The organism is Halococcus sp. IIIV-5B, from assembly GCF_003602035.1.
Taxonomy (GTDB): Archaea; Halobacteriota; Halobacteria; order Halobacteriales; family Halococcaceae; genus Halococcus; species Halococcus salsus.
In genome coordinates, this window is the sequence record NZ_QZWE01000001.1 from 1 (window position 1) to 57,671 (window position 57,671).

49 protein-coding genes and 1 pseudogene (1 of these 50 running past the window's edge) are annotated in these 57,671 nt (G+C 63.0%); 24 read left to right on the top strand and 26 right to left on the bottom strand.

Annotated features, from left to right (window positions below):
- Together D3261_RS00005 and D3261_RS00010 are read right to left on the bottom strand one after the other, a co-directional pair.
- A pseudogene (locus D3261_RS00005) lies at positions 1–358 on the bottom strand (mandelate racemase/muconate lactonizing enzyme family protein); the annotation flags it as partial.
- A 41-nt stretch (positions 359–399) separates the two neighbouring features.
- Complete coding sequence (locus D3261_RS00010) at positions 400–2,643, bottom strand: glycoside hydrolase family 3 N-terminal domain-containing protein (RefSeq protein WP_120067550.1); 2,244 nt, start codon at positions 2,641–2,643, stop codon at positions 400–402.
- Positions 2,644–2,873: 230 nt separating this feature from the next.
- On the opposite strand from D3261_RS00010, the gene uxaC reads away from it, so the two are divergent.
- Together uxaC and D3261_RS00020 are read left to right on the top strand one after the other, a co-directional pair.
- Positions 2,874–4,241, top strand: a complete 1,368-nt coding sequence (gene uxaC / locus D3261_RS00015) for a glucuronate isomerase (protein ID WP_120067552.1) — start codon at positions 2,874–2,876, stop codon at positions 4,239–4,241.
- An 83-nt stretch (positions 4,242–4,324) separates the two neighbouring features.
- Entirely contained in the window at positions 4,325–5,077 is a 753-nt protein-coding gene (locus D3261_RS00020) for a ThuA domain-containing protein (protein ID WP_120067554.1), read from the top strand.
- Positions 5,078–5,102: 25 nt separating this feature from the next.
- On the opposite strand, the gene D3261_RS00025 is transcribed toward D3261_RS00020, so the two are convergent.
- From D3261_RS00025 to D3261_RS00035, 3 genes are all read right to left on the bottom strand, one after another.
- On the bottom strand, positions 5,103–6,197 hold the full coding sequence (locus D3261_RS00025; protein ID WP_120067556.1) for a Gfo/Idh/MocA family protein: 1,095 nt from the start codon (positions 6,195–6,197) through the stop codon (positions 5,103–5,105).
- Between the two features lie 222 nt (positions 6,198–6,419).
- Complete coding sequence (locus D3261_RS00030) at positions 6,420–7,502, bottom strand: LLM class flavin-dependent oxidoreductase (RefSeq protein ID WP_199693832.1); 1,083 nt, start codon at positions 7,500–7,502, stop codon at positions 6,420–6,422.
- A 108-nt stretch (positions 7,503–7,610) separates the two neighbouring features.
- The gene (locus tag D3261_RS00035) at positions 7,611–8,678 is read right to left on the bottom strand and encodes a mannonate dehydratase (protein ID WP_120067559.1); all 1,068 of its coding nucleotides are present in this window, start codon (positions 8,676–8,678) and stop codon (positions 7,611–7,613) included.
- Between the two features lie 136 nt (positions 8,679–8,814).
- Here D3261_RS00035 and D3261_RS00040 point away from each other — a divergent pair, with 136 nt between their 5' ends.
- Together D3261_RS00040 and D3261_RS00045 are read left to right on the top strand one after the other, a co-directional pair.
- Positions 8,815–10,269: a glycoside hydrolase family 4 gene (locus tag D3261_RS00040; RefSeq protein ID WP_120067561.1), complete on the top strand. Its 1,455-nt coding sequence runs from the start codon at positions 8,815–8,817 to the stop codon at positions 10,267–10,269.
- A 58-nt stretch (positions 10,270–10,327) separates the two neighbouring features.
- Positions 10,328–11,296 carry an endo-1,4-beta-xylanase gene (locus D3261_RS00045; RefSeq protein ID WP_120067563.1) on the top strand — a complete coding sequence of 323 codons (969 nt, stop codon included), beginning with the start codon at positions 10,328–10,330 and terminating at the stop codon, positions 11,294–11,296.
- A 36-nt stretch (positions 11,297–11,332) separates the two neighbouring features.
- Here the strand turns inward: D3261_RS00045 and D3261_RS00050 are convergent, their stop codons facing one another.
- Positions 11,333–13,441, bottom strand: coding sequence for an alpha-glucuronidase family glycosyl hydrolase (locus D3261_RS00050; protein ID WP_120067565.1), 2,109 nt, complete (start codon positions 13,439–13,441; stop codon positions 11,333–11,335).
- Between the two features lie 199 nt (positions 13,442–13,640).
- Here D3261_RS00050 and D3261_RS00055 point away from each other — a divergent pair, with 199 nt between their 5' ends.
- Both D3261_RS00055 and D3261_RS00060 read left to right on the top strand, forming a co-directional pair.
- The gene (locus D3261_RS00055) at positions 13,641–14,414 is read left to right on the top strand and encodes an IclR family transcriptional regulator (protein ID WP_120067566.1); all 774 of its coding nucleotides are present in this window, start codon (positions 13,641–13,643) and stop codon (positions 14,412–14,414) included.
- A 650-nt stretch (positions 14,415–15,064) separates the two neighbouring features.
- The gene (locus D3261_RS00060; RefSeq protein WP_233553775.1) at positions 15,065–15,970 is read left to right on the top strand and encodes a HEAT repeat domain-containing protein; all 906 of its coding nucleotides are present in this window, start codon (positions 15,065–15,067) and stop codon (positions 15,968–15,970) included.
- 24 nt (positions 15,971–15,994) lie between these two features.
- Here the strand turns inward: D3261_RS00060 and D3261_RS00065 are convergent, their stop codons facing one another.
- Positions 15,995–16,228 (bottom strand): hypothetical protein, encoded by a 234-nt coding sequence (locus tag D3261_RS00065; RefSeq protein ID WP_233553776.1) that lies wholly within the window; start codon positions 16,226–16,228, stop codon positions 15,995–15,997.
- 235 nt (positions 16,229–16,463) lie between these two features.
- Here D3261_RS00065 and D3261_RS00070 point away from each other — a divergent pair, with 235 nt between their 5' ends.
- The 6 genes from D3261_RS00070 (at position 16,464) to D3261_RS00095 (ending at position 23,465) form a co-directional block, all read left to right on the top strand.
- The gene (locus tag D3261_RS00070) at positions 16,464–18,218 is read left to right on the top strand and encodes an ABC transporter substrate-binding protein (RefSeq protein ID WP_120068183.1); all 1,755 of its coding nucleotides are present in this window, start codon (positions 16,464–16,466) and stop codon (positions 18,216–18,218) included.
- 39 nt (positions 18,219–18,257) lie between these two features.
- A complete protein-coding gene (locus tag D3261_RS00075) occupies positions 18,258–19,256 on the top strand; it encodes an ABC transporter permease (RefSeq protein WP_120067570.1) in 999 nt (332 codons plus the stop codon).
- Entirely contained in the window at positions 19,246–20,262 is a 1,017-nt protein-coding gene (locus D3261_RS00080; protein ID WP_199693833.1) for an ABC transporter permease, read from the top strand. The genes D3261_RS00075 and D3261_RS00080 overlap by 11 nt, the downstream gene beginning before the upstream one ends.
- Positions 20,263–22,461, top strand: a complete 2,199-nt coding sequence (locus D3261_RS00085) for an ABC transporter ATP-binding protein (protein ID WP_120067574.1) — start codon at positions 20,263–20,265, stop codon at positions 22,459–22,461. It begins immediately after the preceding gene.
- A gap of 119 nt (positions 22,462–22,580) precedes the next feature.
- A complete protein-coding gene (locus D3261_RS00090) occupies positions 22,581–23,039 on the top strand; it encodes a universal stress protein (protein WP_120067575.1) in 459 nt (152 codons plus the stop codon).
- 69 nt (positions 23,040–23,108) lie between these two features.
- Positions 23,109–23,465: a hypothetical protein gene (locus D3261_RS00095; protein ID WP_120067577.1), complete on the top strand. Its 357-nt coding sequence runs from the start codon at positions 23,109–23,111 to the stop codon at positions 23,463–23,465.
- Positions 23,466–23,556: 91 nt separating this feature from the next.
- On the opposite strand, the gene D3261_RS00100 is transcribed toward D3261_RS00095, so the two are convergent.
- From D3261_RS00100 to D3261_RS00110, 3 genes are all read right to left on the bottom strand, one after another.
- Positions 23,557–25,002, bottom strand: a complete 1,446-nt coding sequence (locus D3261_RS00100) for an MATE family efflux transporter (protein ID WP_120067579.1) — start codon at positions 25,000–25,002, stop codon at positions 23,557–23,559.
- 152 nt (positions 25,003–25,154) lie between these two features.
- Positions 25,155–26,234: a D-xylose 1-dehydrogenase Gfo6 gene (gfo6, locus tag D3261_RS00105; RefSeq protein WP_120067581.1), complete on the bottom strand. Its 1,080-nt coding sequence runs from the start codon at positions 26,232–26,234 to the stop codon at positions 25,155–25,157.
- 171 nt (positions 26,235–26,405) lie between these two features.
- Positions 26,406–27,503, bottom strand: a complete 1,098-nt coding sequence (locus D3261_RS00110) for a Gfo/Idh/MocA family protein (protein ID WP_120067582.1) — start codon at positions 27,501–27,503, stop codon at positions 26,406–26,408.
- A gap of 92 nt (positions 27,504–27,595) precedes the next feature.
- Between D3261_RS00110 and D3261_RS00115 the strand changes: the two genes are divergently transcribed.
- Positions 27,596–28,612: an NAD-dependent epimerase/dehydratase family protein gene (locus tag D3261_RS00115; RefSeq protein WP_120067584.1), complete on the top strand. Its 1,017-nt coding sequence runs from the start codon at positions 27,596–27,598 to the stop codon at positions 28,610–28,612.
- A gap of 365 nt (positions 28,613–28,977) precedes the next feature.
- Here D3261_RS00115 and D3261_RS00120 read toward each other — a convergent pair whose 3' ends face one another.
- Positions 28,978–30,042, bottom strand: coding sequence for an AI-2E family transporter (locus D3261_RS00120; RefSeq protein WP_120067586.1), 1,065 nt, complete (start codon positions 30,040–30,042; stop codon positions 28,978–28,980).
- A gap of 146 nt (positions 30,043–30,188) precedes the next feature.
- Between D3261_RS00120 and D3261_RS00125 the strand changes: the two genes are divergently transcribed.
- Positions 30,189–30,569, top strand: a complete 381-nt coding sequence (locus D3261_RS00125; protein ID WP_120067588.1) for a hypothetical protein — start codon at positions 30,189–30,191, stop codon at positions 30,567–30,569.
- An 8-nt stretch (positions 30,570–30,577) separates the two neighbouring features.
- On the opposite strand, the gene D3261_RS00130 is transcribed toward D3261_RS00125, so the two are convergent.
- The 7 genes from D3261_RS00130 to D3261_RS00155 form a co-directional block, all read right to left on the bottom strand.
- A complete protein-coding gene (locus tag D3261_RS00130) occupies positions 30,578–31,093 on the bottom strand; it encodes an FxsA family protein (RefSeq protein ID WP_233553778.1) in 516 nt (171 codons plus the stop codon).
- A 326-nt stretch (positions 31,094–31,419) separates the two neighbouring features.
- Positions 31,420–31,863, bottom strand: a complete 444-nt coding sequence (locus D3261_RS00135; protein WP_120067592.1) for a transcriptional regulator — start codon at positions 31,861–31,863, stop codon at positions 31,420–31,422.
- Entirely contained in the window at positions 31,860–32,234 is a 375-nt protein-coding gene (locus D3261_RS00140; RefSeq protein ID WP_120067594.1) for a DUF6516 family protein, read from the bottom strand. The genes D3261_RS00135 and D3261_RS00140 overlap by 4 nt, the downstream gene beginning before the upstream one ends.
- A gap of 324 nt (positions 32,235–32,558) precedes the next feature.
- Positions 32,559–32,726: a hypothetical protein gene (locus D3261_RS19855; protein ID WP_158589307.1), complete on the bottom strand. Its 168-nt coding sequence runs from the start codon at positions 32,724–32,726 to the stop codon at positions 32,559–32,561.
- Positions 32,727–32,893: 167 nt separating this feature from the next.
- Positions 32,894–34,132, bottom strand: coding sequence for a Zn-dependent hydrolase (locus D3261_RS00145; RefSeq protein WP_120067596.1), 1,239 nt, complete (start codon positions 34,130–34,132; stop codon positions 32,894–32,896).
- A 113-nt stretch (positions 34,133–34,245) separates the two neighbouring features.
- Complete coding sequence (locus D3261_RS00150) at positions 34,246–35,970, bottom strand: BCCT family transporter (RefSeq protein ID WP_120068186.1); 1,725 nt, start codon at positions 35,968–35,970, stop codon at positions 34,246–34,248.
- A 596-nt stretch (positions 35,971–36,566) separates the two neighbouring features.
- Positions 36,567–39,068: an FAD-dependent oxidoreductase gene (locus tag D3261_RS00155; protein WP_120067598.1), complete on the bottom strand. Its 2,502-nt coding sequence runs from the start codon at positions 39,066–39,068 to the stop codon at positions 36,567–36,569.
- Between the two features lie 332 nt (positions 39,069–39,400).
- Between D3261_RS00155 and D3261_RS00160 the strand changes: the two genes are divergently transcribed.
- Positions 39,401–40,261 (top strand): methylenetetrahydrofolate reductase, encoded by an 861-nt coding sequence (locus tag D3261_RS00160; protein ID WP_120067600.1) that lies wholly within the window; start codon positions 39,401–39,403, stop codon positions 40,259–40,261.
- A gap of 234 nt (positions 40,262–40,495) precedes the next feature.
- Positions 40,496–41,872 carry an aminomethyl transferase family protein gene (locus D3261_RS00165; protein WP_120067602.1) on the top strand — a complete coding sequence of 459 codons (1,377 nt, stop codon included), beginning with the start codon at positions 40,496–40,498 and terminating at the stop codon, positions 41,870–41,872.
- A 145-nt stretch (positions 41,873–42,017) separates the two neighbouring features.
- On the opposite strand, the gene folP is transcribed toward D3261_RS00165, so the two are convergent.
- Positions 42,018–44,462 (bottom strand): dihydropteroate synthase, encoded by a 2,445-nt coding sequence (folP, locus tag D3261_RS00170; protein ID WP_120067604.1) that lies wholly within the window; start codon positions 44,460–44,462, stop codon positions 42,018–42,020.
- A gap of 185 nt (positions 44,463–44,647) precedes the next feature.
- Positions 44,648–45,292, bottom strand: coding sequence for a helix-turn-helix domain-containing protein (locus tag D3261_RS00175; protein ID WP_120067606.1), 645 nt, complete (start codon positions 45,290–45,292; stop codon positions 44,648–44,650).
- A 550-nt stretch (positions 45,293–45,842) separates the two neighbouring features.
- Here D3261_RS00175 and D3261_RS00180 point away from each other — a divergent pair.
- Positions 45,843–46,844 carry a formyltetrahydrofolate deformylase gene (locus D3261_RS00180; RefSeq protein WP_120067607.1) on the top strand — a complete coding sequence of 334 codons (1,002 nt, stop codon included), beginning with the start codon at positions 45,843–45,845 and terminating at the stop codon, positions 46,842–46,844.
- Positions 46,845–46,897: 53 nt separating this feature from the next.
- Here D3261_RS00180 and glyA read toward each other — a convergent pair whose 3' ends face one another.
- The 3 genes from glyA to solA all read right to left on the bottom strand — a co-directional run bounded on the left by glyA (position 46,898) and on the right by solA (position 50,092).
- On the bottom strand, positions 46,898–48,145 hold the full coding sequence (gene glyA, locus D3261_RS00185; RefSeq protein WP_120067609.1) for a serine hydroxymethyltransferase: 1,248 nt from the start codon (positions 48,143–48,145) through the stop codon (positions 46,898–46,900).
- A 195-nt stretch (positions 48,146–48,340) separates the two neighbouring features.
- Positions 48,341–48,757, bottom strand: a complete 417-nt coding sequence (locus tag D3261_RS00190; protein ID WP_120067611.1) for a Rid family detoxifying hydrolase — start codon at positions 48,755–48,757, stop codon at positions 48,341–48,343.
- Positions 48,758–48,949: 192 nt separating this feature from the next.
- Positions 48,950–50,092: an N-methyl-L-tryptophan oxidase gene (gene solA, locus D3261_RS00195; RefSeq protein ID WP_120067613.1), complete on the bottom strand. Its 1,143-nt coding sequence runs from the start codon at positions 50,090–50,092 to the stop codon at positions 48,950–48,952.
- A gap of 331 nt (positions 50,093–50,423) precedes the next feature.
- Between solA and D3261_RS00200 the strand changes: the two genes are divergently transcribed.
- Positions 50,424–50,738, top strand: a complete 315-nt coding sequence (locus D3261_RS00200; protein WP_120067614.1) for a hypothetical protein — start codon at positions 50,424–50,426, stop codon at positions 50,736–50,738.
- A gap of 81 nt (positions 50,739–50,819) precedes the next feature.
- Here D3261_RS00200 and D3261_RS00205 read toward each other — a convergent pair whose 3' ends face one another.
- Entirely contained in the window at positions 50,820–51,581 is a 762-nt protein-coding gene (locus D3261_RS00205; RefSeq protein WP_120067616.1) for a CDP-alcohol phosphatidyltransferase family protein, read from the bottom strand.
- A 136-nt stretch (positions 51,582–51,717) separates the two neighbouring features.
- Between D3261_RS00205 and D3261_RS00210 the strand changes: the two genes are divergently transcribed.
- A complete protein-coding gene (locus D3261_RS00210; protein WP_233553779.1) occupies positions 51,718–52,089 on the top strand; it encodes a hypothetical protein in 372 nt (123 codons plus the stop codon).
- 87 nt (positions 52,090–52,176) lie between these two features.
- Here D3261_RS00210 and D3261_RS00215 read toward each other — a convergent pair whose 3' ends face one another.
- Positions 52,177–53,796, bottom strand: coding sequence for a DUF4394 domain-containing protein (locus D3261_RS00215; RefSeq protein ID WP_120067620.1), 1,620 nt, complete (start codon positions 53,794–53,796; stop codon positions 52,177–52,179).
- A 269-nt stretch (positions 53,797–54,065) separates the two neighbouring features.
- Between D3261_RS00215 and D3261_RS00220 the strand changes: the two genes are divergently transcribed.
- From D3261_RS00220 to thiM, 5 genes are all read left to right on the top strand, one after another.
- Positions 54,066–54,341 carry a winged helix-turn-helix domain-containing protein gene (locus D3261_RS00220; RefSeq protein ID WP_120067622.1) on the top strand — a complete coding sequence of 92 codons (276 nt, stop codon included), beginning with the start codon at positions 54,066–54,068 and terminating at the stop codon, positions 54,339–54,341.
- A gap of 58 nt (positions 54,342–54,399) precedes the next feature.
- Positions 54,400–54,711, top strand: a complete 312-nt coding sequence (locus D3261_RS00225) for a hypothetical protein (RefSeq protein WP_120067624.1) — start codon at positions 54,400–54,402, stop codon at positions 54,709–54,711.
- A 271-nt stretch (positions 54,712–54,982) separates the two neighbouring features.
- Entirely contained in the window at positions 54,983–55,426 is a 444-nt protein-coding gene (locus D3261_RS00230; RefSeq protein ID WP_120067626.1) for a DoxX family protein, read from the top strand.
- A 70-nt stretch (positions 55,427–55,496) separates the two neighbouring features.
- Positions 55,497–56,132: a thiamine phosphate synthase gene (thiE, locus tag D3261_RS00235; RefSeq protein WP_120067627.1), complete on the top strand. Its 636-nt coding sequence runs from the start codon at positions 55,497–55,499 to the stop codon at positions 56,130–56,132.
- Positions 56,129–56,965, top strand: coding sequence for a hydroxyethylthiazole kinase (gene thiM / locus D3261_RS00240; protein ID WP_120067629.1), 837 nt, complete (start codon positions 56,129–56,131; stop codon positions 56,963–56,965). The genes thiE and thiM overlap by 4 nt, the downstream gene beginning before the upstream one ends.
- A gap of 130 nt (positions 56,966–57,095) precedes the next feature.
- Here thiM and hisD read toward each other — a convergent pair whose 3' ends face one another.
- On the bottom strand, positions 57,096–57,671 hold the end of the coding sequence (gene hisD / locus D3261_RS00245; protein WP_120068189.1) for a histidinol dehydrogenase. 741 nt of this gene lie beyond the right edge of the window; 576 of the gene's 1,317 nt are visible here — the last part of the coding sequence; its start codon lies off the right edge, out of view — the gene reads right to left on this strand; its stop codon occupies positions 57,096–57,098.

The following is a 57,671-nucleotide window of genomic DNA, read 5'->3' on the forward strand; positions in this document are numbered from 1 at the left end:
CCGAGATCGCCGAAATCGCCTTACCGGCGATCGAGCCCTCGCCCGACATCTTCTGGATCAGGTGTTCGTAGAGCCGGTCGATGTCGAGCGGGTTCTCGCCCACCAGGAACGGTCGCATTCGCTCGATAATTGCCGTGTCGCCACCTCCCCAATACGTCTCGCCCGTGCCTATCATGCCCGCATCAGTGTACACTCGTACGAGGATCCAGGGGTAGTTGCCGTCGACCATCGTGGTCTGGACGTCGGTGATCTCGGCGTCACGGATCGACGCGTCGTCCTGAATCCCCATCGAATCGCCCGAGAGGTCCCGCATCGTGTACTCGGCGTTCGGGTCGCTCAAACCGGCATAGTCTACCATTGTCGTCTTCGGGTTCAGTGTGGAGGGTTAAATGAACCTCGTTATGTGTTCCCGACCTCCGTCTCGGTGAAGTACGTCCGACCGGTTCGGGGTACCACCTTCGAGCCGTTTACGTCCACACTCTCCGTAGCGGCGATATCCGATGCGGAGTGGCCGACGCGAAGTTCGTAGGACCCCTCGTGGACCGTCAGATTCATGTCTGGATCGTGGTAGGCTAACTGCGTCGCATCGAGTTCGAACGAGATCCGTGTCTCCTCACCGGCATCGAGCGAAACGCGCTCGAACCCGACCAGTTCCTGGACCGGTCGCGCTTGATCCGGCGATTCGGCGTGTGCATACAGCTGAACCACGTCGCTTCCGGCGCGACCGCCAACGTTCGTGACGGTGACGCTCGCCGTGACCGACCCGGACGCGCTGAGCGTGTCCGCCGAGACCTCGAAATCATCGTACTCGAACTCGGTATAACTCAAGCCGTGACCGAACGGGTACAACGGCTTGCTCTCGGTGTAGACGTGGTCCTTGTTCGCCGAGTTCGGACGACGGTTGTAGTGAATCGGTATCTGCCCGACCGACCGCGCGAACGACACTGGAAGGTGACCACCTGGATTGTACTCACCGAAGAGGACGTCGGCGATACCCGTTCCACCCTCCTCGCCGGGGAGCCACGCCTGCACGACGGCGGGGACCTCCTCGGCGACCCACTCGATCGAGTGTGGTTTTCCGCTCACGACCACGACGACCAGTGGCGTTCCCGTCTCGTGGAGTTGTTCGAGGAGTTCGGTCTGGACGCCCGGGAGACCGAGGTCGATGACGTCCGATCCTTCGCCGCTGGTTGGGAGTGCCGGGTTGTTCACGTCCTCGGCGTCGGGGTCGGAGAAATCGACCGCCGAACGCGCGCCGACGAACGCGAGCGTCACGTCCGCGTCGGTGGCTGCGTCGACGGCCCCATCGAATCCATCGGTACGTGGACCGCTCGTCGTACAGCCCTCCTCGTAGGCTATCTCGGTGTCGTCGGCGTGCGTGCGGATGGCATCGAGCGGCGTCGTGGCGTCGAGCGACACCTCCGCCTCGGGGTAGTGCGCGGGGTACGCGTAATCGCCCATCATCTCCTGGCCATCGTCGGCTTTCGGACCGACGACCGCAAGCGAATCGGTGTCATCGAGCGGGAGCAGGTCATCCTCGTTTTTGAGCAGGACGATGGATTCCCGTGCGGCACGCTCGGTGAGTTCCGTGGCTGCCTCGGTGTTGAACGCGTCGGCCGCCGCACCGGCGCCGACGGTCGGGTCGTCGACGAGGCCCTTTCGGAACTTCATCCGAAGTACGCGGCGGGCGGCCTCGTCGAGCGTCGCTTCGCTCATCTCACCGTTCTCGATCGCTTCGGGGAGGTGCTCGTAGCAGTCGGTGGTCGGGAGTTCGACGTCGATACCAGCTTCGAGAGCCATGACGGCGGATTCGCGGTCGGAGTCGGAGACGCCGTGTTCTTCCTTGAGGAAATCGACGCTGTAGTAATCGGAGACCACCGTGCCATCGAATCCTAACTCGCCCCGCAAGAGGTCCGTGAGGAGCCACTCGTTGCTCGCACACGGGATCCCGTCGATGTCGTGGTAGGCGTTCATGACTGATTCGGCTCCCGCCGTCGTGATCGCGGCCTCGTAGGGGAACAGGTGGGTCTCGCGCAGCTCGCGGGGACCGACGTTCACCGACGCCCGATTCTTCCCGCCCTCGGAGGCGCTGTGCGCGGCGAAGTGTTTCAACGTCGCCGAGATGCCCTCCTCGATCGAGGGGCCCTGGAGGCCGGCCACGTAGGCGCTCGCCATCGCCGCGACGAGGTACGGGTCCTCGCCGAAGGTCTCCTCGACGCGACCCCACCGGAGGTCGCGAGCGACGTCGAGCACCGGTGAGAGCGCGTGTACCGTTCCAATGGCCGCCATCTCCGAGCGCGTTTGCTCCATGACCTCGCTCATCAGGTCGGGATCCCAGCTACTCGCCATCCCGATCGATTGCGGGAAGGTCGTCCCCTCGGGACCCATGTACCCGCTCAGACACTCCTCGTGGGGGATCGCGGGCACGCCGAGCCGTGTCTCGTCGAGGATAGCCTGCAGCTCGTTCGTGACGCGTGCGGCCTCGGTCGGCGGGAGGCTCCCTTCGCCGCCGATACGAGTCAGATGACCGATCCCGTTCGAGAGCAATTCTTCGGCGGCGTCTCGATCCAGCTCACCGTCCTCGTTCAGCAGTTGGTCCGCGTTCACCGAACCGAGCTGCGCGGCTTTTTCCTCGCGCGTCATCCGTGAGAGAAGGTCCGCAACCCGCTGTTCTGTCGGAAGGGATTCGTCCCGATACACCGGGTTTTCAGTGAGGTCTTGCATTACAGTTCGTGAGTTCATCGGGGCCGGTCTTAATCGTTCGGTCCGCGATCTGTGGGTGGTGGACGGTGGCCCGGCTATCGCTCGGTCGCCGACCGGCGAGGACACACCCTCCGAATTTATCACCCGCCCACCAGTGTAGTTCATCTACGATGGCATTCCTCGACGAGGAGTACCTCCTCGAAACCGATACGGCCCGAGAACTATACGGGACGATCCGAGACCTCCCTATCCTCGACCCCCACAGCCACGCTGACGTGGCCGAGATCGTGGCGAACGAGGGTTGGGACGACATCTGGGAGGTCGAAGGGGCGACCGACCACTACGTCTGGGCGGCGATGCGAAAGCGCGGTGTTCCCGAGGAGCGTATCACGGGCGCGGCCTCGAATCGCAAGAAGTGGAACGCCCTCGCGGAGGTGTTCCCCGAACTCGCCGGAAACCCCACCTACGAGTGGGTCCATCTCGACCTGAAGCGCCGGTTCGGGATCGAGAAACCGGTCTCGGCCGAGACCGCCAACGAGATCTGGGCGGAGACGGCTGCCCAACTCGACGAGGATTCGATGCGTCCCCAAGCGCTGCTCCGGGAGATGAACGTCGAGGTCGTCTGCAGTACCGACGACCCCACGTCCTCGCTCGATCTGCACGAACGCGCAGTGCACGGAGTCGACGGTGTGGACGTGCTCCCGACGTGGCGCGCCGACCGCGCGGTCCACATCGACCATCGCGACTGGAACGATTTCATCGGGGACCTCGCCGCGGCGACCGACGATGACGTGAGCGGGTTCGACGAGTTCCTCGACGCGCTCGCGGCCACCCACGACCGCTTCGCCGAGCACGGCTGCCGGGCGAGCGACCTGAGCGTTCGCGAGCCGGTTTCCCGCTCCGTGAGCGAAACCCGCGCGAAGGCGATCTACGAAACGAAACGGCGCGGAGAAGGGCTCGACGAACGACAGGTGGGGGACTTCGAGGCGTTCATGCTCGAATACATCGGTTCCCTCAATGTGGAAAAGAACTGGGTCACACAGCTTCACATCGGCCCCGTTCGGGATTACCGCGACGAGCTGTTCGAGGAGCTCGGGTCGGCCGCCGGAGGTACCGTGACCACCGGCGACATCGAAATCGCCGAGAACCTACAGTACTTCCTGAACACCTTCGACGGTGAGGACGAGGTCGTGCTCTACTGTGTGGACCCCACGCACTATCCGACGCTCGCGACCATCGCGAGGGCGTTCCCGAACGTCAGCGTCGGTCCCGCGTGGTGGTTCAACGACAGCCCCGTCGGGATCGAAGGGCAACTGGAGTACGTGAGCTCGGTCGACCTGCTGGCGAACCACGCGGGGATGGTCAGCGACTCGCGGAAACTGCTCTCGTTCGACTCGCGCTTCGAGATGTTCCGCCGGTCGCTGGCGAACGTCGTCGGTCGGCAGGTCGAGCGCGGTCGTGTTCCAATGGACGTAGCGCGCGACTTGGTCGAGCACGTCGCTCACGACCGGCCGATGGAACTGTTCGGGTTCCGGTAGTCGGCGCGCCGTTCACGGCGGCAACCGGCCGCTTGGATTGCCGCTTCGGGAACCTGTTTCGGTCGGTCGGTATTCGAATCGCTATGGGACCAATGGTGACGGTCTGGAACGAGTTCGTCCACGAGCGCGAAGACGACGACGCGGCGGCAGTCTACCCCGACGGCATCCACCGAACGATCGCCGACGCACTCGACGAACACGGCTTCGAGACCCGAACGGCGACGTTGGACGAACCCGAACACGGCCTCACTGAGGAGGTACTCGACGAAACCGACGTGCTCGTCTGGTGGGGCCATACAGCCCATGAGGCGGTCGACAGCCGAATCGTCGAACGCGTTACTAACAACGTTCTCGGTGGAATGGGCCTGCTCGTCCTCCACTCCGCGTCGCTCTCGAAGGTCTTCCGGTCGCTGCTTGGGACGACCGGGACGCTCCGGTGGCGCGAGGCCGACGAGCGCGAGCGGCTCTGGGTGACCGACCCCGGCCACGAGATCGCCGCCGGGGTCGACGACTTCATCGAACTCCCGGAGACGGAGATGTACGGGGAGCCGTTCGACGTCCCGACGCCCGACTCGGTCGTGTTCACCTCGTGGTTCGAGGGCGGAGAGGTGTTTCGCTCCGGCTGCTGCTGGCATCGTGGGAAGGGACGAGTCTTCTTCTTCCGCCCCGGTCACGAGACGCACCCGATCTACCACGACCCGACGATACAGCGTGTTCTCGCCAACGCCGCCGAGTGGGCGACCCCTGCCGTCGAGGACCGTTCGACGCCAACCCTCCGGAACGTCGACCCGCGCGAGCGGATCGAGGGCTACTCGTCGTCGATCGAGTTGGAGTGACAGGCGGCCGTTCGGGCTTCTTCCGTCACTCGTCGCCGGTGTTAGGTTCGACATCGGCCAACAGGGTGTCCACAGCAACCGCCTCGCCCGTCTCCGCGCTCTCGACGGCGGCGAAGACGAGGGCCATCGCTCGGAGGTTGTCGCGAGCGTTGGTCGTCATCGGCTCGCCGCCCGCACACCAGTCGGCGAACTGTTCGATCAGCCACGCGTTCCCCCACTTCCCGCGATCGTTGAGGTCGACGTGGTCACCCGCCTCGAAACGGGTGTTCCCCGTGAAGCGTTCCTCCCGGGGGTCGTAATCGAAGCGCCGTATCTCGCCGCCATCGAGCGCGAACGTCGTGTCGCTGCAATCGACCCGGATGTGTTCGGCCCCCCACCCGTTGAACGTCTCGGCGAGGGTGTTCAACCCTTCGTAGCTGACGCTGGTGCCGCGCTCGGTGACGAGGTGAACGATGACGTTCGGGTCGCCCGCGAAGTCGGAGTGAGGTGGGTTCCACGCATTACAGAAGACCGTCCGGACGCGCTCATCGACGAGGTCGGCCAACAGGTCGAGGTGGTGGATCGACCCTTCGACGAGCATCGGCTGCCCCTCGACATCGTAGAGGCGTTCTGGCTTCCATGTGCCGTACGATCGGGCGTTGATCGCGTACCGACAGTAGCAGCTGTCGACGGGGCCGGTATCGGCGGCCCGAACCCGTCGACGGAGCGTCGTCACGTCGCGCCGGTAGCGCTGTGTCATCGTCACGCCCACTTTCAAACCTGCGGCCTCCGTTCTCCGGGTGATGCGTGCGGCCGCCGCCATCGTGTCGGCAAGCGGTTTCTCACAGAGGAGGTCGAGGCCGCGTTCGACTGCGAGGTCGACGAGTGGCTCCCGAACGCCCGGTGGGACGACCAGCGCCAGCGCGTCGGCGTCGCACTCGGCGACGGCGTCGGCTGCCGAGGCGTAACAGCGCTCGGCCGGCAGTCCGAGTAGCTCTCGCCCGCGTTCGAGCGCGTCGTCGTCGGGATCGACCGCGGCGACGACTTCGACCGTGTCGTCGGCCACGTTTGGCGGCAGGAAGTCCCGACACCACGCCTCGCCCTGATTCCCTGTACCGACCTGAATGATGCGAACCGTCACGGGTGACAGTCCGGAACCGAGGGTATCACCTTGCCGGAACCGGCAACCACGGTCACCTCGATCCCGGATCGAACGCTCCCCTCGATCGGGGTTTCGATGATGGAATCGGTCGTATGGCCGATCCGGAGGCGAACCATCACACGCGTTCGGTGGTCGCACTAAACTCCCACGTCCAAGCCAAAACCGGGGTCGAAGTCGGCCAGGGCTACGGTCGAGTCGTGGCTACTGGTCGGCGAAGTAAGGAATGATCTCCTCCTCGTAGTGTCTCATGGTTTCCTCGAAGTCCCCGACCGGGATCACGACGAGGTTGTCGACTCCGGCCTCCTGAAATGTCTCGATGCGCTCGATCGCGCGTTCGGGGTCGCCCGAGACGCTGATCGCGTCGACCGCCTCCTCGGGGATCCGGTCGGCGGCCGCGAGCAATCGCTCCTCCTGGTCGTCGGTGAACGCCATCTCCCGCATGAGCGGCGTTTTCTCGGCGATCTCCTCGTAGCCCATGGCGGCGAGCAGCGGCGGCCGGAGCGCGAGGGTGGTCCGGTTGCGCTCGATGCCGGTCCGGCGAGCCTCGTCGGCGTCCTCGGTGACGGTGGTCGGAACCATCACCGCACGGTCGATCGACTCGGGGTCTCGACCCCGGTCGGTAGCGACCTCCAGAACCTGTTGAAGGTCGGCCTCGTACTCGTCGGGTGAGTAGATCCACGGGAACCAGCCGTCGGCGACCGCACCCGTGAGGCCGCGCATGCTCGGCCCGTATCCGCCGATCCATAGCGGTGGTCGCGGCTCGCTCGCCGGTTTCAGCCCCATATGGGCGTCGTCGAGGTCGAAGTACTCGCCCGCGAACGAGAGCGGGTCTTCTGCCGTGGATTCCCAGAGCCCGTCGATCACCGCGATAGCCTCTCTGAATCTTCGATAGGGGTCCTCCCAGTCGAGATCTGCGATCGGCGCGAAGTTGAAGGCCTCCCCGGCACCGATACCGAGCCCCGCGCGGCCGTCGGTCATCCGGTCGAGCGTCGTGATGGCGTGTGCGAGCTCGGTCGGGTGGCGACGCACCGAATCGGTGACCCCGGGGAGCAGCGTCGCCTCGTCGGTACGTTGGCCGATCGCGCCGAGAACGGTGAACGCCTCCCACGGCGGGTCGACGAGGAACTCCGTCGACCCCGTCGGGTGGAAGAGGTGGTCGGGCACCGTGATGGTGTCGAACCCCGCCGACTCGGCGCGCACCGCCTGGTCGATAGTCCTGCTCACGTCGCCGTAGCTGACGACCTGGCAACCGAAATCCATGTCCGTCGATGAGTGTGGATCCATCGCTTCGAGTATCGGGGTGTCACACTAAATATCTGGTCGTTCGCGCGTTCGTTCGAGCGCTCGTAGCTGTGCTCTCGGGAGCGGGGTTCCGACGTATCGGGACCGAGTTCACGCTCGGAGTTCGCGCTCCGCCCGTTCGGAACGCATCGCCTTCAACATCCCTCGGAGATAGCCAACCGTGAACGACCGCCCCCGGTGTTCCCAGTCGGTGTCGCCCTCCAGATGGGGGGTGTGGTCCGGGATCATCATGCCATCGAAGCCAACCTCGTCGAGGAGCTTCAACACCTCGTAGGCGTCGTAGTTGCCCTCGTCGACGAAGGTCTCCTTGAACTTCGGAACCGTTCCCTCGACGTCCCGGAAGTGGACGTAGAACAGTTCGTCGCGCTCGCCGAAGTACCGGATCACTTCCGCGAGATCCTCGCCCATCTCCGACCAACACCCGAGACAGAGGTCGAGACCGTGGTTGTCGCTGGGAACCAGGTCCATCGCGCGCTTGAAATTCTCGAAGTTTCGGGCGATCTGTGGGATACCACCCAATCGCTCCATCGGCGGGTCGCTCGGATGGAGACACAGCTTCACGCCCGCTTCCTCGGCGACGGGGATCACCTCGCGGAGGAAGTGCTCGTAGTTCTCCCACATCTCCGACTCCGTGTACTCGCGCCCGTGTGTGAGTCTTTCATCGACCGTTTCGGCGTCGAACGACGACACCGACGCGCCACCGCGAACGGTATCGTTTCCGGTTCGCCAGACGCCAGTCGGTGCCCAGTGGTAACCGAAGTGCGGGATGTCGGCCGCACCCATGTTTCGGATCCGGTCTTTGAGCCGTCGTAGCTGGTCGTCGCGTTCGGGCCCCCCCATCATCACGTCGCCGTAGAAGGAGACGGGGACGTTCTCGATCGCGTTCAACCGTAGACCCGCGCTCTCGACCCGCTCGCGGAGTGTCGTCAGGTCGTCGACCGACCACTCGCCGGCACGTGAGAGGGGCATTCGTTCCCCGTCGGGCATGTGTTCGTAATCCGCACTGTACTGATACAGGTTCAACAGAACGTCGTTAACCCCGAGCTGCTTGATGAATCGCAGGCGCTCCTCGGTTGGTTCCATGAACTGACCGAGTCCGACTCGCATTCGCGTATCGGCGGACATCGGTGTCGGGTCGCTGTCTTCGTCGACCGGCATATCTCACGGGTCGATTCGAGGGGGTAAAAGCGTGCTGGACGCCGAGAGCTACTCATCACCGAGAAATCACGATCTCTCGGGGAAGCGACGAGCACCGACCGTACCTATTTAGGCGGTTGTCGCGAAGCGACGACCGATGACGCTGGCCAACAGTACACACGAACCGGCTGACGGAGACGACGTCCACATCGCCTACATCGGAGGTGGGAGTCGCCAGTGGGCACCGGCGCTCTTCCAGGACCTCGCACTCTCGGGGATCGACGGCAAGGTCCGCCTCTACGACACCACCTCCGAAAGTGCCGAACGCAACGTCCGTTTCGGTACCTGGGTCGACGACCAGGAGAACGCGACCGCCGACTGGAGCTATGCGGCGACCGAGAGCCTCGAAGCCACACTCGACGGCGCGGATTTCGTAATCCTCTCGACCCAGTACGACCCGGCCGAGACGTTCGTTCACGACCTCGATATTCCACGAAAGTACGGCATCCACGGCGCGGTCGCGGCGACCACCGGTCCCGGTGGACTCGTCCGGGCGATGCGGACTATCCCCATCTATCGCGAATTCGCCGCCGCGGTCCGTGAACACTGTCCCGACGCGTGGGTGTTCAACTACACGAACCCCGTTCACTTCGTCACCCGCGCGCTCTACGACGAGTACCCCGACATCAACGCGATCGGGCTGTGTCACGAGGTGCTCGGAACACGCGAACGCCTCGCCAGATACGCGACGGACCACCTCGACGTGAACGCCTCGCGCGAGGACGTCTCGGTCAACGTGAAGGGGATCAACCACTTCACGTGGATCGACGAGGCGAGGTGTCGGGGTGTCGACCTCTGGCCGTTGATCGACGACCTCGCCGAAAGCGAGGAGGCTCGCCGGACGTTCACGACCGAGGACCTCGCCGACGAGAATGTGTTCACCGACAACTGGCAGGTGACGTGGGAGCTCTACCGGCGCTTCGGCGTGCTGCCGGCGGCGGGCGATCGCCACCTCGTCGAGTATGCGAACTGGTTCCTTCAAGGCGGCGAGGAGACGCTGAACCGGTGGGGTGTCAAACGTACCGGCAGCGACTACCGTGCCAAGCACTGGACACCCGCCGAGTCCGACCAGACCACCGACGTCGAGGCCTGGATGAGCGGCGAACGCGAGTTCACCCTCGAACCCTCGAACGAGACGTTCATGGACGTCCTCGGCGCGCTCCTCGGCGAGGAAACCTACGTCACGAACGTAAACCTCCCGAACGAGGGTCAGATCGAGGACCTTCCCTCGGGAGCGGTGGTCGAGACCAATGCCGTGGTTCGGCGAAACGAGGTCAGACCAATCGCCGCCGGTGGCTTTCCCCGTCCGGTCCGGAGCCTCGTCCGTGGCCACATCGATTCCCAAGAGACCGTCGTCGAGGCCTCCCGTACAGGCGACCTCGATGCGGCGTTCGAGGGGTTCCTGATCGATCCGCAGGTCCGCAGCCTCCCGCCCGACGACTCGCGGGAACTGTTCGCGGAACTCGTTGGAGCCGAGGACGAGTACCTCAAAGAGTGGGACCTCGGCGGTTCGACGGTACTCGCCGAATCGGTGGCGTATCCGACCGAGTAGTCGTTTCCGCCCGGGCGAACCCGTACGACTATTTGTACCGAGTGCGGCATCGGGGACGATGACAGCACGGATGAGCCTCCGTTCGGTCGCCGAAGCGCAGGGATTCGACGTCGGTGCGGCGGTCGACGCCGACCTGCTTCGCAACGATGCGGGCTACTGGAACCTCCTTCGACGGGAGTTCACGGCTGTAACGCCGGAGAACGCCCTCAAGATGGGGCCGCTCCGGCCATCGCCCGATACGTACGACTTCGGGGACGCGGACGCGGTCGTGAACTTCGGTCTGGAGTACGACATGACCGTCCGCGGACACACGCTGGTCTGGCACAACCAGACGCCCGCGTGGTTCGAGGAGTGGGAGTACACCGACGAGGGGATCGAGGGCTTCCTGCGCGACCACATCCACACGGTCGCGGGGCGTTATCGAGACAAAATCGATGCGTGGGACGTGGTCAACGAGGCCGTCGCCGACGACGGCTCGATGCGCGAGACGGTGTGGTACGACGCGATGGGCGAGGCGTACCTCGACCGGGCGTTCGAGTGGGCCGACGGCGTTACCGACGCCGACCTCTACTACAACGACTACGGAGCCGACGGGGTCAACGAGAAATCCGACGCGGTCTACGACCTCATCACGAGGATGCTCGATCGCGACGTCCCCATCGACGGGGTTGGACTCCAACTGCATGCCCTCCACGACGAACCCGACCCAGAATCGATCGCCGCAAACGTGCGTCGGTTCGAGGACCTCGGTCTCGACGTCCAGATCACCGAGATGGACGTCGCCTATCCGGAGGACGAACTACCCGAGAACCACCGCGAGCGCCAGGCGGAATACTACCGTGCCATCGTGGAGACGTGTCTCGATACGGGTTGTAAGACGCTCGTCACGTGGGGTGTACGCGATGACGATTCGTGGGTTCCGGGGTGGTTCTCGGGGCTCACCGACGACCCACTCCTGTTCGACGGTTCGACTCCGAAGCCCGCCTACCACGCTATCGTGGATGTGCTCGCCGAGCGGTCGAACTGAAAACCACTGCTGTGGGACGATTCGTGCCGACCGGGATCAGTCCTCGCGGGGCGGGACGACCCGGTTCGGCTCCGCCAGGGGCACTCGACCGTGTTCGTCCGGGATCCCGGAGTGCTCGTAGAAGAACGCGACGAGGGTATCGCGCCACCGCTCCGCCTGGACGACCTGTTCGTCGAGCCGCTCGGCCACGTGGCGATACCGTCGGTCGTCGACCGTGTCCGCGAGTGCTCGCCATCGCTCCCGGAGGTCCCGCACCATCTCGACGCCCGAAAAGCAGTTGTCGTAGAGCCGCTGGACCACCGTCGTCCCGTCCGTGAGTTCGTACTCCCACGGCAGGTGGTGGAAGAATAGAAGCAACTCCTCGGGACACGTTTCGGGGTCGTCGTAGATTTCGGCGACGAGCTCGTAGTACTGGTCGACGTAGCCGCTCCCTCCCGAGGTTCGGTCGATCCCGATGCCGTCCTCGCTTGTCCCGTGATAGCCCGGCCACGCCGCTGGCGACGGGTCGTAGTGGTTCTCGAGGCGCGCCTCGCCGTTGTACATCATGTGGATCAGCCCGAGACCCCCGGTCTCGTAGTCGATGGTGGCCGGCCACGAGTCGTGGAGGATTCCACTGATGGTGTCGACCACCGCCGGATCGCCACCGAACGTCCCTCGCACCCACTCGTCGGTGATCGTCTCGGTGTCGAGGTCAGGATTCCATGCCAGCCGACCGAACCCGTAGAGGTTCGCCTGCGAGAGGTAGTTTCCCGTCCACGTGGGATCCTCGCCCACGACGCCGACGCCCGCGATCCCGGCACCCTCGCTCCCCGAAAAGACGTTCTTCGTGGGGGATCCCTCGCCACCGACGTGGGTGTCGAAGTCGAGGACCTCCTTCCACTGCGGGACGAGGTAACAGGTGTGGACGCCCTGACCGGTGTACTCCTGGGTGACTTGGAGTTCACAGGCGAGGTCCGTCTCGTCCATCGCCCCGAACAGCGTCGACACCGGCTCACGGGGCTGGAAGTCCACGGGGCCGTTCTTGACTTGGAGGGTGACGTTGTCGTGGAACTCGCCGTTGAGCGGTTCGAACGTCTCGTAGGCCTGGACCGCACGGTCGTCGTGGTCGGCGTAGACGAACGCCCGCCACCAAACCCGTCCGCCGTGGGGAGCGAGCGCGCGCGCGAGGAGGTTCGCTCCCTCGGCGTGCGTCCGACCGTAGTCGTAGGGACCGTTCTGGCCCTCCGAGTCGGCCTTGACGAGGAAACCGCCGAAGTCGGGGATCGCGTCGTAGACCTCCTCAGCCTTTCGTTCCCACCATTCCTCGACGTCGGGGTCGAGCGGGTCGGCGGTGTCGTAGTCGTCGATCAACATCGGGGCGGCGTAGTTGACCGAGAGGTAGGGTCGAACCCCGTAGCGCCGGAACACCGACGCGAGCGCCGCGACCCTTTCGAGTCCGTCCTCGGTGAGCAGTTGCCAGCCGGCTTTTCCCGAGACGAATTCGTTCGCGCTTGCCCGGTCGGGAATTTTGGTGTTGACGTTGTTGAAAACGACCCCGTTGATCCCCACCGAAGCCAGCAGCCTGGCGTAGTCGACGTAGCGCTCTCGGAGGTTGGGAAGTCGCTCCCAATCGAAGATGGACGGACCGGCGTAGCCCCGCTCGACCGACCGCCGGAACGGGTTGTCCCAATGGTCGATCACTCGCTCGTGATTCGCCGGTTCCTCCGTGACGTCGAGGTCGTCGATAGGGCAGCCGTTCGTCATGAGACGGAGGAGGTGGAAGGTCCCGTAGACCAACCCACGGTCGGTCGAAGCCGTGACGACGACACAGTCGGCCCCCTCCCACTCGACCGACCGGATACGGAACCCACCGTCGTCGAGCGCCGCCACTCGGTCGATCGAAACCGAGTCCGCGATCATCGCCATCTCCTCGGGGGTGCCGACCGCGAGGAACCCCGCCGCCGACCGTGGGGGGTGCTGCCAGAGGTGAGGTTCGCGGCCGAGCAGCCCCGATATCCCGCGTCGGAGTTCGTCACGAACGGCGCTCAGCTCGGGCGACCCCACGGATGCGTAGACGTTCGCACATCGCGTTCGATACGAGTCGTGGTGTTCGTCCCCGACTGGCTCGTATCGTAGCCAGCAATCATCGTAGGCCTCGGATGGCATAACTGCATGATCCCGCCGGCTCGGCTAAAGCGTTGCTGGTCGTCCGCATCGAGGATAGTACGCGAACATCGAATCGAGCGACGCGGAGGCGAGGGTCGTGGCTTCTCCGGAAGCGTATCGCCGTCTCACCTTCCGGACGGCAGTTATCACAGATCCACTAATAGTGGATCTTATATGTCGTGGTCCCCTCGCTCGCATCATGACACCGAACGACCGGGACGACGGGGGAAAACGGATCAAATCCGTCCAGCGAGCGTTCGACGTGATTCGGGCGATACAGGGGGCAGGGAACGTGCGAATCGCTGATCTGGCCGATGGGTTGGAGATGCCGAGAAGCACGGCGCACGTCTATCTGAAAACGCTCGAATCGGAAGGGTTCGTTACGCACGACGATGCTGGGTATCGGCTCAGCTTGCGCTTTCTTCAAACCGGGGTCATCGCTCGACACCAGTACACTATCTACTCGACGGCGAAATCGGAAGTCGACAAACTCGCCGAAGCGACGGGCGAAGTCGCGAATCTCGGTATCGAGGAGAACGGACGCCGGGTGATACTCTATCAGTCCGAGGGAAGCGACGCCGTCTACGACAACGCACTGACCGGAGAACACTCGAAGATGCACCTGACTGCCCTCGGAAAAGTACTCCTGGCGTACCAGCCATCGAAGTACATCGACGATATCGTCGACCGGCACGGGCTCCCCGCTGCGACCGAGAACAGCATTACGGAGTTCGAGGAACTCCTCCAGGAGTTCAGAACGATCGAACTCCAAGGGTACGCGCTCGAGGACGAAGAGCGCAGGAAGGGTATCCGTTCGATCGCGACTCCGATAATCGCGAACGGCGCGCTTCTCGGTGCGCTTTCGCTCTCGGGCCCCAAGGAACGTCTCCGGGAGCAACGGATCGCGGAGGAACTGCTCCCGGAGCTTCGAAACACGACCAACATCATCGAAGTCAAGCACACGTACGACTAAGCTCGGGTATGCTCTCCCATGTAGTCGTCTCGGTCTCGATCAAGTTCACGTACGACCGCTCTCATACGTCGTCCAACCATAGTAGATCGAAATATTTCAAATACGAGAGGACAAAGTGTATATATAGATAAATAGAAGATGTTAACTCACAGTCTCTGCAATTCGTATCGAGAGATCAGTTATCTCACCGCTCACTAATCCTACATCGTTCCGTTCTCAGTCGGTCGGACACTACGACCAATGTTTACTATTCATTGTGTATAACACGCATACAATTGTTACTGATAGGTGACCTGCGCCCCTTCCAACAGCGTTCGGCGATATCGCTGGGCCCAAGTGGAAACGATCCACCAAGTGACGAAACGGATGGTCGATCAGGCACAAATAGATCCACTAATCGTGGATCGACTCAACGGCTCGGACCTGATGCTGAAAGGACCCGCCACTACGCTCACCATCGGATACGGGCCAGTCTCTGGTGGGTCGCCGTCTATCGCTACAACCCGTAGTCTAAACGGACCAATGGATGTCTCCTGTGAGGTCGAGTATCGGGGAGTAGAGCGTCGGCGAATGGGTCCGGTCCGACTCACGGGAACGACGGTCGACGACCGACCCTCACATTTTTAAATTGACGATGCATCCTCCGAACCATGAACGAAGAATCCTCTCCTCCCCTCGCGGAGAGCGTTTCACGAGCGATCTCATCGGAGGGTGATGGAAGTGAGCTACGCACTGCGCTCAGTTCCCCCAACCCATTGATTCGTCAAGAGGGGCTGGAAGCCTGTACGCGCGTCATCGAAGCGGATATCCACGCCATAGAACCCTATCTGGACCAGGTCGTAGAACACGCTAACGACGACGACATCACCGTTGCGCTGCGAACACTGGAGATACTCGATACTATCGTAGACGAGAATCCGGCGATGCTCGAAGGCGAACTGTCGCCTCTCGTCGAGGGGCTCAACACCGAACACGCCAACGTACAGTCACGCGGTGGACGGCTCCTTGCCAGGCTCGTCGTCGATCGTCCCGGCTTTCTCATACCCCACGTCCGCGGTATCGTAGAGGCGCTCGAAGCGACCGAACTCGACTCGCGGCCGCGCCAGTTCAACGAGCTCACTGGCGATCCCGTGACCCGGCAAGCGCTTCAGGAACACGAGGAGACGGAACGCAAACGTCGGATATCTAGCCGTCGAACGTTGATCAACGTGGTGGTCGCCGTTGCCGAAACGGAGCCCCGTTCCGTGTCCGGAGCCGTAGACGGCCTCGCCGAGCTGCTCGACGATACGGACCCAGCGGTCGTCGGCGGAGCGGTCGATGCGCTCGGTGAGATCGCGGCGCGGGATCCGTCCGCCGTCGTTCCGGTCCGTCGTCGCCTGCTCGACTGCCTCGACCATGGCCGAACGGTCGTGCGCGCACGCGCCGTTCGGGCGCTCGGACGCCTCGACGACGATAGATCTATACCGAAACTCCGGTCCATCGCGGAGAGCGACGACGACGAAGACGTTCGGGAACTCGCAGCGGAAACCGCGGACTTCCTTTCGAGTGGATCGTAGATCGCCAACGAACGTGTGCCGGGATCAGTCGTCCATCGCTCGTTTCGTACAGTACCAGTGCGTTACACTGAAGAAGAGCAGTGCGGCGACGACGAGGACGATGTCGATGACGAGAATCGGGTAGGACCTGTCACCGGGTTCGACGAACAGAAGCGAGAGGAGGAGGAACAACCCCATCGCGATAACGAGAGCGATTATGAGCCGCATCTGTCGACGCTGTGCACAGACGAGGTCGGGCAGCGTAGACGTTTTCGACATGGGTTACGTTCGGGGGACAGTTTTTAAAAGCATAGCGGTGAGCCAGCCGTTCGTTCTCTCGTCGGCTAGAGCGTTGTCGCCCGCTGGACAGTGGCGAACACTCTCCCCAGTCACTAGCGGTGATTCGTATGTTATACCACCCATAACTTTTATTAGGAGTCGTATAATCATTGTTCATGTAATGGGGCCCGATAGGAGTCAGAGCGACTACGACGAAGTGATCAGCCGCCGAAAGATGCTGGCGGTAGCCGGCACGTCGGGGATGGCTGCACTCGCTGGATGTACCGGTAACAGTGATGGAAGCGGGAACGGCAGCGGTGGGAACGGAAGCGGCGGTGGCAACAGTTCGGGATCCGGTAACGGTGGAGGCGGGAACAACGTACACGATGTCGCATTCAGGAACGCCTACACCGGCAACCCCGCGGACCTCCACTTCAACTCGTCGGGGAGTCAGAACTTCGCGTGGCCGGCGGCGAGGCCGGTCTTCGCTCCGTTCCTGAAGTACTCGTTCAACAAGGACAAGTTCATCCTCGGTGCGCTGAGCGACCTACAGGTCCAGGCGCAACAGGCGACACTGACGTTCCGCGACGACCTGAAGTGGGACAACGGGGACGATTGGACGACCGAGGACCTCGACGTCCAGCTCAAACTGGCAAAGAAGACGGGAACCTCCCTCTGGGGCTACCTCGATGGATACGACCTGGTCGACGAGAAGACCGCTCGATTGAACCTCTCCGGGACGACCAACCCACGGATAATCAAGTTCGAACTCACGAACTGGTTCGTGGATACGAAAGCCGAGACCCACAAACAGTGGTTGAACGCCTCCGAGTCCGAGTTCCTCCAGTGGGCGTGGGAGGACCCCGTCGCGAGCGGCGCGTTCTCGTTCGTCGGCAAGGACCGACAGGCGTTCGAGTTCGAACGCAACCAACAGTTCTACGGGGCCGACAACGTGAACTTCAACTCGTATCTGATCCCGAGCTTCGGTGGGAACACCGCCCAGCAGCAAGCGCTGATATCGGGTCAGGACGTCGATGCGGCGACGAGTCTGTTCGTGCCCCCCGAGATCGTCGACCAGTTCCCGGACTTCATCGAGGAGGTCAACATTCCAGCCAAGTGGGGATACGGTATCGTCTTCAATCACAACGACCCCGTCTTCGGACAGCGTGCGGTTCGACAGGCGGTCGCCCACGTGATCAACCGACAGTCGATCGTCGAGAACGCGGGTCCGCGCTCGAAGTTCGTCACACCGATCCCCTGTGGGATCGCCCCGAAGGACCAGGAGTACTGGTTGGGTGATTGGCAGAGCGACTTCGAGACCTACGGTGCGAAGTCGAGTCAGACCAACAAGGCGACGAAGCTCCTCCAGAACGCGGGGTTCTCGAAACAGAACGGCACGTGGCAGGACGGCAACGGGAACACCGTCGGCGGGGATTACTTCTCCCCGGCCGGGTGGACGGACTGGACCACGATGACACAGACCACGGTCAACCAGTTGAACGACTTCGGCTTCGACTTCTCGATCAGTACGCTGCCGACGAACGACTGGTTTAGCCGGTATTCGAACAGCAACTTCAAAATGGGGAGCCTCTACTGGCTGCCCGGCGGGTCCCGGTCGACGTTCCCGTACTTCCCGCTCTACTACCAGCTCTGGGAGCCGGAGATCGGCGGTGGGCACGGCTACCGCGAGAAAGCCGACTCCGAACAGACGATCCCGGGCCGGAACGGCGGGCAGATGACGCTCAACCCGCTGCAGGCGACCGAGAAGATCGCCCAGCAACCGAGCGACGAGAAGTCCCGTCCCTTCGTCCAGCGGTCCGCCTGGCACAACAACATCGAGCTGCCCTTCCTGGGTCTCGTCTCCAAGTTCGAGCAGTCCTGGACGACGACCGACGAGTGGACGGCACCCGCCAAGAACAGCCTTCACCGACGCGTCAAGTGGCCGCCGTTCTGGTGGGTCAACAAGGGCGAACTGCAGTACAAGGGCTAGTTCGATAACTATAACTAACTTCATTTACGTTATCCAACAATGGATTACTACCTGAAACGGACGGCGAAGATACCGATAACGATACTCGCGGTGGCGACGCTGACCTTCGGCTTGATCCGGCTGCTGCCGGGCGGTCCCTTCACGCAACTCCGGCTCGAACTTCTCAGGCAGGGGGTGCCCGTCGAACAGGTGAACGCGCGTATCGAGGCGCTACAGAACATCCGCCCCGACGCACCGCTGTGGCAGCAGTACCTCGATTACCTGATCGGCATCGCTCAGCTCGACATGGGGGAATCCATATCGCTGGGCCAACCGGTCGTGGACGTGATCGCGAGCGCGCTCCCGTGGACGGTGTTCCTCGTTCTGACGTCCACGGTGTTGATGTTCGTCATCGGCGTGCTCATCGGTGCGGTGCAGGCGTACTGGGAAGGCTCCCGCTTCGACCAGTTCTTCTCGGGCGGGTCGATCTTCCTCATGTCGGTTCCCTATTACATATTCGCGGTCATCTTCGTGTTCTTTCTCGCCTACCAGTTCGGTTGGTTCCCCACCGGGAACGCGGTCGACCGCGGTCTCGAAGCCGGTCTCAATCCGACGTACATCATCAGCGTCCTCCACCACGCAGCACTCCCGATCATCGCGTTCACCATCGGCGGGATCGGGTCGACGGCGCTCAACATGCGCGGCAACAGTATCCAGGTCCTCGGCGAGGAATTCGTCGAAGTCGCCCGGCTCCGCGGGCTCACCGACGGGCGAATCGCGACCAGATACGTCGCACAGAACGCCATTCTCCCGATGTACACGGGATTGTTGCTCCTGATCGGGTTCCGACTCGGTGGAACCGTGGTTCTAGAGGAAATATTCTCGTATCCCGGCCTCGGTTACTACCTGATCGAGGCGGTCAACGCGAACGACTACCCGTTGATGATGGGGTGTTTCCTCGTCATCACGGTGACGCTCGTCGTCGCGGTTTACATCGCCGACCTGACCTACGGTCTGATCGACCCACGGATCAGCACGGGTGATTCCGATGGCTACTGAGACGGATTCCTCGTCGGACGAGATAGACTGGCGCTCCGAGGCGTCGTCGGTCGAGGTGACTCGCCGCGAGCGTGTGAGCGAGTTCTATCGCAAACGGCTGTACGAGCCCGGGCTGATCGCGTGGTCCGACATGCGTACTCGGATCGGACTCTCGATCCTGAGCGTTTACATCCTCATGGCGGTCGCGGCGGTGTTCGGTCTGTGGCGAAACCCGTCGCCCAACCAAGCCGAGCGGCTTCTCGCCCCGTTCCAGACGATACAGTACCCCCTCGGGACGACCCAGTCCGGCGTCGACCTCCTGGCGTTGATGATCGACTCGACACCGTTCATCCTGTTGATGGTGTTGGCGGGTGGGGTGTGGGCGACCAGCCTCGCGGTCGTCGTCGGGACCGTCTCCGGGTACAAGGGCGGGGCCGTCGACAGCGCCATCACGTCCGTCTCGGATTTCGTCATGGCGATCCCCGGTCTCCCGCTGGTGATCGTTCTGGCGATCACGCTGAGCCCCGAGAACCCGATCTTCCTCGGTGTCGTCCTCACGATCAACTACTGGGCGGGCTTGGGCCGGTCGATACGGTCACAAGTCCTCTCGATCAGACAGGAGAGCTACGTCGAGGCGTCGCGGACGATGGGGACCAGCACACCGCGCATCATCCTGAAGGACATCCTCCCGAACATCATGCCCTACGTGATGGTCAACTTCGTGCTCGCCGCGCGATACACCATCTTCGCGTCGGTCGGGTTGTACTTCATCGGCGTCCTGCCCTACACGGGCCAGAACTGGGGCGTAACGTTGAACAACGCCTACAATCAGGGTGGCCTGTTCACTTTCCAGGCGTTGCACTGGCTCCTCGTCCCCATCGTCACTATCGTCGGGCTGACGTTCGCGCTGGTTCTGATAAGCCAGGGGATGGACCGCATCTTCAACCCGCGCGTCAGGACCCGCCTCACCGGTGAGTCCGAGACGGTGACCGAGGAGAACGAATCAGCGACCACGGAGTCGATGTAGATGGCTACGAACACCACATCCGGAACCCGAACGACCACGAGCACCGTCGATGACCCGATCATCGAGATCAGCGACACGAACGTCACGTACAGCGGCGGCGAGACGCACGTTCTCGAGGACGTCAACGTCGACATCGACCGACACGAGGTTCTCGGCATCGTCGGCGAGAGCGGAAGTGGGAAGTCGATGTTCGCCTCCGCGCTTCTCGACGCCGTTCCCGACCCCGGCAAGCTCAGCGGGCAGATCCGGTACCACGGTCAGGACGGGTCGACGGTCGACATTCTGGAGTTGAGCGATGAGGAACTCCGGCAGTTCCGCTGGGAGGAAGTGTCGATGGTCTTCCAGGGGGCGATGAGCTCGTTCAACCCCACGATGAAGATCGGCGGCCACTTCAAGGAGACGCTTCGAACCCACGATAGGAACGTCTCGGAGGGGCTCGACTTCGCTCGGGAACTCCTCGAGAACCTCTATCTCGAACCCGAACGCGTGCTCGATTCCTATCCACACGAGCTCTCGGGCGGGATGCAGCAACGGGCGCTGATCGCGCTGAGCATGGCGTTGAATCCGGAGGTGTTGGTGATGGACGAGCCGACGGCCGCGCTCGACCTCCTGATGCAGCGCTCGATCCTCCAACTCCTCGACCAGCTCCAGAGCGAGTACGACCTGACCATCGTCTTCATCACCCACGATCTGCCGTTGGTCGCCTCCCTCGCCGACCGGATGGCGATCATCTACGCGTTCCAGTTCGCGGAGATCGGCCCGCGGGACGAGATCATCGGCAATTCGGCGCATCCGTACACCCGGGCGTTGCTGAACGCGACACCGAACCTCGACGCGCCGCTCTCGGAGATGGAACCGATCGAAGGCGAGGGCCCCGCCCCCGTGAATATCCCTTCGGGCTGTCGATTCCACCCACGATGCCCCCTCGCGACGGAGGAGTGCCAGCGCGACGAACCGCCGCTCGCCGCGGTCGATGGCGGTACCGAACACCGGTCAGCGTGTCACTACCACGAGGAAGCTCGTGAGGCGATACCCCTCAACTTCGGCGAGACGAGCGACAGTCCCGAACCACCCCGTTCACGTACGGGGGAGGAAGGACGGAGCGTGTCCGATGGGGAGGCCCTGCTCTCGCTCGACGACGTCGAGGTTCACTTCACGAAAGAGCAGGGACTGCTCGAACGGTTCGGCAGCGACCCGGAGGTGGTGCGGGCGGTCGACGGCGTCTCGCTCGACATCGAAGAACAGGATCTGGTGTGCCTCCTCGGCGAGAGCGGCTGTGGCAAGACCACGCTCGGGAAGACGATGATCGGGCTTCAGCGCCCGACCGGCGGCTCGATCGAATACCGGGGACAGGATATCTGGGCGGCGGACGAGAGCGATAGCGACGTCTCGTACGACGACATTCGTTCCGCACTCCAGATCATCCACCAGGACCCGGGCAGCGCGCTCAACCCGAACCGACGGATCGCCAACATCCTCGCCGAACCGCTCCGGCACACGTACCCGAACATCGGCAGGAACGAACGTCGGAGCCGGATGCACTCGTTGCTCGAGCGAGTCGGGATGACGCCGGCGGGGGACTTCCTCGACCGGTATCCCCACCAGCTCTCCGGTGGCGAGAAACAGCGCGTCGTGCTCGCACGCGCACTTCTGATGAACCCGGACGCGATTCTCGCGGACGAGGCGATCAGCGCGGTCGACGTCTCGCTCCGGATCGAGATCATGGACCTGATGTTGGAACTCCAGTCGGATTTCAACACGTCCTTCCTCTTCATCAGCCACGACCTCTCGAACGCACGATACTTCGCCGAGCACGGTGACGGACGGATCGCCGTGATGTACCTCGGCGAGATCGTCGAGATCGGTTCAGCCGAGCGGCTCATCCACGACCCGCGCCACCCCTACACGGAGGTCCTCCGGTGGGCTACGCCGGACCTCGACTTGGACGCGATGGGAGCCGACGACCCACCGATCAGGGAGATCGACGTACCGGACCCGGTCAATCCGCCGTCCGGCTGCCGGTTCCACACGCGTTGTCCCGTCGCCCGTGAGACGTGCCGCGAACAGCACCCCGACCTCTTGGAGATCGAGGGTGCCGGTGGAAGCGCCGCGTGCTTCCGTGAGGATCCCGACCACGAATACTGGGACAGCGAGGCGCTGGAAGGGGCAGCCGAGGAGGACGCGCTCGCGGATGACTGAAACGGATCGCCGCCGGTCGCGGGCTTCGGACGGCATCGAGCGAGACGGGAATCTGGCTGACGCGGGCTTCGGACGAGGGCCACGGAGGTCGCACGCCACCTCGGACGGGAGGAAGTAGCATGGAGCGCGCACTGGTGGTCGTCGATGGAACCGACCAGGGCGACCGACTGCTCCGGAAAGCGGGTGCGATCGCCGCTGGAGTCGGGACGAAGCTGTTCCTGTTCGCGACCGTCGATCCGGACGAGTTCGACGAGACCAGAGCCACGCTCGACGTCATCGCCGACGTCGAGAACACCTCCTATAGCGAGCGAGACGCGCTGCAGTCGATCCACACTCGGCTGGAGCAAGCGGTAGCGGAGACGTTCGAGGAACCCACGTTCGAGTACGAGACTATCGGCTCGGTGACGGACCCGGACGACCGCGCCTCGCGAATCATCGCGGCTGCGGAGGAGTACGATTGCGAGCACGTCTTCATCAGCGGTCGGAGCCGCTCGCCAACCGGAAAAGCGCTGTTCGGCGATACGGTCCAATCGGTGCTCCTCAACTTCGATGGCGACATCACGGTTCGTCTCGGGTGAGGAGTATCCCCCTCGGTCGAGCCGTGATGGCGACAACGATATTACGCTCCGGACGATGTTTCCCCATCTATGAAACGATACGAACCGGTGTGCGATGGCGAGACACTGTTCCTCGTTGCTGCGGACGACCGAGTCGAGGTCGGTGCGATCGACGATGTCGTGGCTGCCGTCGGCAGCGAAACGTACACGATCGAGTACGACGAGAAACAACGAACACAACCGTGGCTCGACACCGACGACGGTGTTCTCGAAATCGACGTTCGCGAATCAGTGACGACGCTCACCCACACCGGCGAGTTCGTCTCCGGAATCCGCGACTACGACATGACGACTGAACGGTACGGGCTGCCGAGGCGGACGGTCGAGTTCGCGGATCGGTTCGTCGACGTCCTCGAACGACAGGGAGCGAACGATTCCGGTTCGTAGCGTTTTCGTCGCGGTCGGATCACGGTTCGTTCTGTCGTCCTATCGTTCGATTACCTCCGTGGTAGCTAGGGCGTTCGGAAACGAAACCGAGTCAGTCGTTCCCGGCGGTGCTCTCGGGCCGGTACTTTCGGCTGATCCGTTTCCATCGTTCTGAACGGAATCGGTAGTAGCTGATGAGCGCCGAGGGGAGACTTTCGCCGAAGAAAGCCAGAGACAACCCGACCAATCCGAGCGACGTCGTCGCGCCGAGATAGGTGAGCGGAATGGCGAACCCGAACATCCCGACGGCACGTCCGTAGAACGGCCAGTTCGTGTCGCCCGTCGCATCGAGCGCACCGGCGATGCTCTCCGTGGCGCCTTGTGGAACGACCGCGAGACAGGCAGCGTACACGAACCCCGTCGCTACCGGGACCATCGACGACTGCGGGTCGTTGACGAACACCGTGACGATCTCCTCGGCGAACACCGCGACGACGACCGCTCCGAGAAGGTACGTCGTCACCGTGAAGTACGTGATCTCGTAGCCGTAGACCGCCGCGCGGTCTTCCTCGTTCACCCCGAGCGACCGACCGACGAGGCTGCTCGCGGCGAGACCGAATCCCCAGCCGGGAACGTTCATCAACCCCCAGATCCGCCGGCTGACGACGTAGGCAGCGACGACCTGCGGACCGAAGGTCCCGACGAAGACGAGTATCGGGAACCGGGCCACCGTCCAGACGGAACTGCGGCCGACGACCGGCAGACCGATCGAAACGAGGTCGTCGAAGACCTTCCACTGGACGTATCGCTCGGAGACGTCGATACGGACCGGAAACTCGCCGACCACCGGAAGCCAACCGAACGTCAGGCCTAGAGCGAACGCGGTCGTGACCAGCCCAGCGGCGATGATGGTCCCGAGTGCGGCCCCGGTGACCCCCATCCCGAGCCCGAAGATCAGAACGGTGTTGAGAACCGCGTTGACTACCGCCCCGCCCGAACGGATCACCATCGGCGTCCACGCGTCATCGACGCCGACCAGCACACGGCTTCCGATCTGGTTCAGAATGGCGAACGGAACCCCGAGCGCGAGAACTCGGAGATACTCCGCTCCGAACCCGACGGCACCGGGGTCGTCGCTCAGTAACCCGACGAGTTCGAGCGGGAAGACCCAGAACACCGCGGCGACGGGGAGACTGATGACGGTCACCAGAAGGGCGCTCGAACGAACGACCTGCCCGAGTTCGTCGTAGGCGGCCGCACCGTATCGCTGGGAGACCAGCGCTATCGTGCCCGCAGCCATTCCGCTTCCGATGGCGAACGTCATCCCCCAGTATGGTCCCGCGAACCCCATTCCGGCGATGGCCGTCGAGCCGGTGAACACACCGACCATCGCGACGTCCACGACGCTCTTCGACATTCGAGCGAAACCGGTGACGATGCGGGGCCACGCGAGCTCGGTCGTCTCACGGGCACGGCTCCGGTCGACGAGGTTCAATCGTTCGAGAACGAAGCCGATCCCGATGAGGAGGGCTCGGAGGGGGTTCGTCTGGATCGCCACTTCCCTCACCCTATCCGAGACCGATGATAAGTCTTGCTCATACGAAGGTAGGTTGGATTCGGGTTTGGGGCGATAGTTCCGATGCGGACGGGTGAGCCAGCCAAGGACGGTCTGTCGGTGGCGCGATTAGCTCCGGGGTCCCGGGCGATGACCTACAACTCGATAGTTCCGCCGGTCTCGCTGCTCTCGTAGATCGCGGCGAGCGTTCGTAGATCGACGAGACCGTGTTCGGGCGTCCCGGTGGGTTCGCGTCCCGAGAGGAGACGGTCGGCGAAGTAGTCGAACTCCTCTTCCATCTGGTCGACTTGCTTCCCATCGATATCGACGGTCTCCCCACCGACCCGTAGCTCCAGGCTGCTCTCACCGTGGAAGGCGGGTTCGATCTTTACTATTCCCTCCGTTCCGACGACTTGGAGGTGGCTGGTCTGGTAGGCGTTCTGGGACGCGGTGTAGGTCCCGTAGACGTCGTCCTCGTAGGCGACGGTGAACGCTGCGACCTCGTCAGGAACCGCGGAAAAGGCCTCGTGGTCGCTGTTCATCATCGACTGGACCGCGACCGGGTCGCGGTCGAGGACGAACCGTGTGGTGTTGACGGAGTAAATGCCGAGGTCCATCACGCTCGTCCCGTAGCCGGCGAGGTCGGGGTCGAGTCGCCACTGGTCCGCTCCCCACCCGAGGATGCTCTGGGACATATCGCCGTGGACGTGAACCGGTTCGCCGACCGCACCCGCCCTCACCAGTTCCCGTGCCCGCCTGACCACGGGTTCGGTGTGCATTCGGTAGGCTATCATCGCCGTCGTGCCTCCCTCCTCGCAGGCATCGACGATCCCTTCGCCGCGTTCGACCGTTGCCTCCATCGGTTTCTCACAGAGGACCGGTTTGTCGTGTTCGACGGCGGCCTCGACGAAGGGGAGATGCCGGGCGTTCGGTGTGCAGACGTAGACCGCATCGTAGGCGTCGGTCGCCTCACCGGCCACGAACTCGTCGTAGATGAGTCCGACTTGTACCGACTCGTGGTCGTCCTCGACGTTCTCGGCTTTCTCCGCCGACCCGCTCACGACGACGGTCGTCCGACAGAACGTCGAATTCTCGACGGCGGGCATCGCCTCGTCGCGGGTCCACCACCCCAATCCCACCATGGCGAACCGAACGACGCCTTCGTCTTCGTTCGATTCGAGCCAGTCCCGGTGCGAATACGACTCGACGTACGAAAGGATGCTATCGGGTTCCACAGGACGACGTTCGGCTGGCCACCATTATAAATCACGAGCTTCGGGGCTCGGTCACGACCCGCGCCGATCCGTCACGAACAGCGAGACGAGGCCTGGTGATGTCGACGATCGACGTGTAATTCTTCTCCCCTCTGATCCCGATACGAGCAGGCCGGCGCTCGTGGTCTCCAGTTACTCGTCGGCTGGAGCAGGTGAGAGCGCTCCGGATTCGACCATCGTTTCGAGCGGGCTCTCGGCCCCGTCGAGCGGGAGGTCGACGCGACCGCGGCGACGCACCGATTCGTAGCCACCGAACAGGACCTCGGTGGCGTTGAGACCGACCCGGCCGGCGAGCGGCGACTCCTCGCCGGTTTCGAGCGCCTCGATCGTACTCGCGACCGAGCGGTCTTGGAGCACCGACCCGAACCGGTCGCCGTCCGCGGGGGTGCCGTGTATCGTCTCGCCGTCCACATCGACCGCCTCACGAATTCCGTCGTGCTCGTGTTCGAGCGTCGGCCCGTCGGCGATGTCGATACGAACCACGCCCTCGGTACCCCGCAGCACGAACGCGGCGTCGACCATCGATGTTCCCTCACCGGTCGAGAGTAGCCCGTAGACGCCGTTATCGTAGCGCCACTGGGCAATCATCTGGTTCTCTTGGTGGGCCCCGAACCGGACGTCCTCCTCACGGTAGTCGAGTTGGGCGATGACCCACTCGGCCGGTCGGTCGTCGTTGAACATCCCCGCGAGGTCGACGGTGTGCGCCCCGGTGTCGAAGAAATCTCCCCACCCGATCTCGATCCGCTGGAGGTCGCCGATGGCTCCCTCCGCTATCAATCGGTTCGTCGCGACGAACGGCCGGCTGAACCGGCGCTGGCGGTTGAACGTGAGCTGGACGTCGCGCCGCCAGCAGGTCTGAACCATCCGCTGGGCGGCCGGCCACGACAGCGCCATCGGTTTCTCGCAGTGGATGGCGTCGACGACACCGCTCAGGGCGCAGTCGACGACGACCATCTCGTGGATGGCCGGCGGCACGGCCACGCTCACGATGTCGGGTTCGACGGCCGCGAGCATCGTCTCGTAGTCCTCGAAGACGCGTTCTTCGTCGAGGTCGAACGCCTCGGCGAACGCGGTGGCGTTCTCGGGAACCACGTCGACGCAGGCGACGAGCCGACAGTCGTCGTTCTCACGGTAGGCTTCCGCGTGGCGATAGCCCATCGCGAACCCCTCGACGGTTGGGTTTCGTGGGTCTGGACCGGTTCCGATGACGGCGACGGTGTACTGAGCCATTTCGCGCCGGAAGGTGGTTCGGGAGCAGTATAGCCGTTTCGTTCATATGTGGTGACCGAGAGGTTTATTCACCTCCTTGACGACCACGGCCTATGGACGTTCTATTGATCGGCGGTACTGGACTCATCAGCACCGGCATTACACGCGGACTCGTCGCCGCGGGTCACGACGTGACCTGTTTCACACGCGGCGAGACCGATTCGACGGTCCCGGAGTCGGTGGCGTTCGTCCACGGTGACCGGGATGACCACGACCAGTTCACAACACAGGTCGGGGAACTCGACACCGACTGCGTGGTCGACATGGTCTGTTTCACGCCCGACCAAGCCGATCGGGCCATCGAGGCGTTCGGTGACGACATCGACCAGTACGTGTTTTGTTCGACGGTCGATGTCTATCATCGCCCGACCGAACGCAACCCGGTCACCGAAGACGCAGCGCGCAAACCCGCCGTGAGCCAGTACGGTGCGGACAAAGCGGACGCGGAGGACCGATTCATGGCGGCGGACGGTGAACTGTTCGCTACTACCATGATCCGGCCGTGGAGCACCTACGGCGAAGGGGGCACGCTACTCCACTCGCTCGGGACCGATACCCGTTACATCGAGCGGATCCGAGCGGGTGACCCCATCATCGTTCACGGCGACGGAAGCTCGATATGGGGGCCGTGCCACCGAGACGACGTCGCACGAGCGTTCGTCGCAGCCGTCGGCAACCCCGACGCGTATGGGGAAGCCTACCACGTCACCAGCGAGGAGAACATCACGTGGAATCAGTACCACCATCGGGTTGCCCGCGCACTCGATGCACCCGAGCCCGACCTCGTCCACGTTCCGACGGACCAACTCGTCGCGGCCGTCCCCGACAGAACCGGGATGCTCGAAGACCACTTCCGGTTCAGCACCGTCTTCGACAACACGAAGGCGCGCCGCGATCTCGGATTTACCTACTCCGTTCCGTTCGAAACGGGCGTCAAGCGCACCGTCGACTGGCTCGACGCGCACGACGGGATCGACGCCGGAGACGATCCAGCCTATGACCGACTCGTCGAGGCGTGGCGCAGATCGACCGATACGTTCGTCGAGACGACTCGTTCGGAACCGACGTAGCGCCCCGTATCGTTCGAAGCCGGTGGTGAGCGCTGAAACCGACCACCGGCCGAGATTCGAGATCGATCCGACCGTTCGGATGCTGTGGGAGCAAACCAGTGTCCCCACTCGGAGACGTCATGGATTCTATCAAATTTGATTGCTCGTTTCGAAGACTACTCGATGGAACCGACATCCTCCAAAAACGATCCCGCAGCGTTACCACCACACGCCAGGAGGACTCGCTGTACGTATGCTTGCAACGGAGCCCCTCGCTCGGATTAAAATCGAAGCAAGAGGTGGACTTTTCACGACGGAGACGAGTGTGTGTGGGATATCAGTAAGATTCACTCGCGAGAGCGTTCCACAGTGACGCGGTAGAGGGGTTATCCCGCTGGACCGACCGGGTCCCGGTACTCGGCAAAGATCTCGATGAGAACGATGAGGAGTCCGAGGACGACCGGACCGAAGAAGACGCCCATGAACCCGAACACCGCGAGACCTCCGAAGATCCCGACGATGAACACGCCGGGATTGAGTTGTGCTTCGCGTCCCCCGATCACCGGGCGCAGATAGTTGTCGGAGAGGCTCACAACGAGCGTCCCGTAGGCGAACAACACCACGGCGATCACAGGTCGATCGACCACGAAGAGGTACCCGACGGCGGGGATCCAGACGATGAACGCACCGATAACCGGCAACAGCGACAGTACGGTCGTCACCACCGTCCAGAAGATCGCGTTTGGGACCCCGAGGACGGCGAAACCGATCCCGACGAGCACGCCTTGGACGATACCGACCAGGAGGTTCCCGAACAGCACCGCGTACATGAGCCGGTCGATCCGGTCATAGAGCCGGTCGAACGTCGATACCCGGAGCGGCGAAACGGCCCGCAGCCACGACACCAGGGCCGAACCATCCAAAAGCAGGTAGTAGAGAACGAACAGGAGAACCATGAGACCGATGCCGATGTCCGTCACCCTTCCAAAGACGCTCACGAGATTGCTGACGACTCGTGTCGCGTTGTTGAGGAGTGCCGTGGTGTTTCCCCCACCGGAGCCGCCGAGTGCGGTCGAGGCGTCGAAACCGGACCGTAACAGTAGCTGTCGGAGATCGACCGAGACACCGACCTGCTGACCCAGGAAGTTCTCGAGCGCCCCCATACCGACATCCCCGCGGTTGATGGCCGTGAGGATCGATATCGCTTGTCGGACGGCGACCCGAGCGAACACCCCGAGCGGAACGACAACCGCGAGGAACACACCGACGATGAGGAGGCCTGCCGAGACCCGTGGCCCGACGGAGCGCCGGAGGCGACGCTGGAGCAGATGGAGTAGATACGCGAGGAGAACCGCAAGCAACAGATACTGCTCGTAGGGAAGAACCATGAGCGTGGCCAGTGCGCCGGAAAGAGCGATCGCGACGAGGAGCAGCCGTTGTTCGGTGGACATGTGCCTCGCACGATTGGAATGTCCATAAGCGATCAGATACCCCGAAAACGGGCCGCTGTCCGGTCGGAGTTTCGTCTCCGCTCTGGGCCAGCTAGAGCGAGTATTTTTTATTGACGCTGTCACGCCGGGAAGGAGAGTCGGGACTCGTGGACTCCGAGTTGGTGCTGAGAGTAGTCGGCTCTTATCCCCACCTCGAACGCCGATACAAGTGGGATGGCGACTTCGTTTCCATCGGTGGGTCACTGGTCGTGTTCTCCCCCGTCACTACGAATGGAATAGTCGTGATCACCGAGTTCACGGTCGTGAAGGTCCGGACGACCCGAGTGAACGCGTTCATCGACCGCGGGACACCGAGCACAGGCTTCGTACAGGATGCCACGAGATTCTGGAATCGACATCGCCCGACGACTACGCTACTGGTCGGACTGAACGAGTACAACTCGAACGCGACTGCCCCATTTGGAGATGGGTTGAGGACTTCCCGGACATCCTTCGAGGAGGACGGGTCGCTCTCGTCTCGTTACTGAGGCCGAAGTCAGGAACTCCTCTCGTCCTCGACGTCGTACATATCGTCGTCGAGGTCGTAGTAACTCTCGTCCGTGGTTGTATTCCGGGTTCGACCCTCTCCCCCGAAACCGGTGTCACTCCGTGTGTTGCCGAGGGTGCCGCCGACCTGGACGTTGAGGGAGCCATTCCGGAGCTTCTCGCGGACGGACGGGGTGATCACCCAGCGTTTGAGCGCAACCCGTAGGGGGGCACGCGTGAAGGGAATCACGAACAGGAACCCGGTGAGGTCGGTCAACAGCCCCGGCGTGATGAGGAAGCCACCGCCGAGGATGATGAGCACACCGTCCAGGAGCTCGTCGGTCGGGGCCTCGAAGTTCTGGAGCCGTCGTTGGAGGCGCTGGAGTGTGGCGCGGCCCTCGCTGCGCACCAGCAACGATCCGACGAGGGCGGTCAGCACGACGAGACCGATGGTCAGGAGCGCGCCGATCTGCCCCGCCACGATGAGCAGAACGAACGCGTCGGCCAACGCGAGTATGAGAGCCACAAGCAGCAACCGACCAAACATACCCGGTGTAGATACCAGGCGTGGAAAACGATTGCCCCTACCGCCGAGCCGTTCGTCGTAACGATTCCCGGACGAGTATTCTGCGATTCGATCGTTTCTACAGAGCGGTCAGGGAATACCTCGTCTATGGCGTGCATCACCAGTCCAAACGTCTCGATGACCCTTCACAACCCGCCACTACGACACATCCAAAGCAAGTACCTGCTGACCGTGACAATTGCCGGATTCTCCTTGGGACACGACACATCGTGACCGGAGTCGCCTCCGTAGTCCACGCCTCGGAATCCGGAGGACAGAAAACCAGATCAAACCAAAGCAGGGTCGTCGGCGCTCTCCTCGTCGGATGAGCTGAGCGAGACGGCAAAGTCGAACAGGATCTCGTCGTATGGAACCGTTGGCCGTTTAGCGTTCCCACTCTCGGCGAACTCGACGACGCCGTAGGCGGCTAGTCGCCGCATCTGGTCGTAGACGTTCTTCTTGTCTCGACCGACGAGTCGCGCTGCCTCGCGGATACTCGCCGGCTCGTGGACGTTGAGCGCTTGCAAGAGCGTGAGCGTGGAATCAGTGAACACCGACGTTGCGGTGTCCAGGTCGGGAAACGAGATGGTTGGATGGGACGTTTCGGTTTCGTCGTCCCACTCGTCGGATTCGATGGTCACACGCAGTGTCCGTGACCACTCCTCGGAGACGGAATCGGGGTACGTTCCAGCGTGCTCTTCGTTCTCTGTTTCGTGGTCGTTCTCAGTCATATGTCGTATTCCTCCGGGGATGGTCCGAACGGTTCGGTCCCCGTTTCGTTGAAGAACCGCTCGTAGATCGCCGCCACTGAGCCGGGAAACTCGTAATCGGAGTCGAGGTCGCCGTCGACGTGTCGGTGATGCGTCCCGTCTCCGTGGTCGTTGTCGTAGCGGAGCATCGTCCCCTGTTCGGGGCCGACTGGCCACTCGACTTCGGAGGAAGGGTGAGCGGGGTCGGTGACGCCGTAGTGGAGTGCATAGCACACCCCAGGTGGATACCGGTCAGTGCTTGCTGGATAGATGAGCTTGTATCGGACGAGCGTCCCCACTCGCACCAACTTTCGTTTTTCGTATGCCACCTCGGGTGCCTCGTCATCGGCCATCCTTCATCGTTGGTATGGATGCCAACGGATTAACTCCGTCGGTGTCTGTACCAGCGACCTCAAAGGGGCGTCTATCGCGATAGTGGTTGATGGAATGACTGCTGTGGTCAGGATCGGGGGACCACGGTGAAACCAGCTACCTACAGTAAGCTCTGAGCGAAGGGTGACGTAGCTCTCAGCCGCCATGTGACAAAGCACTGAGTGGTGTCGACTACCAACACAGCAACGACAATGACGGGTTGCCAACTCGGTTTGTTTCGCACATTCAATCCCGTAGAAGTGTTGTTGGTAACAAAGTACACGATTAACGATGTTCGTTCCGCTTCAACCCACCAGACGAGACAGGAGTATCGCCAAGATGCTGACGCTGATACCCACGAGTACCACGAAGGTGTCGCCGCTCGTGCCCAGGAGCCCAACCAGTGTGAACTGTATTCCGAGGAGCGTTCCCGCAACCATCGTTCCCGCACGCTGGACGGCCTTCTCTGACATATCCTGAAGGCTACGTCGTCTCACCTATAGAGCTTGCTTTCAGTCCGCTACTGTCGTGCTGAGTGCGATGCACGCTGCTAGCGAAGGGGAGTTCGAGTGACGGGGCTGATCGACCCTCTCGCGAGTTCGAATCGACGTCGAGCACGGCACCGACTCGGAATCGCTCGTCACGTCGCGAGGGAGACCAACGTCTCCGCGAGTGCCTGCGTTGCTACCGAGCAATCGCTCCAGTCCGTCCACTCTCGGGGACTGTGCGAGACCCCGTTTCGGGAGGGCGCGAACAACAGCCCCCCATCGGTTACGCTCGCGACGTGCATCGTGTCGTGGAAGGCTCCGGAGTGCATCTCCAACGTCTCTATCCCCGCCGCTTCACACGTCGAGTGGGCGACCTCGCGACACCGCTCGTCCATCGACACCGGTCGAACGTCGAACTCACGCTCGAACCCCGTACTGACGTTTCGCTCGGTGGCGATCCGATCGAGGCTTCGCCGGGCCCGGTCGACCATCTCGTCGATCGAATCGTACTCGATGCTACGGATGTCGAGGCTCATCTCGACCCAGCCGGGAACGATGTTCGTCGCGTTCGGTTCGGCGTCGATCGTTCCGACCGTTCCGACCGCGGTAGGCTCTGCCGAACTCCGCTCCCGTGCGATCCGCTCGAACTCGACGATGAACTCCCCGGCGGCGCTCAAGGCGTCGGCTCGCTCGTCCATCGCGGTCGTCCCCGCGTGGTTCGCCTCGCCATCGATGGTCACCTCGCAGTGGGTTATGCCGGTGATCGTGGTAACGACGCCGACCGGAACGTCCGCCGTTTCGAGGCGCTCGCCCTGCTCGATGTGAAGCTCGACCCACGCATCCCACGCCGCCGCATCGACTCGGTCGGTACCGTTGTACCCTATCTCCAAGAGTGCCGTCTCGAGCGTGGTACCGGTGTCGTCGGTCAGTTGGAGTGCGCTCTCCGCCGATCGGCTCCCAGCAGCGACCGACGACCCCAGCGTTCCCCCGGCGAACCGCTGGCCCTCCTCTTCAGTGAAGCAGACGACTTCGAGGGGATGGGTCGGTTCGATTTCCGCGTTCTGTATCGTCCGAACGGCTTCGAGCGCCCCGTAGACGCCCAACGGTCCATCGAAGATACCACCTTCCGGTACCGAGTCGAGATGGCTCCCCGTCGCGATCGGGTCCCCGTCCGCACCGGGTGGTGACCAGCGTCCGGCGATGTTGCCGACCGGATCGACGCGGACGTCGAGGCCGGCTTGCTCCAGCCGCTCGACGAACCGATCGCGCGCTCGTTGGTTCGGCTCGGTCCCCGCGAACACGGTTCGGCCCTGCCCTTCTTCGACGTCTATCTCCCCGAAAGACGCGTTCGCCTCGATGTCCTCCCGGAGACGTTCGCCATTGACGTTCATGTGGAACCTTCAGCCGCTTGGGGTATTATTCTTCTGTCGGCACTCGCGTCACGTTCGAAGCCGGTCGAATCGGCGATCCGATGTGAGCCGAGCGAAGGACCATAGAAATCCTCTCAGTCGTCGGTCGTCGCGCTCTCGTCCGAGACGTCGGTGACGACGTCGTCACCCGAGGAGGTCACGGCCATGTCCTCGTCGTCGCGGATCTCCTCGATGTAGTCCCGGAACGCTTCCGATTCGAGGATCTCGTACTCGTTCTTGAGCCCGAGATAGACCGTATAGCACATCACGAGGAGGACCACGGCGAACGGAAGCCCGGTCGTGACCGCGGCGGTCTGGAGCGCACCGAGACCGCCGGCGTAGAGCAACACCGCCGCGACGAGCCCCTCGGTGAGCGCCCAGAAGATCCGCTGGACCTTCGGGACGTCGTGTTTCCCGCCGGAAGTGAGGTGGTCGATCACCAACGAACCCGAATCCGAGGACGTAACGAAGAAGGTGACAACGAGGAGCGTCGCGAGAACCGATGCGGCCGCCCCGAACGGGTACTGGGAGAGCATCGAGAACATCGCGATGGCTTGCCCCTGGTTCGAGAGTGCGGCCAGGATGCCGCCGCCACCGAGCTGGGCGAACAGCGCGCTCCCGCCGAACGCCGAGAGCCAGAGGAACGAGAACAGCGAGGGCAACACGAGCACCCCGGCAACGAACTCGCGAACCGTCCGGCCCTTCGAGATCCGTGCGATGAACATCCCCACGAACGGCGACCAGGAGATCCACCAGCCCCAGTAGAAGATCGTCCAGCCACCGAGGAAGTCCTGTGCGGACTGGCCTGCGAACGCTCCTGTGTAGAGGCTCAATCCAGGTAGGTTGACGAAGTAGGTACCGAGACCGTTGACGAGCCCCTTGAAGATGTAGAGCGTCGGTCCGACGACGATGAGGAAACCCAGCATGAGGAGCATGAGATAGAGGTTGACCGTGCTCAGGCGTCTGACACCGTCGTCGAGCCCGGCGGCGACCGACGCGGTCGCGATCAGCGTTATCACGGCGATGAGCACGATCTGTGAGGTGGTCCCGGTCGGCACGCCGGCACCGAACAGCGACCCCGCCACGACGTCGAGCCCCTGGTTCACTTGGGCGACGCCCAGCCCGAGCGAGGTCGAGAGCCCGAAGAGGGTCGCGAATACCGAGAGGAGGTCGATGACGTGACCCGGCCAGCCGTAGATCCGCTCGCCCAGCACCGGCCAGAAGATCGACCGAAACGTGAGTGGCAGCCCCCGATTGAACGAGAAGAACGCGAGACCGAGCCCCACGAGCGCGTAGATCCCCCACGGGTGGAGCCCCCAGTGGAAGAAGGTCTGGGCGAGCGCGGGGCCCCCGGCAGCGGCGGTGCCGGCCTGGGCGCTCCCCGCGAAGAAGGGTGGGATCCCATCGAAGAAGTACATCGGTTCGGCGACGCTGTAGAACATCAGCCCGATCCCCATGCCGGCGCTGAACAGCATCGCCATCCACGAGAATCGGCTGAACTCGGGTTCGGCCTCGACGCCACCGATCCGGATCTGGCCGTACTTGCTCACCGCGAAGTACCCCACGACGAGGATGAACAGGGTGACGAGCAGGATGTAGAGCCAACCGAAGTAGGCGTTGATCCCGTTGAAGAGCCACTCGTAGGCCGCCGATGCCTGGCCGCCGAGCAGTATCGTCGCCGCCACGAACACCACGATGACCGCCAGCGCGACGGGGAACACCACCGGATGAACGTCGAAGCCGAAGCCCTGATAGTTGGTGTCGCCGGGTTCGCGGTCCGAATCGGGATGGAAGAGCTCCACCTGGAGCCCCTCGGACATCTCACCGCTCGTCTCGCTCCCTTCAGCGTCGGCCACGTTCCCGCTCCAAATACGCTCTATTTCCTGTTCGATGCGACCCGTCTCCGAACGATGGGTGTCCAGAACTCGATTTGTATATCATTGCTTTGTTTGATGACAACATCTTGCCCGGCTCAGGACCTCGAGTTCTCCCGAGGTGGCCTAGTCGTGGGGATGTATCGATTGATGATTATACTCGTGATCCCGGTTCGCACAGCACGTTATAAAAATTACTGACAATAGCCGGCGGTGTTTAAATGAGAGCCGCCGACTGCACGTCCGGATGAACGGGGAAAGACCGCGAAGTTCCGTACGACGCTGCGGATGTGAAGACCGGGTGGAGAGCGGCCGAACCGCGAACGTGACGCAAGATCCGGGGACGTAGATCCTCGAAGGGAGGAGCGGGTCACTCCAGAGCAATACCGGGGCGGCTGGTGTTCGTACGCTACACTGGTCCGGAGAACGTAAACACGCCCTACGAACGGGAACCCCCACCCTCGGGAGCGTGCATACCGGGCGAACGAGGAGGGTGGGGGTAGACCGCTCGCGGTTCGCTTCCTATCGCATTCGCTCCCTGCTTACCGCATCCGCTCCATGTCCGGGTCGAACAGCGGCTCGCTCTCGACCGTCGCGCGATACCGTTCGTTTTCGTAGCTCACTTCGACCGACGTCCCCGGCTCTGCGTAGTCGGTCGGCAGGTACGCATACACGATGCCGGCGTCGATGGTGTAGCCGTAGTCGGCGCGGCATCCGTAGCCGAGAACCTCCTCACCGTCGAAGATCGGATGCCCCGAGTCGACGACCACCCCCGTCTCGTCGAGCGTGAGGGGGACGAGTTGCTGGTCGATACCCTCGTCCCGTGCCTCGAGGATCGCCTCCTTCCCGATGAACTCGGTGTCGGTGTCGACGGCGAAGCCGATGTTGGCCTCGTAAGGGTTGTACTCGGGGGTGACGTCGCTACCCCAGAGCCGGTAGCCCTTCTCGAGGCTCGTGGAGTCGAGCGCTTCCCAGCCCATCGGGACGATATCGTGCTCCTGGCCCGCTTCCCAGACGATATCCCAGAGTCGTGCGCCGTACTCCGTCGGTGTGTAGATCTCCCACCCGAGCTCGCCAGCGTACGACAGCCGAAGCATCGTCACGGGGATATCCTCAAGATACGTCTCGCGCACCGAGTAGAACGGGAACCCGTCGTTGGAGAGGTCCGTTTCGACGAGCGGTTCGAGGAGCTCTCGGGCCCGTGGGCCCCAGACACCGATACCCGACCGGCTCGAATCGTGGACCGTGACCGAGACGTCCTCGGGCGCGTGGTCTTTGATCCACCGGGAGTGGATCGTCGCGGAGTTGCCACCGCCCGTCGTCAGGAGATACCGGTCCGAGCCGAGCCGTGCAGCGGTTATGTCCGCGAGGATCCCGCCGTCCTCGTTCAGCATCGCCGCATAGCGCATTCGACCGACCGAGACGTCCATGTCGTTGGTGAGGAGGCCCTGCAGGAACTCCATCGCTCCCTCGCCTTCGACCTCGATCCCGGTGAAGGTGGTCATGTCGAACATCGCGACCCGGTCACGGACCGCTTGGTGTTCGACCCCCTGGGCCTTCGACCAGTTCCGGCCGATCCAGCCCGACCGGTCGGGAACGTCGTACTCGTCGAGGAGTGACTCGTTCGTCTCGTACCACTGCGGGACCTCCCAGCCGTTGGTGTCGTAGAACTCAGCCCCCAGTTCGTCCTGTCGGTCGTAGAACGGGCTCCGTCGGAGCGTGCGTTGGTCCATCGGTTGCTCACGGGGATGGATGAGCTGGTAGACCTCTCGATACTGTTGGGCCCCCCGACCGTACGTGAACTCCCGACTCCCCGCGTGGGGCTGGAATCGGCTGATGTGAGCGGGGGTGGCGTCGATCCGGTCGCCGTCGAGCCGCGGGACACCGTTCTCCATCCACTCGGCGACGACGCTCCCCGCGCCGCCGGACTGCGTCACCCAGATGGCGAGCGACCACCAGAGTCCCTCGGTGCCCTCGTCGGGACCGAGGATCGGCATCCCGTCCGGCGTGAAGCAGAACATACCGTTGATCTGTTTCTCCCAGTCACAGTCGTCGAACGCCGGCACGAGTTCGCGGGCAGCGTCGTAGGCTGATTTCTCGTGGTCGGGATGGGTGTTCTCGTAGAAGTGCTCGGCCGTGAACTCCCGAAGCGAGGGATATTCGAGCCCGAGGTCGTCGAGCTTCTCCGGTCCGTAGATGTCCGCCGGATCCACGAGCAGCGGTTCGTGGTTGTACGACCCGACACCGTACGATTCGCCGTGCTGGCGGAAGTACTCGGAGAAGTCCTGATGTCGGAGGAGTGGCTGTTCGATCTCCCGTTCGGCCCCGGCGAGCTCCTCCAACGGCTCGCTCACGAGGTACTGGTGTGAGCACGGGACGAGCGGGATATCGGTATCGACCATCTCGCCGAACAGCGGCCCCCAGATGTTCGTGGCCACCAGAACCTCGTCACAGGCGATCGGACCGTCCTCGGTGACGACCGCCTCGACCGCCCCGTTTTCGGTCTCGATGTCGGTGACGAGCGTGTTCCCGTAGAACTCGTGCCCGGCGTCGCGAGCGCGTTCGGCCATCTCCCGGGAGGCATCGACGGCGTGCGCTTTCCCGTCCGTCGGGAGGTAGTACCCACCGTGAATGACCTCCTCGTCTATCTGCGGAACGCGCTCGGCCGTCTCGGCTGGCGAGAGGAGTTCGCCACCGTCGAACCCGTAGGACTGGCCCCACTCGCGTTTTCGCTTCAGGTGGTCCCACCGGTCCTCGGTGTACGCGACCTCGATCCCACCCGACATGCGATAGCTATCGAGGTCGTAGTAGAGGTCACGCGTGTACGCAGCCATGTGGCTCATCATCTTCCCGCCGGAGGTCTGATACACCAATCCCGGTGCGTGCGAGGTCGAGCCGCCGGTCTCGAACAGCGGCCCCTGGTCCACCACGACCACGTCCTCCCGACCTTGCTCGGCGAGGTGATACGCCGCCGAACAGCCGACACAGCCCGCTCCCACGACGACGGTTCCAGCCCGCTCGGGTACGGTATCGTCTCTACCCATACTTCGTTATCGCTCCGCCGTCTATGATAAACAACCGGGTGAGTTATTGGAGCCGTTTAGTAGACGGGGGTGGTCGATGCCCGAGGTGAGTACAGTGGTGGGGGAGAGAGTTCGGAATCACACAACACGACGAAGCGACGACCCAACAGCATGAGCCGGCACCGGTACTGAAGGGATGCTGTGAGACGACCGAATTTGACTTATAGGGGTTCGGTTATGGCGACGAACTACTAACCGACGGCAAAGATGATTGATTTCCCATGTTCGCCGCTCTGACAGCGCAAAACGGAGACGAGACGGGACCCTCCACGACAGCGGAGGAGGCGTGAACGATGTCCGTCGAAAGCCACTCCAGTACGGCGGCCGAGGTGACCGACGAGTTGCTCACCGGTCCTCGATTCGAGTTGATGCCCTTCGAGAGCTTCGAAGGACAGCTAGAACACCTGCCGGAAGGGGCGACCATCGCCATCACCACGTCGCCGCAGCTCGGTCTCGACGCGACGGTCGAGCAGGCCGAGATGGCCGCTGCGCGCGGGTTCGACGTGAGTCCGCACATCGCCGCGCGGTACGTGCGGGACGAGGACCACCTGACCGAGATCGCTCGCCGTCTCACCGAGGCTGGCGTCACGGACATCTTCGTTCCGGGTGGCGACCGTGAGGAACCGGCGGGGGAGTTCGACTCGGCATACGAACTCCTGACCGCGCTGTCCGACATCGAATACTCGTTCGAAGAGGTGGGGATCACCGGATATCCGGAGGGGCACGACTTCCTCTCGGATCGAGTCCTAGCCGAAGCGATGGAGAAGAAGGCACCGTTCGCGACGTACATCGTGACCCAGCTCTGCTACGACCCCGACGCCGTCATCGAGTGGATAGAGGAAGTTCGAGGTCGTGGCGTCGACCTCCCCATCGAGGTCGGCATACCGGGGGTCATGAAGTACCAACGGTTGCTGAGCATCTCACAGAAGGTCGGCGTCGGCGATTCCGTCCGCTTTCTGAAGAAAACGACCGGTATCGTCGGCTTCGTTCGGCAACTCGTCGAGTCACGCGGCAAGTACACCCCCGACGACCTCATCGAAGGGCTCACACCGTACGCTACCGACCCCGAATACGGTATTCGGGGCGTCCACATCTACACCTTCAATCAGACATCCGACACCGAGTCCTGGCGATGGGGGGCTTTGAACCAATAACCAGTATCAGTACGAGAGCCTCGGTAGAAAGCCCAAAGGGTTCGGTTACGATCCGTTTTATCGTCGAATCGAATTTCAATTCAGGAGGGAACATCCCCTCGAACCGAATACATCTCGGGTGTGGATCGACGATTCCGTAGATCGTCTACCTATCCGCGCGGCGGGGGGCAGGTGATAAAGGGGTGTCTTCTTTAACTATTGATCTTATGCTCCGTGCAGCGGGATTCACAGGCGATGTCGGAGAACCAACCGGCGAGTAGGGAAGACGAATCGCATCCGAACCATCCGAACGTCGACCAATCGGACCGAACCGTCCCGCGAAACCTGCGCCAGTCCGGCGACCCGGGTATCGAGATGCTGGTCTCGACCCGTGTTCGAAAGTCGCCGTTCTTCCACAAGTCCTTCGGCGAGGAGGGCGCGTGGCGCGCGACGGTCTACAACCGCATCTATCACCCGCGTGGCTACGTCGAACCCGAAGAGGGCGGCACCAGCGTCGAACACGACGCCCTCGTCAACCGTGTGACCCTCTGGGATGTGGCGGTCGAACGCCAGATCCGCGTGAAGGGCCCCGACGCCGAAGCCTTCGTCAACTACGTCATCACGCGGGACGCGACCGACATCGACGTGATGGCCGGCAAGTACGTCATCCTCTGCAACGAGGACGGTGGCGTTCTGAACGACCCGGTGCTCCTTCGCCCTGAGGAGGACGAGTTCTGGTTTTCGATCTCGGATTCGACCCTGATGCAGTGGCTCCAGGGCGTCAACGTCGGCGAGGACTACGACGTCGAGATCGACGAGATCGACGTCGCACCGATGCAGATCCAGGGCCCCCTCTCCGAGGACGTGATGCGGGAGCTCGTCGGCGACGCCGTGAGCGACGTGCCCTACTACGGGCTGATGGCAGCCGAGGTCAACGGCTGTGATATCCTGATCAGCCAGACCGGGTTCTCGGGCGAGAAAGGCTACGAGATCTACGTGACCGATGCGACGAAGAACGCGGACGCCGTCTGGGACCCGGTCGCCGAGACGGTGAAAGACCACGACGGCATGGTTATCGCGCCGGGCCACCAGCGCCGCATCGCCGCGGGTATCCTCTCGTGGGGCCAGGACCTTGACCACGAGACCTCGCCCTTCCAGGTCAACCTCGAATACCAAGTCCCGGACGACAAGGACGCCGATTACGTCGGCAAGGAGGAACTCGAACGCCAACAGGAGATGGTCGAGAACGGCGAGTACCCCTTCACACAGAAGATGGTGGGGCTCAAACTCGGCGGTGAACCGATCCGGGACTACCCCTCGGACTTCTGGCTGGTCTCGGACCCCGAGACGGGCGAGGAGTGTGGCTACGTCACGTCGGCGTGGTACAACCCCGAACTCGAAACCAACATCGCGCTGGCGCACGTCCCGGCCGAAAAGCTCGACGGTGATATCCGGGAGGTCTACGACGGCGAAATAAACACCGAGTTCGAGGTCCACCTCCCCGACGAGTACGCCGAAGAACCGGGAGAACCGGTGTTCGCCATGGTCGCCGAAGTGCCGTTCAAGGAGTCGGTGAACCTGAGCGCGCGCGAGCAGGCCAAGCTCAGTGCCAAACAGGAAGCGAGCGAGTAACGTCCGCCCGCGAGTAACCTCGTCGACTTCCCCGCACCGCAAGCGGGTTCGACGATTCTTTCGTGGTCTCGAACCCCTCGAAGTGCAAGGGCGATGGAGCTTCAAGCTCGAACGGGAGAATCCTGTCTTTGGGAAAGAGGGACAGTCAGTCCGTCCGTAACGTGTCTTCCGCGGTGGCGATGGCAGCGGCGTTCTCGGCCACCTCGTGGACACGGACGATGTCGACACCACGGTCGACCGCCAACGCCGTCGCAGCGACGGTCGGCACGAGGCGGTCGTCGGGATCGGTTCCCGCAGGTTCGAACATCGACTTCTGGGAGTGGCCGATCATGAGGGAGGTCCCCAGCGCTCGGAACTCGTCCAGCCGGTCGAGTAGGGCAAAGCTTTCCGCTCTACTCTTCCCGAAGCCGAGCCCGGGGTCGACGATGAGGTTCGAACGGTCGATACCCGCCCGCTCGGCAAGCAGAACGCGTTCGGTGAGGTCTTCCAGTACGTCGTGTACCACGTCGTCGTACGCGTACCGATGGTCGGGGTCGACGGGTGCCGAGAGGCTGTGCATCAGCACGGCTGGAACGTCGAAGTCGGCGACCACGCGACGCATCGCGGCGTCTTCGAGCCCGGTCACGTCGTTCACCAGGTCCGCGCCGGCCTCCAACGCCGCCTCGGCGACGGTTGGCTTCCGCGTATCGATCGATATCAACGCATCGAGGTCGTCGAGTTGCTCGATGACCGGGAGGACACGGTCGCGTTCCCTGGCGGCCGAAACCGGCTCGGCTCCCGGTCGAGTGGACTCCCCACCCACGTCCACGATCCCCGCTCCGGCCGCGACCATCCCCTCGGCCCGGTCGACCGCGGACTGAACGGCTCGATAGTCGCCACCGTCGTGAAACGAATCCGGTGTCACGTTCAGGATCCCCATGACCGTCGTTTCCTCGTCCCAGGGGTATCCGCTGGCGGTTCCCGCGGTATCCCCTCCGACCCCGGAGTCGAGTTCGAGGGCCCCGCTCAACTCCGTAGCGAGAGCTCCCTCGCCCCGGTCACGCAGTCGCCGAACGAGCCTCCGAAAGTGACTGCGACTCCCCGAGAGAACCACACTGATCTGTTCGTGATCGAGAACGCCGGAGACGGCACACGAACCGCCGATCGAGATCATGACCTTCTCGAGGGTAGCGGCCTCCTCGCGCCGGACCTGTATTCGAAGGGTGCGATGGACGAGTCGGTCGACGTGTTCGTCCCGCTCTTTCGTCGGTACGTCCGAATTTCTCAGTGCCGACCGAGCGCGCCTCGTTGAACTCGTCGGGAGCCGCGTCGTCGTTCGCGTCCACCGGTCACGGGCCTCGGCGACGGCGTACAACGAACCCGTCGTCACGACGCAATCGTCGGGACCGGCAGCGTGGATGGCCGAATCGAGTGCAGCCCGGATCGAATCCCGCTTCACGACGTCCGCGTCGGTCTCGCGTCGGAAGACGCCGGCGAGGGTGTCCAGTCCCTGCGAGCGGTCGACGGCGGGTTCGGCGAGGAACGCTCGGTCCGTCGAGGGAAGGGAGCGACAGACGCGTCGATGGTCCTTGTCCCGCATCGCCCCGAACACCAGATACAGGTCGTCGTACTCGAACCGATCCAGGAGGGTCGCGAGCTTTTCGGTGGCGTCCGGGTTGTGTGCCCCATCGAGGACCACGAGTGGGCCGTGGCGCATGACCTCGAATCGACCCGGCCAGTGAACGTTTCGGATACCGCTCTCGATGGTCGATTCACCGACCGTCGTTCCGAGGTAGTTTCCGACCTGCCGTGCGAGCGTCGCGGCGATGCCGGCGTTTATCGCCTGGTGATCCCCGAGCAACGGCGTCGGCGTTCGAACGTCCCAATCCGAGCCGACGAGCGAGACACGGGACTCCGTCCTCGAGACCATCCCCGTCTCGCTCGCGACGACATCCGCCCCCTCGCTTCCGACGGTGACGGTCTCCGTTTCCGCTTCGATCGCTTCGAGTGCGCTCCCGGTCGCTCCAGTCACGAGACGCACGTCCGACGGAGCGATCTGTACCTGGTCACGAGCGATCGCCTCGACCGTGTCGCCGAGGATGTCCGTGTGTTCGAGGCTCACCGACGTCACAGCCGCCGCCACCGGGTCGACGACGCTCGTCGCGTCGTATCGGCCACCGATCCCGACCTCGAGGATGGCCACGTCGACCTCCTTTCGGTCGAAGTACCAGAGCGCGAGGGCCGTGAAGGTCTCAAAGAACGTCGGTGCGTCGTCCTCGACCGACATCTCGGTTACGTGCGGCCAGACCCGCTCCACGAAGCGTCCCACCGCCGACTTCGGGATCTTTCGCCCCCGAACCCGGATCCGCTCGCGAAGGTCGCTCAGGTCCGGGGAGGTGTAGAGACCGACGTCGAGCCCCGCTTCGTCGAGGATCCGTTCCAGAACGCGGGCCGTGCTTCCTTTCCCGTTCGACCCGGCGATCTGTACGGCAGTCATCCCCTCGTGGGGATTGTCGAGGGAGTCGAGCAGGGTAGCCGTCGTCGCCGTCCCCAGCTTCGGGCGAACCCGGCGTAGCCGTTCCAAAGCGTTTCTCGCGACGTAGTACTCCATCTCCCTGGTCTGGGAGGGACGTCGTCAAAAAGTCCGCTCCGAGTATATAAACGCTTTTTAATGACGTTGCTCGGTTTCGTCCATCCCAGGCGGGCCACGGTCGGACCCGAGTGGCTGCCGTGTCTCGGGTGGTGCGAAGCACATCAGGGAAGCCAGAAGGCTAGTGGCTCGACCGCAGGGATCGTTCACTCCTCGATGAGGGTCGTTTCGAGAAGCGCGGCGACACCACGACGGAGGCGACCACCGACGGCCGTCGGCGAGATGTCGAGCTTCTCGGCCAACCCCTCCAGCGAGATCTGTCGAGGCTCCTCGAAGTATCCCTCCTCGTAGGCCGTGAGCAACGTCTCGAGCTGTGGGTCGGTGAGGGTCGTCAGGTCCGAACTGTTCCACGGTTGGTGGCGGAATATCCGCTGCAGCTCGAACGAGATGTCGCTCTCCTCACAGAACCCCCACAGGTCCGAGATGTCCTTTCGGTTCTGGAACTGGAGCCGAAGGGTCCACCCAGTCGAGTCACTCGTGGCTTCACGCATCAGCCCACCCAGCTCGAACGTCTTCGGGGAGAGGAGTATCGTCTCCGGCGTGTGCTGAAGTTGATAGACCGACCCGGACTCGGAGCTAGCTATCGTCTCCCACTCGGCGACGGTGTGGTCCGATTCGAACGCGGACTCCACGGACCCGTCGTCCTGCTCGACGAAGAAGAAAAAGAGGTCCGTCTCGGGGTCGGTCGCCGCCTGTGGCATGACACGGATCGTGGTCTCGGGGTTCGCCCGTATCGTCGGCGACAGCGCGAGGTCCGGGTGGGCGACGTGTACCAGCGCGATGACGCTCATGATCCGTTCCTCCCGGTACGGAGCCCGTCGGTTCCGTCCTCGATCCCGTGTTGGCTGCGATGAACGTTGACACGCGCTTTCATAGCCCCGTCACCAGCGCGTCTCCACGTACTCCGTGGGCCCACCGGACGATCCGGACCGTAACGTCGACGCCCGTCGTTCGATCCATCAACGACGCTCGATAACACAGTACTCATCAAGATGCCTGTAGTCGTGTCTCCGGGGGGACTTATACCTTTACCCCACGCCGAATTCTCAATCGCAAGATGAACGTCTCTGGGGGATGACAGCCCCCTACGAGCGAATTCTGGACTTTTCACCGCTTCCATCGCGAGCGGATTCGATGATCTGCAGTGGTCTCAGTCGCCGAGTGGGGGCCTCTTCGGATGTGTCGTTCACGTCGTTCGCTGGAATCGGCTTGGAGTACGTGTCGTCGAAGAGAGAGGCGGGAAGCGGTCGCCGTTTCGGAGCAATGGTAGCGAATACGAGCATAAACAGCACCACATATACACCTGAACTGTTTTGGAAGTGATGTTTCACCGATCGGGTAATGCGTCTGCCACGGGACCACGCCAGTTCGGAGATGCTCACGGAGATAACCGTCGTCGGCGACGACGATACGGGGATCATCACGGAGGTAACGGCATACCTCTCCGAGCAGGCGGTCAACGTCGAAGAGCTGGACCAGGCGGTTCAGGACGGGATCTTTCGGATGAGCTTGTACGCGGACACGTCCGAGATGACGGTCTCGCAAGCACGCTTACGCGACGACCTCGACGGTCTCGGAGACGACCTCGACGTGGATGTCCAGGTCTGGTTCCCGAACCGTACCGAAACCCGATCGATTGCGATTCTCGTGACAAAGGAGAGTCACTGTCTCGAAGCGCTCTTGGAGAAGGCGGGAAACGACGACCTCGGTGCGGAGATCGGGGTCGTCATCGGAAACCACAGCGACCTCGAACCCCTCGCCACCGAACACGGTGTCCCGTTCCACGACATCGGCGACGAGAAGGGGGTTCCGGACGAGGACGAGTTACTGCACCACCTCGACAACTACGACATCGACCTCCTCGCTCTCGCCCGCTACATTCGGATCCTCTCGCCCAAGGTCGTCTTCCGCTACCGAAACCGCATCATCAACGTCCACCCGAGCCTGCTGCCCGCCTTCCCCGGCGCTTCGGCGTACTCCCAGGCGATCGAGAAGGGCGTTCGTATCGCGGGTGTGACGGCGCACTACGTCACGACCGACCTCGACCAGGGACCGATACTCACCCAGCGAGCGTTCAACGTGCCGCACGACCCCACGGAGAGGGAACTCGAAGAACGCGGCCAACCCCTCGAAGCCGAGGCGCTGACCGACGCCATCGAGCTGCACCTCGACCAAGGGGTCTCCGTCCACCGTGGTCGAACGGAACTGCGGAACCCGGAGGAGACCACGACACAGCTCGGCATTCCCGAGCGCGTTGAACGTCTCAACCCCGACGGGCCGGTGGACGGTCACGACCGGTACGTCGAGGGGCACGTCGAGAAGAAAGCGAGCGCGGACAGCTAGATCGTCCGCAACGCAGCGGTCGTACGCCGATCTGTCTTTCGTTCGGGTCGCTCTCAGGTGTAGAGGGGATGTGAGTCGGTCAGGTCGTCGACTCGGTCGCGAGTCGCGCTGACCACGGCTTCGTCGTCGGGAGCGTCGACGACCTCGCTGATGAGGTCCGCCACCTCACGGCAGTCTTCCTCCTCGAAGCCCCGGGTGGTGAGCCCCGGTGTCCCGGCTCGAATACCCGACGGATCGAACGGGGAGCGGGTTTCCCCGGGAACGGTGTTCGCGTTGAGAACGATACCGGCCGCTTCGAGCGCCGCCTCCACATCCTTGCCCGTCGTGTTCGGATGGGAAGGACGCAGATCCACTAGGACGAGGTGGTTGTCGGTCCCACCCGAGACGAGCGAGAGGCCGTGTTCCTGTAACCGGTCGCCGAGCGCTTTCGCGTTGGAGACGGTTTGTTCGGCGTACGCCTCGAACGCCGGCTCCAGTGCCTCGCCGAAACCGACGGCCTTTCCGGCGATGTTGTGCATCGCCGGCCCACCCTGCGTCCCGGGGAACACCGCGCTATCGATGGCGTCGGCGTGTTCTTCGCCACACATGACGATCCCACCACGGCCGGCGCGGATCGTCTTGTGCGTCGAGCCGGTGACGAAATCGGCGATGCCCACGGGAGAGGAGTGGACGCCGGCGGCGACCAAGCCGGTGATGTGGGCGATGTCGGCGAGGTGGTACGCCCCGACGGCGTTCGCCGCCGCCTGAACCCGTTCGAATTCGACCTCGCGAGGATATGCGGAGTACCCCGAGACGACGATGTCCGGCTCGACGCGTTCCGCGGTCTCGTGTAGTTCGTCGTAGTCGATGTAGCCGGTTTCCGGGTTCACCTCGTACTGCTCGACGTCGTATATCTGCCCCGCGAAGTTCGCCGGGTGGCCGTGCGAGAGGTGCCCACCGTGGTTCAGGTCGAGCGAGAGGATCGTGTCCCCCGGCTCCAACACCGCGAGATACACGCTCATGTTCGCCTGCGACCCCGAATGGGGCTGGACGTTGACGTGGTCGGCCCCCCAGAGTTCTTCCGCGTACTCGATGGCCCGCGTTTCGACCTCGTCGGCGAACTCACAGCCACCGTAGTAGCGCGCACCCGGGTATCCCTCGGCGTACTTGTTCGTGAGCTCGGAGCTCTGTGCCTCCATGACGGCCTCCGAGACGTGATTCTCGGAGGCGATCATCGAGAGGGAGTCGTTCTGTCGCTTCCGTTCTTCCTGCAGTGTGTCCGCGATCGCGGGGTTCGTCTCGCGGACGATTTCGTAGTTCATGGTCGAGTTGAGGCTGGTCGTCGTCTCCCTGCATCGGTTCGTCGGGGTGTCGCAAGGTCTCGTCCGTTCTTTCCGGGATTCATCTCTGCCGCTCCCTGGGTATCTCTGAATGGCGTGAGTACTCCCAGCTGCTTTCGGGACGTATTCGACTGTGAACCGTCTCTCGAAACGGTCGAGTGTGAGGAGAGGACACGCTCACTCCATCCGATTTGAGGCATCGTCCGATCCGGAAGCGTCGCTCGCCGCGATCGCTTCGATCTCCACTCCTGCACCCTTCGGCACGTTACCCGCCTCGACGGCGCTTCGAGCGGGAGGGGCCTCGGTGAAGAAGTCACTGTACACGCCGTTCATCGCCTCGAACTCGTCGATGTCGTCGAGGAAGATCGTCGTTTTGACGATATCCTCCATACCGAGGTTCTCGGCGGCGAGGACCGCCCGCACGTTCTCGAGGCTTCGACGGGTCTGTTCGCCGACCGGTTCGTCCGCCATGAGTTCTCCATCGGTCGTCAACGGGAGTTGACCGGAGACGAACACGAGTCCGTTGGCGACGGTCGCCTGGCTGTAAGCGCCGACGGCCGCCGGTGCGTCGTCGGTGTTGACGGTGCGCTTCACACTCCGTTGACTGCTGGAGTGATGGCTTAAATCTCGGTCTGTCGATACGCAGGTCGTTAAGTGAAAATACGAACGAATCGCTCGCGATATTCGCCGTTTCCAGCGTTCGCAGCTGTGGATTCGGATACGGACCCGAACGCGTTCGTAGAGCGCGAGAAGGGAGGTCCTGCTGTTGGGCCGACCGCCGTCTCTCTAGTCGAATCTGCTCAAGCGGAACATATCGATCGGGTGGTCCGTCTCGTCGTCGACCGTGAGGTCGGCGAGTATCTCGCCGATGACGCTCGCGAACTTGAACCCGTGACCGGAAAACCCGGCCGCGACGGTTACCTGTGGGTGGTTCGGGAGCGAGTCGATGATGAAGTGTTCGTCCGGCGAATTGGTGAACATACAGGTCGCGAGCCCCATCGTCGATCCGGTTCCTTCCGGGAAGTACCGTTCGGCGAACTCCCGGAGGACACGTTCGTCCTCGGCGTTGGGGTCGCGCTCCCACTCGTCCGGATCGATCTGCTCGTCCCGGTGATGATACCTCCCCAGCTTCATGCCCGGAACGTCGTGGACCGGGAACCCGTAGAACCGGCCTTCGGGGACGGACAGGTTCCACACGGGGAAGGTATCCGGCTGAAACAGCGCCGGGGACGTCGGCTGGAACCAGGAGAGCACCTGTCGTTCCGGAACGGCGAGCCCGTCGAGAGCGTCGGCGAGCTTGTAGTTCCACGCGCCCGCGGCGAGAACCAAGTCGTTCGCCTCGTAGCTCCCACGGTCGGTTTCGACCCGGACACCGCCGTCGGGTGTCTCGGTCCAGCCGTGGACCCGTGTGCGAGCGTGAATCTCGGCACCGGCCGCCTGTGCAGCCTGGGTGTGGGCGACGATCGCTTGCTCCGGAACGACGAATCCCCCATCCTCCTGATAGAGTGCTTTGTGTCCCTCCGGAAGCCGATAGCCGGGGAATCGGTCCGTGAGCTCCGCGCTCGTGAGGACCTCGTGTGGGATATCGTGTTCCTTGCACGACCGCAACGAGCCCTCGAACACCGGGTCGTCGGGCGGCCCGGCGTCGATAGAGCCCGTCCGATGAATGATGGACCGACCCGACTCCTCTTCGAGGCCATCCCAGAGGTCGTAGGCACGCTCGATGAGGGGGACGTAGGAGGGATGCTCGTAGTACGCTCGCCGGATGATACGTGTGATCCCGTGCGAGGAGCCGTTCGTGTGGGGAATATCGTACCGCTCCAATCCCAGGACGTCCTGCCCTCGATGTGCGAGGTGGTACGCGGCCGCACTTCCCATTCCACCGACGCCGACGACGATGGCATCGTATTTTCCGTCGGTACCGCTCATATCGAGGGGTTCTCTCATCGAGGTATTACTCTTTGGATGGAATAGCACGCCCGTTTATCCCTTCCTCGTCCCCAACGTGCTGGTTCGGCGAATCGAATCCTTCGGTACCACACTGTACAGCCTACGGACATATCTACTGTCGAAACTCGAATCGAGGGAGCGGTACCCTACTGAAGAGCTAAAAACGGATCTGAGTACGCCACTTCGAACGAGTGAAGGGACTACTCGCCCTACTTACCGACGAAATGCAAGCGTCTCTCGTCTCGGCGACGGCCAACCGTTCCGGCGAGGATCCGGTCACCGAAGTCGAAGCAGGTACGGAAGGCGTTCGATGAAGACCTACAGTTCACGAACCGGCGACCGTATCGTCCTTCGGACCATGGACCGACCGGACGGCGATATCGTTCTTCACGATGCCATCACCGTTCGTCTCGAACCGGGTTCCGTGCGGGTCGGAATGGACGTTCGGGGTGAACTCGTCAGCGAGTCCGATCGGGCAACGGCGTTCCTCGACGAGATCATAGCGGGCGATCTTCAATTCCACGTTCACATCGATGCTCGTGACGGAGAGAAGTCGCGGTCCGTATTGGTCTGTAACGCCACTGGTGACGACCCCGAGCGGCTGGAGTGGGTCGGATTGCGTTAGTGAGAGCCCCCAAACCGGTGTGAAGGAGGTGCTTTTCTCTTCGGTGGTGTCCTCACAGCATCACACTCGAATGCTGCGGCATCACTCCAGAACGGCGAGGAAATCGCGGGCGAACAAGGCGACGAACGGCACCATCACGACCGTCGACAGGACGATCGAAGTCGATGGAGTAGCTAGGGGGAGAAGTGCCACGCTACATACACCCATCTGCAAGCCAGCGAGCTGTCGTCGACGACCGCTCTCCGGCAGCGTTCCCACCGCACCGCCTCGCCGACGATGCAGCCACAACCCGCCGAGATAGGCGGGTCGGGCGAAGCCGACGACGAGATACCACGGTGGCAGCACACCGTACGAGAGACCGAGCACTCCAGCGACGAGCAGACCGAGGGCGTCGAATTCGGTGTCGAGCTTCGCCCCGAGGAGGCTCTCCGTTCCGACCCGACGTGCGAGCCGGCCATCGATCCAATCGAGCGCCACTGCGACCGTATAGAGACCCCACGGAAGCCACAGCGCGTAACCCGTCGGTTCGGGAACGACGAGGAAACCGGCGAGCGCGGCGAGCGCGCCACCCCGTGTCAACGTCGCGGCTGTAGCGACACCGAGCGTGTCCCGCAACTGCCCGTCGTCCGTTCGTCGGTTCTCGACTAGGTATCGTCGGAGAAGCCACAGCTCGTACGTTACCACCCCGGCCGTCATCAGGCCCCATCGTATGCCGTAGGCCGGCGTCCACCAGCCGCCGAGAACCGTGCAACCGGTCGCCGTTCCGATGATCGCAACGACGGCAACGAGTGCCCACTGTCGACGGAGTCGTCCCCGCGCTATCCTGTCGTATCCATCGCTCATGCGACAACCGAGAGAGACCGGTTGGCAGAATCAGGAGTGCCAACCATAAAATAACTCGTTCCGGGGATATCGGGGCGCCATTTATCAAAAGCGGGATGAAACGAAGCGCTATTACGGAGGGGACGGAAGTTGACGCATGTCACCGGAGTCCGGACCACGATTCCAGCGGGGCTCAATGGGGACGCTGGACTGGGTCGGAAGCGCCCTGGCGGTCCTCTTGGGAGTCGTCTACCTCGCCTTGGGTCTCGGAGGATTACCCGGCGCTTTCGGTATCGCGTTCTGTCTCGCGGGACTGGGGTACTTCGGGGCAGTCGTTCTCGTGCTCGTCGATTATCGCCGACGTCTCGTCTACAGCGTGGGGATAGTCTACAACGTCCTGCTGTTCGTGCTGTATTTCCTGCTGAACGGGATCGAGGTTTCAGAACTCGTGGGCCTCAGTGGAATCGTCAAACTCGCACAGGTCGTGTTCGTTGCACTGCTCGTGGTGCTGATCGACCGAAACCCGTAACGTTCGATCGCTGTGAGAAATGCAGGCTATGCGACCGTCCGAGCGAACGACAGCACTTTGACCAGCAAAAATAGTCGAGCGGGTCGGTTATTCGGAGACGATCAGCGGGTTGACGATACCGAGGACCTGGTCCATGTTCCGTGCCATGTCGAAGGCGTTCGGCATCGAGCTCCCGGGAATGAGCGCCCGGAACCAGCTCGTGTGGCGCGCTTCGACCGAGTGGATCGACAGCGCGGCAGCGACCACGTCGTCGTTCTCGATGAGCGGGCCGGCACCCGCGTACGCCGAGGTTCCGACCGCTTCGACGCGCGCCGAGAGCTTCACGAACTCCTCCATCGAATCGTAGGGGAACGCGTACTCGGCGGGTTCGACCGGCGTCCCGCCGAGGTCCTGGATCGTCTGCGTGAGTGCCTCGACGTGGGCCTCCTCGTGGTCCCGGATCGAGCTGATCTCCTGGTAGGTCGCAAAGCGGAGCTGCGGGTCCGCGAACTGCTTGCCGATGGCGTCGGCACGCTCGACGTCGCTTTCGGAGTGGTTGCTGAGGAACTCGTTGTAGTAGGCGGCCTCGAGGTGTTCGAGCGCGAGCGCGAAGTTCAGGATGTCGACGTCGGTGACGTTCCCGCCACCCATTCCACCCATACCACCATCACCCATATCCTCCTCGGCGACCGGCATGGCCGAGCCGACTTCGAGGTCGATGCGGTAGAGTTTCGTCTCCCCGTCGACCGCGAGCAGCGCGTAGGCCGCCCCATCGGTACCGGAGATATCGAAGCCGTTGACGGCGTTGGCGTCGATACCGAGGCCACCGATGGTGGTCAGCCCGCTGGTCGTATCGGAGTCGGGGTCGGCGTCCTGCTGGACGAGCACGTCGAGGTCGCTGTCGATGTCGTACAGCATCGTCGCGCTCGGGTCGGGGACGCTGTTGGTGTAGCCGGCAGCACTGAGCTGTGGCGTCGTGCCTTCGTTGTCGTCGCCGTCCATGTAGAAGGCGTCGGGGTCCTGACGAACGATGGAGCCGTCGTCGGCACTCGTGACGAAGCTGTCGCCGTCGGTGGTGACGACCCGGATCGCGTCCGCGACCGGATTGAAGTCGAACCCGACGCCGTCGATGAGGTCCGTGTCCGGGTAGTCCGCCGATCCGACGCTGGAGGCCGAGACGGACTTGCCGGCCTTGCTCGGCATCTCGATGGTGTAGAGCGTGCCGTTCTCGTCCAGCGCGTAGAGCATCTCGTCCGAAGGCCGGTAGTCGATACCGACGAGCAGGCTCTCGCCGCTGACGCCGTCGATTCGGCTGGCCTTGTCCGTCCAGATCTCGCCCGATTCGAGGTCGACGGGAACGAGCGCGTTCGCGGTGCCGTCGTCCTGGGCGACCAGCGCGACCGCGTGCTCCATGTTCGCATCGCCGTTGCCGTCTCCTTCGGCGGGGACGAGCGTGAAGCCGTAGACGGGGGGTTCGTGGTCCGCGGCAGCCGTTCCGGCCCCGAGCGAACCGAGGGCGATCGCCCCGACACCGACTTTCGCGGTGTTGCTCATGAACGAGCGCCGGTCGAGGGCGCCGCCGACGCGAGTGAGGAGGTCCGTCGTCGTCTCGTTCTCGCGGTCGACGTCGTCCCCTTCGTGAGCCGCGTCGTCGAACTGGAACTCGCCGAGGTCGGCGAAGCTCTCGCCCGCTTCGATACGTTCCGGGATGGTCTCTTCTGAATCCATTGGTGATGCCACCAAGAATCCAATCGAACGACCGCCTTTAATGTCTATTCCGAAGACCGTCCAATATCACACCGAACGTTCACCCAACTTCATCCCATATCAGTAGCTCACGGGTCGTATTCGGCGAAATATCCCGTTGTCTCGTGCAACGTGAGATCAGCGACGGAGACACAGCAAACGAGAAACCAGCCCTGGAAGTAGGGATCCAAGCCACGGATGTCGGTTCTGATCGGTATACTTACCATACATGTAGCGAGTGATATGCGACAATGGAGGCGGTTCTGTGGTACGTGTTCATGGGTACCCGCGGCGGTGAGAACAGGGCCCGCCTCCTGCGAGCGCTCGCCGACCGGCCACGGAACCCGAACCAGTTGGCCGACGACTTGGACCTCGATTACACGACGATCAGACATCACTTGGACGTGCTCGTGGAGAACGACGTTCTCAGAAACAGCGGCGACGAGTACGGCGCGATTTACCTACCGACGGACCGAGCGCGAGCGAACTGGGAGACGGTCGAACGAATCATCGAGCAGGTGGAGTAAGTATGGTGGAAATCAGGCCAACCGATAAACGAACGAAGAACCGAACTTCGGTGAGTAGATGGACGTGTTAGTGACCCTCCTGCGCCTTTCGGCGGGACTCAGCGTGGTGCTCTTGGTGGGTCTGATCTACATCTGGGGCCGGAACTACCTCGTCTTCCGCTCGAAGTACGCAGCCGGACTGCTCATCTTCGCGGGCCTTCTGCTGCTCCAGACCGGGCTGACGACGTACTTCTACGCCTTCCATCCGGTGGTCTCCGGGTGGATAGCGAACCCGGAACTGGTCCATCCGCTTCCCCTGATGGTGATGTCCTCGGCACAGGTCCTGGAACTCGCCGGTATCGCCCTGGTCGTGTGGATCTCCTGGGATTGACCCACTGGAGTCCCATTGCGGCGACACGAACCCCTCCCACCCTCCTCGTATGCGATCGGCTGAACTGCTCCCCCTGAGACCAGCGTTTTTGCGGTTGGATCGGAACCGACGGTTCTACGAACGAGGATCGTTACTCTCAGAGAGAGAGAACCGAGATCGGCCCAGCAAACCCTGCTGGAGGCGTACTCCGTCGACAAGGCCTCGCTATCGTAGTCACTGAGAACTCGCGACGAGAGCGAACGCTGTAGTGGCTGCGCTATCGAACGAGTACATGGCAACGCAAAGCGGTCGAGGGTGGACCAGTGAATCGGTGGGGTTGGCGTTCAGCCGCCTTGCGTTGGGGATCATCTTCGTCGTGTCCGGCGTCGGCAAGGTGTTCGCTACCGGACCGAAAGCGTCGAGTATTACAGGATTCGCTGACACGCTCGCCCAGCTCGGAATTCCGTTTCCCACCCTGGCCGCGTGGGGTGTCGGCCTCCTCGAACTGGTCGGTGGGATACTCCTTCTAATCGGATTGCTTACTCGCACCGTCGCGGCCTTGCTCGCCGTCGACATGGCTGTGGCGACGGTGTTAGTCCACCTCCCGAACGGCTTCGTGGTGTCGGACGGCGGGTACGAGTACACGTTCGTCCTCACGCTCAGTGCGCTCGGTCTCGCGCTCAGTGGGCCCGGCGTGGTATCGCTCAAGCGAGCGCTCGGACGGATAGGTTCGTGACCGAGTCTGGACCAGCGGGGTTCGGCCGATACCCATTTGACTCAGCGTCCATCACTTCGACGTACAACCCATGAATATCTCTGGCACGTATCTCGTGACCCAGGCGAGCCACTCGCGTGACCGGTCGACCGAGCGGATCGTGGCGGCCGCCATCGAGGGCGGGGTGACGGCCGTTCAGCTGCGCGAAAAGCACATGACCGCCCGCGAGCGCTACTCGGTCGGGAAGGCCCTCCGCGAGCGGACGCGAGCCGCCGGGGTCACCTTCATCGTGAACGACCGAGCCGACCTCGCGGTCGCCGTCGACGCCGATGGGGTTCACCTCGGCGACGACGACCTACCCATCGCCGCCGCCCGCGAGGTGCTCGGTCCGGACGGCTACATCGGTCGCTCCGTCTCCACGGTCGCGGCTGCGACGGCCGCCGAGCGCGCCGGCGCGGACTACTTGGGTGTCGGTGCGGTCTTCGCTACCGCCTCGAAGGACGTATCGGCCGCGGACGCCGAGATCGGACTCGAAACCGTCGCCGACATCGCCGACGCCGTCGACGTCCCGATCGTCGGGATCGGCGGTGTGACGCCCGAGAACGCTGGCGAGGTCGTCGCCGCCGGGGCGGACGGCGTCGCCGTCATCTCCGCCATCACCGCTGCCGAGGACCCCGTGGCCGCGACGCGGCGGCTCGCCGCGAGCGTCGAGGAGGCGGCTCGATGAACGCGCTCGACGAACGTGACCTCGCCGACGCACTGACTGCGGTCGCCGACACCCAACCGCTCGTCAACGCGCTCACCAACGACGTGACGGTCAACGACGTGGCGAACGTCGCCCTCCACTGGGGTGGGTTGCCCGTGATGTCCGACGACGAGCGCGAGGTCGGCGAGATGGTCGCGAGCGCGGACGCGTGCCTCCTCAACATGGGGACGGTGAGCGAGCGGGGCGAGAGCGCGATGATGGCCGCCGGCAACGCTGCGAACGACGCAGGCGTTCCCCTCGTCGTGGACCCGGTCGGCGTCGGATCGACGTCGACACGCAATCGCGTCGCCGAGCGCTTGACTGGCGAGATTGACGTGAGCATCGTCAGCGGCAATTACGGTGAAGTGTCGGCGCTCGCCGGAGCTGACGCGACCGTTCGCGGTGTCGAATCCGTCGGTGAGTACGGGGAGATCGCCGAGACGGCCATCACCTGCGCCCGTGAGACCGAGAGCATCGTCGTCGCCTCCGGCGAGGTCGACATCGTCGCGACCGAAGGGATGGCGTTCGAGGTACACAGCGGCGACGGGATGCTCGGGCGGGTCGTCGGGACCGGCTGTATGCTCGGGATGACGCTCGCGGTGTTCGCGGCCGCAATGGACGACGAGCGCGCGGCGCTCTTGGGCACGCTCGCGTTCGGACTGGCCGGCGAAGCCGCTGCCGACGGTGTGTTCGGGGAGTACGCCGGCCCTGCGAGCTACCGGACGTGTTTCCTCGATGCCGTCGCCGGTCTCCGTGACGTCTCGCTCGCCACGCCGGCCGACCGCATCGAGTCGGTCGTTCGGGACACCCGGTAATCGGAGAGGAGTCCAGCGAGAACGGCTGTTCCCGCTCCGAGCGCCAGGGTGGTCGATGAACACGAACACTCCGTGAGGTCCACCTGGCATCGTTTGGCGACGGACGTGTTCCGAACGTGACCAGAACCCATTATTCGTTCGGTGATTCCGTCTCTGAAGGCTCATAGCCAGCAAGCGTGTTCGATTGGGAGCGAATAAATGAGGATTTCGCGTGACCATCAAGTCGCTCAATAGTAGATTGTCGTGTCGCCCATGGTTCAAGTTCGGCAACTCCCTCATCCGAGACCTCTTGGTACGTTTGCTTTTTCACCACCGCATGAACTGATAGCCCGTTCGTATGTCTTGCGCTGCGTTGCGTTGGTAAGGTGTGATTTGTCCCAATGAGCTTATCCGAGAACACGTTCGCTGCATTTTCCCCGAGAAATAGTGTTCCAAAGTTCCGGAGGTCATCTAGCAGTTCTCGAGGTGCTTCAGTATGGACTTCGACGTGTTCTACTGCCAGTTCGTTCGTGATCGTAACGGCTTCATCGATGTTCTCTGCAACCGCCACGATACCCATCTGCTCCCATGCATCACGAGCGATCTCAGCGGTTTCAAGGTCCTCGAGTTGGTCTTCTATCTCGTTGATGACTGTTTCCCCGAGAGCAGTGGATGTTGTGACTAACAGCGGACGAGCAGACGTATCATGTTCAGCCTGAGCTAACAA

Bases quoted from the DNA above. Each gene is read 5' to 3' on its own strand.
- D3261_RS00010 (WP_120067550.1), bottom strand. From the start codon at position 2,643: ATGACGCGCGAGGAAAAAGCCGCGCAGCTCGGTTCGGTGAACGCGGAC.
- uxaC (WP_120067552.1), top strand. From the start codon at position 2,874: ATGGCATTCCTCGACGAGGAGTACCTCCTCGAAACCGATACGGCCCGA.
- D3261_RS00020 (WP_120067554.1), top strand. From the start codon at position 4,325: ATGGGACCAATGGTGACGGTCTGGAACGAGTTCGTCCACGAGCGCGAA.
- D3261_RS00030 (WP_199693832.1), bottom strand. From the start codon at position 7,502: ATGGATCCACACTCATCGACGGACATGGATTTCGGTTGCCAGGTCGTC.
- D3261_RS00035 (WP_120067559.1), bottom strand. From the start codon at position 8,678: ATGCCGGTCGACGAAGACAGCGACCCGACACCGATGTCCGCCGATACG.
- D3261_RS00040 (WP_120067561.1), top strand. From the start codon at position 8,815: ATGACGCTGGCCAACAGTACACACGAACCGGCTGACGGAGACGACGTC.
- D3261_RS00045 (WP_120067563.1), top strand. From the start codon at position 10,328: ATGACAGCACGGATGAGCCTCCGTTCGGTCGCCGAAGCGCAGGGATTC.
- D3261_RS00050 (WP_120067565.1), bottom strand. From the start codon at position 13,441: ATGCCATCCGAGGCCTACGATGATTGCTGGCTACGATACGAGCCAGTC.
- D3261_RS00055 (WP_120067566.1), top strand. From the start codon at position 13,641: ATGACACCGAACGACCGGGACGACGGGGGAAAACGGATCAAATCCGTC.
- D3261_RS00060 (WP_233553775.1), top strand. From the start codon at position 15,065: ATGAACGAAGAATCCTCTCCTCCCCTCGCGGAGAGCGTTTCACGAGCG.
- D3261_RS00065 (WP_233553776.1), bottom strand. From the start codon at position 16,228: ATGTCGAAAACGTCTACGCTGCCCGACCTCGTCTGTGCACAGCGTCGA.
- D3261_RS00070 (WP_120068183.1), top strand. From the start codon at position 16,464: ATGCTGGCGGTAGCCGGCACGTCGGGGATGGCTGCACTCGCTGGATGT.
- D3261_RS00075 (WP_120067570.1), top strand. From the start codon at position 18,258: ATGGATTACTACCTGAAACGGACGGCGAAGATACCGATAACGATACTC.
- D3261_RS00080 (WP_199693833.1), top strand. From the start codon at position 19,246: ATGGCTACTGAGACGGATTCCTCGTCGGACGAGATAGACTGGCGCTCC.
- D3261_RS00085 (WP_120067574.1), top strand. From the start codon at position 20,263: ATGGCTACGAACACCACATCCGGAACCCGAACGACCACGAGCACCGTC.
- D3261_RS00090 (WP_120067575.1), top strand. From the start codon at position 22,581: ATGGAGCGCGCACTGGTGGTCGTCGATGGAACCGACCAGGGCGACCGA.
- D3261_RS00095 (WP_120067577.1), top strand. From the start codon at position 23,109: ATGAAACGATACGAACCGGTGTGCGATGGCGAGACACTGTTCCTCGTT.
- D3261_RS00110 (WP_120067582.1), bottom strand. From the start codon at position 27,503: ATGGCTCAGTACACCGTCGCCGTCATCGGAACCGGTCCAGACCCACGA.
- D3261_RS00115 (WP_120067584.1), top strand. From the start codon at position 27,596: ATGGACGTTCTATTGATCGGCGGTACTGGACTCATCAGCACCGGCATT.
- D3261_RS00120 (WP_120067586.1), bottom strand. From the start codon at position 30,042: ATGTCCACCGAACAACGGCTGCTCCTCGTCGCGATCGCTCTTTCCGGC.
- D3261_RS00135 (WP_120067592.1), bottom strand. From the start codon at position 31,863: ATGACTGAGAACGACCACGAAACAGAGAACGAAGAGCACGCTGGAACG.
- D3261_RS00140 (WP_120067594.1), bottom strand. From the start codon at position 32,234: ATGGCCGATGACGAGGCACCCGAGGTGGCATACGAAAAACGAAAGTTG.
- D3261_RS19855 (WP_158589307.1), bottom strand. From the start codon at position 32,726: ATGTCAGAGAAGGCCGTCCAGCGTGCGGGAACGATGGTTGCGGGAACG.
- D3261_RS00145 (WP_120067596.1), bottom strand. From the start codon at position 34,132: ATGAACGTCAATGGCGAACGTCTCCGGGAGGACATCGAGGCGAACGCG.
- D3261_RS00150 (WP_120068186.1), bottom strand. From the start codon at position 35,970: ATGTCCGAGGGGCTCCAGGTGGAGCTCTTCCATCCCGATTCGGACCGC.
- D3261_RS00155 (WP_120067598.1), bottom strand. From the start codon at position 39,068: ATGGGTAGAGACGATACCGTACCCGAGCGGGCTGGAACCGTCGTCGTG.
- D3261_RS00160 (WP_120067600.1), top strand. From the start codon at position 39,401: ATGTCCGTCGAAAGCCACTCCAGTACGGCGGCCGAGGTGACCGACGAG.
- D3261_RS00165 (WP_120067602.1), top strand. From the start codon at position 40,496: ATGTCGGAGAACCAACCGGCGAGTAGGGAAGACGAATCGCATCCGAAC.
- folP (WP_120067604.1), bottom strand. From the start codon at position 44,462: ATGGAGTACTACGTCGCGAGAAACGCTTTGGAACGGCTACGCCGGGTT.
- D3261_RS00175 (WP_120067606.1), bottom strand. From the start codon at position 45,292: ATGAGCGTCATCGCGCTGGTACACGTCGCCCACCCGGACCTCGCGCTG.
- D3261_RS00180 (WP_120067607.1), top strand. From the start codon at position 45,843: ATGCGTCTGCCACGGGACCACGCCAGTTCGGAGATGCTCACGGAGATA.
- glyA (WP_120067609.1), bottom strand. From the start codon at position 48,145: ATGAACTACGAAATCGTCCGCGAGACGAACCCCGCGATCGCGGACACA.
- solA (WP_120067613.1), bottom strand. From the start codon at position 50,092: ATGAGCGGTACCGACGGAAAATACGATGCCATCGTCGTCGGCGTCGGT.
- D3261_RS00200 (WP_120067614.1), top strand. From the start codon at position 50,424: ATGAAGACCTACAGTTCACGAACCGGCGACCGTATCGTCCTTCGGACC.
- D3261_RS00205 (WP_120067616.1), bottom strand. From the start codon at position 51,581: ATGAGCGATGGATACGACAGGATAGCGCGGGGACGACTCCGTCGACAG.
- D3261_RS00210 (WP_233553779.1), top strand. From the start codon at position 51,718: ATGTCACCGGAGTCCGGACCACGATTCCAGCGGGGCTCAATGGGGACG.
- D3261_RS00215 (WP_120067620.1), bottom strand. From the start codon at position 53,796: ATGGATTCAGAAGAGACCATCCCGGAACGTATCGAAGCGGGCGAGAGC.
- D3261_RS00220 (WP_120067622.1), top strand. From the start codon at position 54,066: ATGGAGGCGGTTCTGTGGTACGTGTTCATGGGTACCCGCGGCGGTGAG.
- D3261_RS00225 (WP_120067624.1), top strand. From the start codon at position 54,400: ATGGACGTGTTAGTGACCCTCCTGCGCCTTTCGGCGGGACTCAGCGTG.
- D3261_RS00230 (WP_120067626.1), top strand. From the start codon at position 54,983: ATGGCAACGCAAAGCGGTCGAGGGTGGACCAGTGAATCGGTGGGGTTG.
- thiE (WP_120067627.1), top strand. From the start codon at position 55,497: ATGAATATCTCTGGCACGTATCTCGTGACCCAGGCGAGCCACTCGCGT.
- thiM (WP_120067629.1), top strand. From the start codon at position 56,129: ATGAACGCGCTCGACGAACGTGACCTCGCCGACGCACTGACTGCGGTC.